We start from the raw sequence: 56,819 nt of genomic DNA, 5'->3' as shown, positions 1-56,819 counted from the left end.
CGGGACGGAGGATCTCGACACGAGCTCAATCGGCGAGGCCGTCACAGAACAGCTGGCCGGCAAGGCCAAGGACCTCATGGGGCAGCAGGAGGAGCCCACAGAACGGCTCAGCGGACCATGATTGAGACGTGCCGAAGCGCACACTCTGTTGACTTGACCATCTAAAGGACCGCAAGGCCCGCGCCGGAGTGCGAGGCGCACGAGCCAGCCGCCACCCGGCCCAGTGGGGAGCGCGGCGGGCTGGCTCCGGCCCCCAGGCCATGCCCCAAGCGGGCGACAGCCGCGGATCCGCGCGTTCCATCCCTGGCACGTCCGCGTCGACGGGTACAACGGGTACACGCCGCCTCGGCTCCTCCCTCGCCTGGTCGCGACGGCATCACCCCGCCTAGCCCAGCAGCCGGTGCTCGTACGCGAACGCGACGAGCTGGAGCCGGGTGCGCAGCCCGAGCTTGGCAATGACCGCCCGCACGTGCGTCTTGACGGTGGCCTCAGAGACGAACAGGCTTTGGGCGATGTCCCCGTTCCCGAGCCCCTTGGCCGCGAGCAGGAACACGTCCCGCTCGCGCGCCGAGAGCGGCTCGAGCGCGGACAGGTCCGGCCCCGCGGGCGCGACCGTCCGGGCGGCGTGCCGGAAGAGCTCGTGCGCCGAGCCCGGCGCGATGACCGAGTAGCCGGCGTGAACGGTGCGGATCGCGGCGAGCAGGAACTCGGGCTCGGCGCTCTTGAGCAGGTAGCCCGCGGCGCCGGCCTGGACGGCGTCGACCACGGCCTGGTCGCGGTTGAAGGTCGTCAGGGCGATGACCTTGGGCCTGTCGGTCCCGGCCGCGTCCGGGGCCGCGGTGATCCGCCGGGTCGCCTCGACGCCGTCGAGCACGGGCATGCGCAGGTCCATGAGCACGACGTCGGGCCTCGCCCCGGCCGCGAGCGCGACCGCCTGCTCGCCGTCGCCCGCCTCCCCCGCGAGCACCATGTCCGGCTGGCTCGCGACGAGCATGCGGATCCCGGCGCGGAACAGCGGCTGGTCGTCCACGAGCGCGACGGCGATCCGCCCGCCGGCCGCCGCGGGGTCAGTCACGCGCGCCCTCCCCGGCCGCCTCGAGTGCCGGCAGCGCCGCCCCCTCGCCGCGGGGAAGGACGGACGACGGCGCGGCCCCCTCGGCGTCGCACGCCGCCGCTGCGCCGTCCCCTGTGACGTCGCCCGCGATCTCCCCGGCCCGCGAGCCGTACGGGATGAAGGCCGTGACCCGGAAGTCCTCGCCGTCCGGCCCGGCGGTGAGCCAGCCGCCAGCCAGGTGCGCACGCTCGCGCATCCCGGGGATGCCGCGCCCGAGACGGGGTGCCCGCCCCGGCGAGCCCTCGCCGTCGTGCGCGGAGCCGGCCGGGAGCGCCGAGGCGACGTGCAGCGTGAGGCCAGGGCCGGACCAGTCGAGGTGCACGCGCACGGCGGTGCCGCGCCCGCCGTGCCGGAGCGCGTTGGTGAGGCACTCCTGGACGATGCGGAAGACGGCGAGCTGCTGGCCCGCGCTGAGCTCCACGGGCGTTCCGGTCTCGCTGGGCTCGACCCGCAGGCTCCCGCGCATCTGCCCGAGCAGCGGGGCGACGTCGCCGAGCCCGGGCTGCGGCGGCACGGGGCCCTCGTCGCGCACGCCCTCGATGACGCGCTGGGCGTCCACGAGCGCGCGGCGGGCGGACCCGGAGATGGTCTCGAGCGCGTCGAGGACGGGCTGCGGCTGGCCCGCGCCGAGGTACCGCGCGCCGTCGGCCTGGGCGGCGATGACGGCGAGCGAGTGCGCGAGGACGTCGTGCAGGTCCCGCCCGATGCGGGTGCGCTCCTGCTCGACGACGAGGTCCACCTCGGCGGCCCGCAGGCTTGCCTCGGCCTGGTCGCGCTGGCGCCGGAACAGCCAGCCCTGGCGCTCATAGGCGCGGAACAGGAGGCCGACGGCGGCGCAGCCGATCGCGCTCATGAGGAGGACGCTCGCGAGAGTGGGGCCGTGGAGGACCAGGTTCGGCCGGTCACCGAGGGGGTGGAGGTGGAACCACCCGACGCCAGCGCCGTAGCGCCACGAGAGCATGAGGAACGCCATGACGGCGGCGAAGGCTGCGTTCGCGCCCGCCGCGACGAAGGCCGTGCGCCGCGGCGCGGTCCAGAGGACGAAGGCGAGCGCGATGAAGGAGCCGACGTAGATGGCCCAATGGGTCGAGTAGGGGGCGGGCACGAGCCCAAGGAGCTGGGCGGCGAGCAGCGCCGCGGTGACCCCCAGGGACGCGTAGGGCTGCCAGGCGGAGAGGGCGATCGCGAGCGTCATCGCGGTGAGCATCTCCTTGCCCTCCCACGCCCCGAACGAGCCTCCCATGCGACCGGCCTCGGCCACGCACCACAGGGCGAAGAACACGACGGCCGCCGCTGGGGCGCCCCATCCCCGAAGGATCTTCAGCATCAGTTCCATGCCGGCCACGCTATCCGGGCCAGACACGCCCGGAGCCCTGGAAACCGCCCGGCGGGCAAGAGTTCCACCCGGAGGCCAGCAGACTCATCCCGAAGGCTGATCCCCCGCAGCAGGCGCGAGCGGCGCCTTCCCCTCAGGAGACGCCGAACCGCTGCGTTCCGAGCACGGCCAGCAGCCGCAGCTTCTCGTCCGCGTCGCTCCTGGGCTCGGCCGTGAGCACGAGGAGCGCCTGCGATGTGTCTTCCGTGAACAGCACTTGGCAGTCGAGCTCGAAAGGCCCGAGTTCGGGATGGATGATCACCTTGTGGTCCGCGAAGCGCTGGGCCACCTCGTGCCGGTCCCACAGCTCCCTGAACTCTCCGCTGTGCTTGGAGAGCTCCTCCACGAGTTCGCCGGCATGCGAGCGGGCCCCCATCGATCCGTAGGCCGCGCGCAGGCCGGCGACGAGCGATCGGCTGTGCCTCGGCCAGTCGTGCTCCGGGTAGTGACCCCGTTCGGTCTCCGGGTGGACGAACCACCGGTAGCTCTCGTAGCGTTCCCACCCGCTCGCATCGGAGCGGTCCCCGAGGAGCGCGGCCGCGAGCGGATTCTGCAGGATGGTCTGGCCGAGGTTCGACACGACGAGAGCCGGAGTGTCGGCGAGCCTGTCGAACACCCGCTGCAAGGCGGGCGCCACATGCTCCGATGCGCTGACCCGGTCGGGGACGGAGTGCCCCGCCGTCCGATAGAGGTAGTCCCGCTCGTCCGCGGTGAGGCGCAGCGCCCTGCTCAGCGACGCGAGCATCTGCGTGCTCGGCTGCGGCCCACGCTGCTGTTCGAGGCGGGTGTAGTAGTCCGCCGACATCATCGCGAGCTGCGCGACCTCCTCACGCCGCAGCCCCGCGGCCCTGCGCCGGGGGCCCGTGGGCAGCCCAACGTCGCTTGGCCGGAGGGCCTCTCGCCGTCGGCGAAGGAACTCGGAAAGGGCTTGGCGGTCCACGTCGTCATCCTTCCACGCGCCTGACAGCACAACCAGAGACTCCCGATCCCCCGACAAACGGTCTCTGGATGCCGCTGGGTGCGAGGCCAAAACTCGAAGCATGCGAATCAGCGGAAACACCATCTTCATTCCCGGGGCGACGAGCGGCATCGGCCTCGCGCTCGCCCAGCGCCTGCACGACGCCGGCAACAGGGTCATCGTCGGCGGGCGGCGGGCCGAGCTGCTCGACGAGATCGCGGAGCGCCACCCCGGCATCGACTCCGTCCAGATCGACACGGCCGACCCGGCGAGCATCGCCTCCGCCGCGGGGCACGTCGTCGCCCGCCATCCCGACCTCAACGTCCTGGTGACTATGGCAGGCATCATGCGCGTCGAGGACTGGACGCACCCCAGGGGCTTCCTCGGGACGGCCGAGGAGGTCGTCACGACGAACCTCCTCGGGCCCATCCGGCTCATCGGCGCCTTCATCGAGCACCTCCGGGCCCGGCCCGAGGCCACGATCATGACGGTCTCCTCCGGCCTCGCGTTCGCGCCCCTGCGGGCAACGCCCACCTACAATGCGACCAAGGCCGCCGTCCACATGCTCAGCGAGTCCCTCCGGCTCCAGCTCGCGGGCAGCACCGTCGGCGTGATCGAACTCCAGCCCCCGGCGGTGCGCACGGGCCTGCTCCCCGGCCAGGAGGACAGCTCCTTCGCGATGCCCCTGGACGAGTTCGTCGACGAGGTCATGACGATCCTCGAGGGCCAGCCGGACGCCACAGAGATCCAGGTCGAGAACGTGAAGTTCCTGCGCTACGGCGAAGCGCGCGGCGACTACGACCACGTCGTGGCGACGCTCAATCGGCTCGACCCCCACGCGCGGGCATGAGCGCACCGATCATCGCTTCCAGGACCGAGGCCTGCGGATCCGGGAGGATGTGACCCCGCAACGCAGGGACGTGACCCCGCAACGTTGAGAGGTGACCCCGCAACGGGGGGAGGGGCGGCGGGCGGGGCTAGGCGCTGGCGCGGATGCGACCCAGGGCGGCTTCGCGCCGTCGTGCGACGACGAGCTCGTCGACGACGACGGCGGCCGCCGGCCCGAGCGCGACGACGACGAGGCACCAGACGACCGGCAGGCCCACCGCCGCGAGCACCACGGCGGTCCCGACGATCGCGAGCTTGCCGAGCGTGAGCAGCACGTGCAGCGTGTCGAGGCCCATGAGGTACGAGTACAGCCCGAAGATGCCGAGGACGAACACCGCGACCGGGACCGCGACGCAGGCGACGACGGCGACGGCCGGCAGATGGGCGGCGTGCTCGACGTAGTACGCCGCGACGTGCAGCCCGGCCCCCGTTCCGGCGATCGCGGCGAACACGACGATGTGCCCGTACCCCCACACCCACGACTTGTGCCGCTGGTAGTGCAGCGCCTCCCCCGACGGGAAGATGAAGTACAGCCACCACATCCCGAACGTGAGCCCCGCGCCCGCGAACCCCATGAGGCCGGCCTCGAAGCTCCAGCCCTGGTGCTCGACGACGGCGGCGAGCGCCGCGACCGTGCCCAGGAGCCCCTCGCCGAGGGCGATGATGGCGAAGAGCCCATACCGCTCCGCCACGTGGTGCGCGTGCCACGGGGTCTTGCCGTACCGCTCGGCGAGCCAGGGCGCGGCGAGCTCGAGCAGGATGAGCACGCCGGTCATGGCGAAGGCGGGCCCCACCGGCTGGTCGATGAAGATCATGGTGACCCAGCCGACCTGCACGAGGCTCACGAAGCCGGCGTAGGCGAGCGCGGTCCGCCGGTGTGCGGGGTCCTGGGCGGCGGCGCGCAGCCACTGCCCCACGAGGGCGACGCGCATGACGACGTACCCGAGCACGAGCACGGTGTTGTCGAGGTGGGCGCCCTCGTCGACCGAGGCGAACGTCGCCGGGATGCCGAGGGCGAAGATGAGGACGCCGATCATCTGCACCATGGTCATGACGCGGAACACCCAGTCGTCGGTGTCGTAGGCCGAGGCGAACCACGTGAAGTTCACCCACGCCCAGCAGACGCCGAACATGACGAACGCGAACGCGGCCAGCGAGGACGCGACGTGCCCCTCGGCCATGAGGTGGGCGACCTCGTTGCCCGCGACGCCGAAGGAGACGACGAACGCGAGGTCGAAGAAGAGCTCGAGGGGGCTCGCGGTGCGGTTCTCCTCGTGCGGGTCGCGCCCGCCCATGCGCGCCACGCGGTGGTCTTGGGACTGGGTCATGCGGGCAGAGTAGCGCGCGTCGGCCGGTCGAAAAAGCGCGGTCGCCTCAGGCGGCGGCCTTCGCCTCCGCGAGAACACGACGGGCCTCCGAGCCGCGCGCCCGTGCACGCCCCCGCACCCGCACGGCGGCCGTGGCGGTCAGTGCCACGAGCGGCAGGGCCGCGGCGATGAGCCATGCGGCGGTGAGCCCGAGATCGCGCGCCACCGCGCCGGTCAGGGCGGAGAGGAGGAGGGCCGCAACGCCTCCGGCCGTGGGCACCGCGGCGAGCCGCGTCGAGCGCCAGCGGGCACTTCCGCCGGACGCCGCCAGCGACAGCGCGGCCACGCTGCCGAGCATGGTGGACGACGCGAGGAGCACGGTCGCGGGAACGACGGCGGCCGCGAGCGCCGCGTCCGGGATGACGGCCATCCCGAGGGCTGCGGCCAGGCAGCCCGCCATGCCGAGCACGAGCCCAGCCACGACGGCGCGCCGGCGGCCCACCCGTTCGGCAACGCGGGAGAGCGGCCACTGAAGGGCGAGCGTGCTCAGGGACCAGACGACGACCACGAGGCCCATGAGCCCTGCATCCGCCCCACGCTCAGCGAGGCCCAGGGGGATGAGGGAGAACAGCTGTGAGTACAGCGCCAGGAAGACGGAGCCTGCCAGCACGATGGGCACGAGAGGCGTGGGCCGCTCGGACGTCGTGGGCTCCGGCCGCGCGTCCGCGCCCTCGGCGTCCCGTCCGCGGCGCTCCCGGACCGGAGACGACGGAAGGAGGAACAGGGCGCCGATCCCGACCGCGAGGAAGACGCCGGCGGCGACGAGCGCGACAACGCCAGCATTGCCGGGCATATGCGGCGCGGCCAGGCAGGCGGCCGTCACCGCCCCCGCCTCCCCCGCCATCGCGAGCGCGGCGAACGGGGCGGGCCCGCGGCGGCCGGAATCCCGGCGCCAGTGCGCGTCCGCGGCGCCGACGAGGCCCTCGAGCGCCGGGGAGAAGAGGGCGGCGGCCATGCCGACGACGATCACGCCGGCCACGAAGACTGCCGGGTGGGCCGCCAGGGCGATGGCTGCGAGGCCGGCGGCACGCAGGAGGCAGCCCAGCGCCACCATGAGGCGGGCCCCCATGCGGTCGGCGAGCACGCCGCCGACCAGGAACAGGCCCTGCTGCGCCGCCACCCGCGCCCCGATGAGGAGCCCGACGGCAGAGGCGTCGAAGGCGTACCGATCCTGGGCGATGGCGGCGAGGAAGGGCACGACGCTCGAGAAGCCGACCATGAAGAGGGCCTGCATGACGAGGAGCGGGCGCAGGGACGGCTGGCCGGCCCGCAGAGCTTTGTTCACAGTCGACAATCATACTCTATTGAGAACGATGATCAACAAAAGTAATCCACGCCAAAGGACTGCACGCCGTGGACGTCAGGCCTGCGAGACCTCCGCCTGGGTCAGCTTCGGCAGCAAGAACAGGCTCGCGGCGGCGGCAAAGCACAGCGCCGCCGCAGACATCCACGCCCCCAGATAGGTTCCCGACATCTCGCGGCCCCACCCGGCGAGGAACGCCCCTACCCCGGCACCGACCATGTGCGAGGCGAACACCCAGCCGAACACGACCGCCGAGCGCTCGAGCCCGAAGTGCTCGCGGCACAGCGCGACGGTCGGCGGCACGGTCGCGACCCAGTCGAGCCCGTAGAACACGATGAAGATCCACAGCGGCGGCTGGACCTCGGGCCCGAGCAGCGCGTTGACGGTCAGGAGCGAGGCCCCGCGCAGCCCGTAGTACGCCACGAGCAGGATCCACGGCCGCACGCGGTCGGTGAGCCAGCCGGACGCTATAGTGCCGAGCACGTCGAAGACGCCGATGAGCGCGAGCAGCCCGGACGCGGTCGTGGGCGGCATCCCGTGATCGTGCGCGGCGGGGATGAAGTGGGTCTGCATGAGCCCGTTCGTGCTCCACCCGCAGACCCAGAACGTGAACACGAGGATCCAGAACGCCCGCGAGCGCATCGCCTCGCGCAGCACCGCGATCGCCTCGGCCGCGGCGTTCCGGCGCACGACGGCGCGTGCCCCACCCCCGCGGGGGGAGACCGCGCCGTCGTCCGTGGTGCCCTCCACGGCGGGGTCCGCGCCGTACGGCGCGAGCCCGGCCTCGGCGGGGCTGTTCGCGAACGGCCACGCGAGCAGCGGCACGATTGCGAGCGCGAAGACGGACACGAGCAGCGCCGCCGTCCGCCACCCCTCGTGCCCGGCGATGTGCACGACGGCGGGCAGGAAGATGAGCTGCCCGCACGCGTTCGCGGCGGAGAAGAAGCCCATGACGAGGCCGCGGCGCCGCACGAACCACCGGTTCGCAACGATGGCCCCGAAGACGAGCGCCATCATCCCGGTGCCGACCCCGATGAGCACGCCCCACAGGAGCCACAGGTGCCAGGCCTCGGTCATGAGAGTCGTGAGGCCGCTGCCGAGGGCGACCATGAGCAGCGCCGAGGCGACGACGGTGCGCACCCGGAAGCGCTCCATGAGCACCGCCGCGAACGGCGCGACGAGCCCGTAGACCACGAGGTTCGCCGTCACGGCGGCGGAGGTCTCGCCGCGGCTCCAGCCGAACTCGGACTCGAGCGGCTCGAAGAGCGCGCCCGTCGTCGAGCGGAATGCCGCGGCGGCGACGAGGGCGAGCAGGGTCACCCCTGCGACGAGCCACGCCCGGTGCACGCGGGGACGGGTGCGCGGGGCGCGCTCGGTCTGGGTCAGGGGCACCTGCATGGCAAGGACAAGCTCTCTGTCGGGAACGGTATTCCCACGCTAGCCAGCGCCGGGGCGGGGCCCCATGGCCACTTGCGAGGCGGTGGCCCCGAGGCTACTCGGCCCCCTGGCCCGGATCCCCCGCCTCGCCAGCCTCGAGCACGCGCTTGAGCGTCTCGAGGTCGGACTGGATCGTGGCGGCGTCGGCCTCGAAGGCGGCGTCGTCCACGCCCTCGGCGCGGCGGAGGTGGAAGACGGCGAGGCTGTGCGGGCCGTCGTGCAGGATGCGGAACTGGTTCAGGACGTCCGTGCCGTCCGGCAGGGTGACCTCATGGTCGAGGATGCCGGCGGCGGTGTCGCCGACGAAGCGGACGTGGACGGTGCCCATCGGCGACTCGGCGACCCAGCGGCCGCCCTCCTCGCGGATGCCGGCGGCGAGGCCCGAGGCCCAGCGCGGGAGGTTGGCCGGGTTGCCCGCGAACGAGGCGACGGCACGCGGCGACAGGGCGATGGGGACGCTCAGGTGGCGGAACTCGGACACCCGCCCAGCCTACGCCCCGTCAATCGTGCGCCGGGAGTCAAGGCCCCGGCACGCTGGGTCAAGCCCCGCCCCGCCCCGCGCCCGGACACTGGAGCGACGACGGAACTCGATGTGGAGGACACCATGGAAACGCTGGAGACCAGCCTGCTCGACGCGATCGCCCCGGCCGAGGGCGCCCCGGGACGCGAGATCCTGGACCCCGCCACCGGCGAGGTCGTCGGCCTCGCCCCGGAGCACACGCTCGAGGACCTCGAGGCCGCGGTCGCCGCGGCCGCCGCAGCGCAGCCGGCCTGGGCGGCCGCCGGGCACGAGGCCCGCTCCGCCGCGCTGCTCGCGGCGGCCGACGCCGTCGAGGCCCGCGCCGAGGAGCTCGCCCGGCTGCTCTCCCGCGAGCAGGGCAAGCCGCTCAACGGCCCCAACGCCCGCTTCGAGGTCGGCGCATGCGCGGCCTGGCTCCGCGCCGCCGCGACCACACCGCTCGAGCCCGAGACCGTCGTGGACGACGGCGAGACCCGCGCCGTCCTGCACTACCGGCCCATCGGCGTCGTCGGCGCGATCGGGCCCTGGAACTGGCCCATGATGATCACCGTCTGGCAGATCGCCCCCGCCCTGCGCATGGGCAACACCGCCGTGGTCAAGCCCTCCAAGAACACCCCGCTCTCGGTGCTGGCCCTGATCGAGGTCATCAACTCGGCCCTGCCCGAGGACGTCCTGCTCGCCGTCTCCGGCGACCGCACCATCGGCGCGCGCCTCGCCGAGCACCCCGCCATCGGCAAGGTCATGTTCACCGGCTCGACCGAGGCGGGCAAGGCGATCATCCGCTCCAGCGCGGACACCATCAAGCGGCTGACCCTCGAGCTCGGCGGCAACGACGCGGGCATCGTCCTGCCCGACGCCGATCCGAAGGCCATCGCCGAGGGCATCTTCTGGGGCGCCTTCATCAACACCGGCCAGACCTGCGCCGCCCTCAAGCGCCTCTACGTCCACGAGGACATCTACGAGGACGTCTGCTCCGCCCTGACCGAGGTCGCGCGGGCGATGCCGATGGGCGTGGGCCTCGACGAGGCCAACGTCCTCGGCCCGCTGCAGAACCGCTCGCAGTACGAGATCGTCGCGAACCTCGTGCAGGCGGCGAAGGACTCCGGCGCGCGCATCCTCACCGGCGGCAACCCCGACGAGTCCCAGCCGGGCTACTTCTACCCCGCGACCCTCGTCGCCGACATCGACAACGACAACCCGCTCGTCGCCGAGGAGCAGTTCGGCCCCGCCCTGCCGATCGTGAAGTACCGCGACATCGACGACGCGATCGCCAAGGCCAACGCCCTCGAGGTCGGCCTCGGCGCCTCCGTCTGGTCCGGCAGCGTCGAGACCGCCCGCGCAGTCGCCGCACTCCTCCAGGCCGGCACGGTCTGGATCAACCGCCACGGCGTCGTCGACCCCCGCGTCCCGTTCGGCGGCCACAAGCAGTCCGGGTACGGCCTCGAGTTCGGCGTCGAGGGCCTCAAGCACGTCGCCGTCCCGCAGGTCATCAACGGCTGACCAGGTCATCAAGCGCTAGCGCGCCACTCCCCCTCTCGGGGGGTGGCGACGCATGACGGCGGCGGGCCGGGGAGCGCTTCCCGGCCCGCCGCCGTCGTGCGTGACACCTGTCCACAGGCCGGAAGGGACGCCGGGCGCACGCCCCTCGACAGCTAAACTTGACGGGGCATACGTGACGGGAGCAGGCAGGGAAGGCGGAGAGTGGCCGAGAGCGAGAACGACCACCATTCGTCCCTGCTCGGGGGGCGGTACCGGCTGCTCGACGTGGTCGGGCGAGGCGCCATGGCCACGGTGCACCGGGCCCACGACGAGGTCCTGGGCCGGGACGTGGCCGTCAAGACCTTCCGCGCGCACGCCCCCGACCCGAAGCACGAGCTGCGCCGGCGCGGCGAGATGGAGGTGCTCGCGCGCCTCACGCACCCGAGCCTCGTCCAGCTGTACGACGCCGGCACCGACGCGCTCGAGGACGGCACCCTGCGCGTCTCCTACCTCGTCATGGAGTTCGTCGAGGGCCAGGACCTGCGCCGGGTCCTCGCCGACGGCCCGCTCGCGGACGACGACGCGCGGCGGCTCGCGCTCGACCTCGCCGAGGCGCTCGCGTACGTGCACGCCCAGGGCGTGGTGCACCGGGACATCAAGCCCGCGAACATCCTCGTGCCGCAGGCCCCCGGCGCCGCCCCCGGCGCCCGGCTCGCCCCGGCGCGCCGGCGCGCGAAGCTCACCGACTTCGGGATCGCGCGGCTCATGGACGCGGGCCGGCTGACCATCACGAACACGACGATCGGGACGGCGAACTACCTGAGCCCCGAGCAGGCCCGCGGCGAGGCCGTAGGCCCGGCGTCGGACGTGTACTCGCTCGGGCTCGTGCTGCTCGAGTGCCTCACGGGCACCATGGAGTTCTCCGGCAGCGCGGTGGAGGCCGCCGTCGCCCGGCTCATGCGGGACCCGCGGATGCCCGCGGGGCTGGGCGAGCCCTGGTCGCGGCTGCTCCCGGCGATGACCGCCCGCGAGCCCGGCGACCGGCCGAGCGCCGCGCTCGTCGCGGCCGTGCTGCGCGGCGACGTCGAGCTGCCCGCCCCGGCGGCGGACCTGGGGGCCGGCGCGGCGACCGAGGTCATGACGCCCGCGGCCGGTACGAGCGTCCTGCCCGCGCGGCCCGGACGGCCGCCGCTCGTGGGTGCCGGTGCCGCGGCCGGCGCGGCCTCGGAACCCGCGGGCACCCAGATGCTCCGAGCCGCCGGAAGCCCATCGCCGTCGGCCGGCGCCCATGCGCCCCGCCCGGGCAGGGGCAGGAGACGGCCGTTCGCGTGGGCGACCGCGGCGGTCCTCGTCGTGGCGGCGCTGCTCGTCGCGGTGCCGCTCGCCCTGCAGGCCGGGCTCTCGAACACGGGCGCCGCGCCGTCGTCGCCCGCCGCGGAGCGGCCGTCGGCCCCCGCGACCCTCGCCCCGGCCCCCGCGCCGAGCCCGAGCGCGCCGGCCCCGAGCCCGAGGCCGGGCGGGGACGGCTCCAAGGGCAAGGACCGCGAGGCCGAGAAGAAGGGCAAGGACGGCTGATAGAAGCGGGGGACTCCGCTCAGCCCTCCCGGCCCGGGATGGGCGCGCCGCTCGGGAGCCCCGCGGCCACGTAGCCCTCGTACACCTGCTGCCAGTCGGGCGCGCCGGCGTCGGCGGGCCCGGCGTGCGGCCCCTCCGGGCGGCCGAGCTTCCTGGCCAGCGCGGCGAGGCACACGTGCCAGCCCGCCGCGTTCCGGGCTGCCGTCCTCGTGTCGCCGAGCCAGTTCCGCAGCGTGAGCTCGGCCTCGGCGTCGGAGCCCTCGACGAGGAACTCCAGGAGGTCCCCGCCCCACTCGAACGCCCAGCGGCGCGGCGGCTCCCAGTCCACGATCCGCTCGGTTTCTGCCTCGGCGCCGCGCGCCCGGTTCGGGTCACCGCTCAAGGTGACCCGGCCGGCGTCGTGCTCGAACCGCACGCTCGAGGGGAACCACCCGGCGAGCCCCTCCGCGGTGCTCACGGCAGCCCACGCCTCGGGGGCGGGCACGGGGTAGGAGCGGATGAACGTCACCGCCCCGCGCCCCTCGACCTCGGCGTACTGGCCGTCGAGCTCGTCGATCTCGGCCACGCGGCTCAGCCCCTGAGGAACCCGAGCAGCGCGTCGTTGACCTCGTCGGCGTGCGTCGCGCAGATGTTGTGCGGGCCGCCCTGGACCGTGACGAGCTTCGTGCCCTCCACGAGCTGCGGGATCCGGGGGGCGGAGGCGGCGAACGGCACGATGCGGTCCTCCTCGCCGTGGATCACGAGCAGGGGGACGTCGAGCTTGGCGAAGTCGGCGCGGAAGTCGGTGCCCCAGAGGTCGACGACGGCGAGCGTCGCGAGCGCCGATGCGCGGAACGCCTTGACCTTGTGCCCGAGCACGGCGCCCTCGCTCACCCGGTTGCCGAGGAGCTGGTCCGTGTTGAGGAAGTTCGCGAAGAAGTCCTCGAAGAAGCCGTAGCGGTCGGCGCGGATCGCGTCCTTGATCCCCTCGAAGACGTCCGTCGGGACGCCCTCGGGGTTGTCGTCGGCCTGCCGGAGGTACGGAGTGACGGAGCCGATGAGCACGGCCTTCGAGACGCGCTCGGAGCCGTGCCGGGACAGGTAGCGGACCACCTCGCCGCCGCCCATCGAGAAGCCGACGAGGACGGCGTCGCGCAGGTCAAGGTGGTCCACGAGCTTGGCGAGGTCGTCGGAGAGCGTGTCGTAGTCGAAGCCCTGGCTCGGGTGGTCCGAGCGGCCGAAGCCGCGGCGGTCGTACGTCACGACGCGGTAGCCGGCGTCAAGGAGCGCGAGGTGCTGGGAGTCCCACGCCTGACCGTCGAGCGGGAAGCCGTGGATGAGGACCACGGGCTGGCCGCTTCCGTGGTCCTCGAAGTAGAGCTGGATGTCCGTGCCGTTCTCCTGCCCGACGGTGACCTTGCCCATGCGTGCCCCTTCCGCTCCGTGCGGGGCCCGGCCGGCCCCCTTGGCATGCTACTCACGCACGACGGCGGCGGGTCAAGGAGCGTGCAGGGCGCGCCGGCCGCTCGGCGTCGGGGCCGCTGGAACGCGCCTAGCCCGCCGTCTCGACCGGCAGGTGCGCCGCGAGCCCATGCTGCGACCAGCCGCCGACGAAGAGCCGGCCGCGGCCCAGGCCCAGGTGCTCGAGGACCAGGAGGTTGTGGCAGGCCGTGACGCCCGAGCCGCAGTAGGAGACCACGTCCCGCGCCGAGGCGACGCCCGCGCGGAGGAAGTTCTCGCGCAGCCGCTCCGGCGGGGCCAGCGTCCCATCGGGCTCCAGGTTCTCCCGGCAGGGGACGCTCACGGCCCCTGGGATGTGCCCCGGGCGCGGGTCGATGGGATCCTGCCGGCCCTCGTATCTGTCCCGGTTCCGCGCGTCGACCACGACGGCCCCCGGGGACAGGGTCGCGTCGAGGTCGGCCAGCAGGGCCGAGGGCCAGGGCCTGGGCGTGAAGGTGCGGGCCCGGGTCGGGACGCTCCCCGTCTCGAGTGCGCCCCGGTGCGCGCGCAGCCCGCCGTCGAGAAGCGCGGCCGGATGCCCCAGGCTCCTGAGCATCCACACCAGACGGGCCGCGATGACCCCGCCGGCGTCGTCGTACGCGACCACGGCGTCGCCGTCGCCGATCCCGGCCTCCCCCATGCCGCGGGCGAAGACCTCGGGCTCCGGCAGCGGGTTCCGGCCGCCCTCAGGGGACGCTGGGCCGGACAGCCACCGGTCCAGGTCGATGAACACGGCCCCGGGGAGGTGCCCGGACTCGAAGGCCTCGCGGCCCGAGGACCCGTCCAGGTACCACCGTGCGTCGGCGAGCACGACGCGGCCCGCCTGCTCCTCGAGCCACTGCACGTCTACGAAGGGGGGTATCGAGTGGGGCGTCTCCATGGCACGAGCCAACCAGAGTCTCTCATGTTGAGACAGTTTGTCTCGGTATCCGGACTTTCTCACTCAGTGCCTGTAGGCGGTCCGCACGAGGAGGTCGAAGGCCCGGTCCGGGAGGATCTTGCGCAGCGCCATGAGCTGGGGCGCGCCGGCGCCGACGGCGTAGCGCGCCCGGGGGTGCCGGGACCGCACCGCGCGGACGATCGCCCGGGCGACGACGCCGGGCTCGGCGGCGCGGCCGGGGACGTAGGTCCCGGCCATGACCGCCGCGACCCGCTTGGCGGACTCGGCGTAGGCGGTCCCCTGAGTGCTCTCGAGCGCGGTGTCGACCGCCGTCGCGCTCCACTCGCTCAGGATCGGGCCCGGCTCGACGATCACGACCCTGATCCCGAAGGGCCGCAGCTCGATCCGGAGGGAGTCGGAGAGGCCTTCGACCGCGAACTTGCTCGCGTGGTACCAGGAGCCGAGCGGCTCGTAGAACTTCCCGCCGATCGAGGAGACGTTGACGATTGTGCCCGAGCGCCGCTCCCGCATCCCGGGCAGGACGAGCTGGGTCAGGCGCGCGAGGCCGAAGAGGTTGACCTCCATGAGCCGCCGCGCCTCCTCGAGCGGCACGTCCTCGAGCGGGCCGTAGGAGCCGTAGCCGGCGTTGTTGACCAGGACGTCGACCCGACCCGTGTCGCCGAGGATGCGCTCGACGCCGGCGGTGAGTGAGGAGTCGTCGGTGAGGTCGAGCGCGAGGGGGCGCACGCCGTCGTCCGCGAGCGGCTCGAGGCGGTCCAGCCGCCGCGCGGCGCCGTAGACCGTGTAGCCCGCGCGGGCGAGGGCCCTGGCCGTCTCGGCGCCGATCCCGCTCGAGGCGCCGGTCACGAGGGCAACGGGCAGCATGTCCATGGACCCACGCTACCCGCGCGGGCCTCGCCTAGTCTGGAGCGCATGAGACACCGCCTCGCCGCCTCGTCCCGCTCCCAGGTCCCGCCGTTCGCGGTCATGGACATCCTCGCGCGGGTCGATGCGCTGCGGGCCGCGGGCAGGGACGTCGTGAGCCTGTGCGCGGGCGAGCCCTCCGCGGGCGCGCCCGACGCCGTGTCCGCGCGGGCGGCCGAGGTCCACGGCTCGGGGCGGGCCCTGACCTACACGCCCGCGCTCGGCATGGCCTCGCTGCGCGCGGCGATCGCCGGCCACTACCGGCGCTGGTACGGGCTCGACGTCGACCCGGCCCAGGTCGCCGTCACGACCGGCTCCTCCGGGGCGTTCGTCCTCGCCTTCCTGGCCGCCTTCGAGGCCGGGGACCGCGTCGCGCTCGCCCGCCCTGGCTACCCCGCCTACCGGAACATCCTCGCTGCGCTCGGCTGCGAGGTCGTCGACGTCGACTGCGGGCCCGAGACCCGGTACCAGCCCACGCCCGTCCTGCTCGACGCCGCAGCGTCCGCGCACGGGCCGCTCGCCGGCGTCGTCCTCGCCTCCCCCGCCAACCCGACGGGGACGATGGTGAGCCGCCCCGAGCTCACCGCGCTCGTGGACTGGTGCGCGGCGAACGGCGCGCGGCTCGTGAGCGACGAGATCTACCACGGCATCACCTACCCCGACCCGGCCGCCGGCGAGCAGAGCCCGCGCGGCGTGTGCGCGTGGGAGCTCGATCCGGAGGCCATCGTGGTCTCGAGCTTCTCGAAGTACTGGGGCATGACTGGCTGGCGGCTCGGCTGGATGCTCCTGCCGGAGGAGCTCGTCGGCGCGGTCGACGCCCTGGCCGGCAACGTGGCCCTGTGCCCGCCCACGCCCTCGCAGCACGCGGCCGTCGAGGCCTTCTCCCCCGCCGCGTACGAGCAGGCCGACGGCTGGGTGGCCGGCTACGCCCGGACCCGCCGGACGCTCCTCGACGGGCTCGGCGCGCTCGGCTGGGGCCCGGCCGCCCCGGCCGACGGCGCGTTCTACCTCTACGCAGAGCTCGGCGATCGGCTCGCTCGTTTCGGGGACTCGCGCGAGTACTGCCGCGCGCTGCTCGAGGCGGAGGGCGTAGCCCTCGTGCCGGGCACGGATTTCGACGCCGTCCACGGCGGCCGCGCGGTCCGGCTCAGCTTCGCCGCGGGGCACGACGCCGTCGAGGCGGCGATGGAGCGGATCCTGCGGTTCCAGGCGGGTTAGGAGCCGACCGTGGGCGTGGCCCTCACGGCGTTGACTGCCCTGTCGGCGACGATCTGGGCCTCCGTTCCGGAGTCAAGGATCGTGTTCCGGGCTGATTCGGACTCAACCAAGACGGCCGTCACGGCGAGGCCGTCTGAAGCCTCGGTCGTCAACAGAGCGTCCACCTGAGCCGAGAAGCACGAGTCACTGGACGTGGCGTGCACGTCCATCGCCACCACGTGGTTGCTGGAGACGAAGTTTCCCATCCCCGCCGTCAGCCGGATGATGACCGGCGTCGCCCCGCTCGGCCGGATGCTCTGCGAGTCGATGACGTGGGAGAAGTGGTTGCCGACGACGGAGTTGTTGCTGCCGCTGACCCGGAGGAGTCCGTGGAGGTCGTCCACTCCGTTGTCGATTCCAACGAAGGGGGTCCAGGGCTCATGGTCGCGGAGGAAGTGGTTCGTGGCCACGAGGTTTTCCGAACTGTCCCCGGCGAGAATGAGCATTCCGGGATAGAACGAGTGCAGGCGGTTGTTGGTGACGCTTGAACGCCTGACGCCCTCGAAATGGACGCTGCTCGCACCACGGGGGAAGACGTTGTTCGCCGTGATCAGGAGCCCGCCATGGTTCTCCGCGTAGATCGAGTGGCCTTTGAAGCCTGCCCCGACCAGGTTGTCGGTGATCTTTGACGCCTGTCCCCACCCGCGCAACTCGATGCAGCTTCCGCATTCGGCGATGAAGTTGTCGTGAATGGACAGCGCGTCGGCGTTGTAGATGGTGAGGGCATGCTCAAGGTAGACGAATCCCATGCCGCTGATGCGGAACGAGTCATTGGCGCTCGCCACATAGATGCCGGTCTTGCCGTTGACGTAGGTGTTCTCGGGATGCATTCCCGAGCCATCCGCATCGAAGTGCAGCCCGTCGATGCAGAAATTGGAGAACTCCACCGAGCTGATCCGCGGGCTCCCGCTTCGCTCAATGTAGAAGGCGGCTCCCTTGGATTCATCCCCGTCTCCGCCGAAGGGAATGTCGACGATAATGCGGCTGCCCCCTGGCCACAGCTCATGCAGGTCGGGCCATTCCTCTTCGGGGACGTTGAACCGGATGCTCGACGAGGTAAAGCCGTGTCCCGAGCCCTGGATCTTGAGGAAGCTGACGTCGATCAGCACCTGCGTCCGCAGGTGGTAGTCCCCGGGCGGAAGGTAGATCACCGCGCCGGGCTTCCCTCCGTCGTTCGCATCGGTGTCCGTCTGCCGGTCCTTGATGTCGGCGATGATGCTGTTGATGACTTCGCCGACGTCCTCAGCTGGATTGCCGACGGGCCACGTCGTGACGTCGTAGTAGTTGTTGCTTGACATGGGTTCTTCCCCTTCGTGGCGGAGTTCAGCCGAGCGGGTAGGCCGTGCCCGCGGCATCGCGGGACGAGAGCGTGGCGCCGCCCTCCCTGGGGGCCGGGAACGCCAGGGCGCCGAAGGAGCCGATGATCTCGACGATGGGACCGTCGACGACGACTCTCACCGCGCCGCTGCACGGCACCGACCATTGCCCCATGTCGGCGGTCGCCGTCAGGGTGCCCCCCTCGGGCCCTCCGGTTCGCTCGAGCCGGAACACGTTCCGGATCCCCTCGTCGAGGGAGAGGCTTCCCCCCTGCTGCCATTCGACATCGAAGGCACCGCCCACCGGCATCCCGCGCTCCCGGAGCTCGGCGAGCGAGCGGCCCAAGCCCCGGCGCCCCTCCAGGCCCAGCGGGAGCCGGACCTCGAGCCGGTCCCCGACGAGCGCGAGCCTGTGCGGGAGGCTGTGCGCTCCGGCCCAGCCTGCCTCCGGATCGGAGACTTGGCGGAGCCAGTAGACCATCCCCGGAGTGCCCTCCTTGTCGCGGTAGACCGCCCCCGCGTAGTAGGAGGGGCCGTAGGTGAGCCGCCGCCAGGGCGTCTCGGCGACGAAGCGCCCCTCGACGATGTCGCCGAGGGCGTAGGCCTCGTAGTGCGGGCGCACCGGCTCCCAGACGGAGACGAGCAGCGCCCACTTCTCACCGACGCGGACAACCTGGGGGCACTCCCACACGGAGCCGGTCCACACGCCTTCGGTCTCGCTCGAGTGGCGCGAGGCGAACACGCCGTCGTAGCGCCACGCGGAGAGGTTGTCGGAGGTCCAGGTGTAGGCGAGCGCGGTCCCGTCGGGGCGGCCGGAGCCGATGACCATGCGCCAGCAGGTGCCGTCGTGGAAGACCAGGGGGTCCCGGAACGCCACCGACTCCTCGCCGTCGGGGAGCTCGGCGACGACGGGGCCCTTCACCCAGCCCGCCCACGTGGTGTCGCTGCCCGGGGCCGGCCACGCGATGCGGGCCCTGCCGATCTCGAAGGCGTCGTCGTCGACGGAGGTGTAGAACAGGGTGGCTGCGCCGTCGGGTCCGGTGGCGATGCTGCCGGACCAGCAGCCGCCGTCGCCCTCTCCGGGTTCGAGGGCAACGGGCCCGGTCGTCCACGTCAGGAGGTCGTCGGAGGTGGCGTGGCCCCACCGGCACTGCGGAGCCCAGCCGGAGGCTCCCGGGACGTGCTGGTAGAAGAGGTGGTAAGTGCCGCCGTGGAACGTCAGCCCCAGGGGATCGTTGATCCAGCCCGAGGGCGAGGTGAAGTGGAGGGCAGGGCGCGAGAGCTGGTGTCCCGTCCCGCTGCTGGGGTCCAGGGCGACGGGGCTTTCGTCAATCGCGGAATGCTGTGGCATGTCGTCTCTTCCGTGGAGGGGGTGTCGGGGGCTTCTCAGCCCTGACGGGGAGGGGCGACTGAGTCGCGGGGCACGAGCGGGCACGGCAGCAGGAGGGGCTCGAAGGGTCCGGCGGGCCGGTCGCTTCCCTCGGAGAGCATCTCTGCGGCGGTCTCGAGCGCCCAGGCCCCCATCTCGTAGTGAGGCAGGGCGACGGTGGTCAGGGCGGGGAAGAGGTTCGCGGCGATGATCTCCTGGTTGTCGAAGCCGACGATCGAGAGGTCCTCGGGGATGCTCAGGCCGAGCTCGCGGGCTGCCCGGTAGGCGCCCATGGCCATCCGGTCGTTGTAGCAGAACAGCGCTGTCGGCTGGGAGCGGGCGAGGATCTCCTTGGCGAGCTCGTAGCCCTCCGCGGGTTCCGAGACCGCTTCCCCCACGAGCTTCTCCTCGTACGGGATGCCGTGTTCGGCCAGGACCTGCCGGTAGCCGGCCAGGCGGCCGTGGGTCGCGGGGACGTCGTCGCTGTTGTTCAGGAAGGCGATGCGGCGGTGGCCTGCCTCGGCCAGGTGCCGGACCGCGGCGACGGCCCCGCCGACCTCGTCGGGAATGACGGAGGGGAGTGTGCCCGTGCCGTCGGTCGCGTCGATGAGGACGGCGGGCAGCCCGGAGAGGTTCGCCGGGAGGGAGATCTTCCGGTGGTACATCGTGGCGTACAGGATGGCGTCGACCTGCCGGTCGATGAGCGCCTGCACGTCGGCCCGGTGGGCTTCGGCGTTGTTCCCGCGCTCTGCGCTGACGATCACGAGGGTCAGGCCGTGGGCGCGGGCCGCCTCCTGGGCGCCGAGGATGATCCGGCCCGCATGGGGCGTGGTGGCGATCTCCTCGCTGAGCAGGCCGACGAGCCCGGACCTGCGGGTCCGCAGGGCCTGGGCCACGCGGTTCGGGCCGTAGCCCAGGCGCTGCGCCGCCTCCCGCACGCGGTTCTTGGTCTCTTCCGCGACGCGGGTATGCGGCGTCTCGTTCAGCACGTGCGAGACGGTCGTGACGGAGACGCCCGCCAGCTTCGCCACGTCCCGGATGCCCACGGTCTTCACGGTGTTCCTTTCTGTTCCTGTCGATGGCTGTCGCACGGGAGCCTCAGCCCTTGACCGCGCCGAGCGTCATGCCCGCGACGATCCTGCGCTGCAGGAACAGGGTGAGCAGGACGACGGGGATCGAGTAGACGGCGGCGAGCGCCGTCATGGGGCCCCAGTCCAGCCCGAACTGGGTCTGGAAGTTGGCGATGACCACGGGGGTGGTCTGGGAGCGCACCGCGGTGAGCAGGAGCGCGAAGAGGAACTCGTTCCACGAAGCGAGGAACGCGAAGATCGCGGTGACGGAGACCCCGCCCGAGACGACCGGGATGACGACCTTCCACAGCGCCCCGAGCCGGCTGCAGCCGTCCACGAGGGCGGCCTCCTCGAGGTCCCGCGGCACGGCGTCGAGGAAGCTGCACATGAGCCAGATCGACAGGGGCAGCGAGACAGTCGTGTGGGCGATCGCGAGCCCGATCGGGGTGTCCGCGAGGCCCACCGAGCCGAGCATCGAGGCGAGCGGGAGGCCGACGGCGACCGGCGGCACCATGCGCGTGACGAGGGAGGCGAGCACGAACACCGAGCCCGCCGGCGTCTTGAACCGCGTGACCGCGTAGGCGGCCGGGACGGCGAGCACGAGGGAGAGGAGCGTGCTCACGACGGCGGTCTGCAGGCTGTTCACGAACGAGGCCAGCACGCCGGGCCGGCCCAGGGCGCCCGCGTAGTTCTCGAGCGTCCACGTCGTGGGCAGGAGGGTGGGCGGGACGGCGATCGTCTCGCTCGGGGTCTTGAACGAGGTCAGGATGAGGTAGAGGAACGGGAAGCCGTAGAGGACGAGCGCCGCGGCGAGGGCGGTCCACAGGATGGCCCGGGTGCCGCGGCGGCGGGCCTCCAGCCCGCCCGCCTCGGCGGTGCGGCTGGCCCTGCGGACGACGCCGGCCGCGGCCTTGCGCGTCTGGCCCGCCTCGGTGCGGCGCAGGCTGGGGGCGAGGGTCATCAGGTGTCCTTTCCGGGCCGCCAGATCGTGGCGAGGGCGACGACGGCGACGGCGAGCATGGCGATCAGGTAGACGGTGCCCATGGCGCTCGCGAGGCCCGGGTCGCCGAAGCGGACCATGGTGCGGTAGACGAGGAGGCTCATGGTCTCCGAGGCCGACTGCGGGCCGCCGTTGGTCTGGATGAGGATCGTGTCGAACGCCCTCGCGGCGTCGATCCCGCGGACCACGAGGGCCACCGCGATGACCGGGCGCAGGAGCGGCAGGATGATGCGGAAGAGCAGCGCGGCGGGCCGCGCGCCGTCGAGCCTCGCGGCCTCGAGCAGCTCGGCGGGGACGTTCTGGAGGCCGGCGAAGAGCACGAGGCACATGAACGACGTCGTGAGCCACACGTCCGGGATGGCGACTGAGTAGAGCACGATCCCGGGGTCGGAGAGCCACCCGATCTGGTTGGGGTCCGAGAGGATCCCGGCCTGGGCCAGGAGCGCCCCGAGGAGGCCGAAGTTGTCGATCATGAGGAACTTCCACAGCAGGCCGGCCACGATCGGGGCGATCATGAGCGGGTACAGGAAGACCGTGCGGAACACCTGCGCCCGGTTCCCGAGGGCGGCGAAGACGAGGGCCATGGCCAGGCCGAGCGCGAACTCCGCGGTGACGACCACGAGGGTGTAGACAAGGGTCCGCCAACTGGCGCCCGTGAACGCCTCGGAGGCGAAGGCCGCGGCGTAGTTGGCCAGGCCCACGAACTCCCGCGGCCCGCCGGCCACGGGGGAGATGCTGAAGAAGCTGTCGTAGACGAGCCGCACGAGCGGGTAGGCGACGAAGAGGGCGAGGAAGGCCGCGGCGGGTGCCATGAGGAGCAGCGCGAAGCGGCGGTCGGTGAGGCGCATGGGTGGTCCTTCGCTGGGGACCGGCGCCGGTGCGGGGGATCGACCCCCGCACCGGCCCCGGGGCTAGGGGTTGACGATGCCTTCGACCTTGGCCTTGGCCTCGGCGAGGAGCGTCGCGGAGTCTCCGCCGGCCACGGCCTTCTGGAGCATCGGGACGAGGACGGTGTCCACGATCTGCTGCCACTTGTCGGTCGCAGGGCGTGTGGCGGTGGCGCGGGCGCTGAGCGTCTCGACGAGCGGGCCGAAGCTCTCGTAGCCGGCCTGGTCCTGGAACTTCTCGTAGGCCGAGACGCGGGCGGCCAGGCCCAGCTTGGAGCCGATCGCGAGGTCGTTGTGGTCGAAGGCGCACTTGACGAAGGCCTTGGCGTTCTCGGCGTTCTTCGTGGCCTTGGGCACCGAGAGGTACCAGGGGCCGGGGATGCCCGCGACGCCGGCCTCGCCGCCGATCATGGGGGCGACGCCGACCTTGCCGGCCACGGGCGAGTCTGCCGGGATCTGCCGGTAGGCGTGGGCCCAGAAGCGGGTCATGGCCGTCTTGCCCTGGTAGAAGAGGTTCTGCGCGGCGGCCCAGTCGACCTGCGCGGCGCCCGACGGCGCGGACTTCGCCAGGCTCACGTAGAAGTCGAGGGCCTTGCGGTGGGCCTCGTTGTCGATGATGACCTTCCCGTCCTTGTCGAGGACGACGCCGGGCGAGCCCGCCTGGAGCACGTGGGCGAGCCACTCGGTCTCGACGCCGCCCTTGACGTCCGTGCCGAACATACCGTCCTTCGTGAAGAACTCCGCGGCGTCCTGGTACTGCTTCCACGTAGTCGGCGCGGCGAGGTCGTAGCCGTAGCGGTCCTTGAAGGCGGCCTTGTTGGCCGGGTCCTCGAAGAGGTCCTTGCGGTAGAAGAGCACCTCCGCGTTGGTCCACACGGGCATGCCGACGAAGTGCCCGTCCGGCTTCGCCTCTGCCACGAGCGCCGGGAAGATGTCCTTCTTCGCCTCGTCGGTGAACAGGTCGTCGATCGGCTGGACGGCGTCCTTGACGTTCGGCAGCCAGACGGAGTCCACGGCGGCGACGTCGAAGGAGACCTGGCCCGAGGAGAACTCGCTCGTGAGGCGGTTGAAGAGACCCTCGTACGGCAGCTCGACGAACGTGGTCTTGATGCCCGTGTCCTTCTCGCACTGCTCGGCGATCGGGGTGAGCTCGGCGTGGCCGCCGGCCTCGACGAGGACTGTGACGGACTTGCTGTTCGGATCAGAGGTGGGGCCGCCCACACCGCACGAGGTGAGGGCGATGGCGGTGACGGCGGCACCGGCCAGCAGGGTGCGCTTCAGGGCGCGGTGTGAGGACAGCACTGTCTGCTCCATTCGGAAGGGGTAGCGGGTGCGAGATGCGGGGGTTGGGGGGTGGAAGTCGCTGCCAGCCGGCTGCGGGGCCTCGATCCCGATTCGGCCGGGTGACAAATCGTTCTGCTAAAACGACTTGGCACGAAGGTAGGGCCTGCCGCGGCATGCGGTCAAGAGGTCGGGTGAAAAATCATTTTGGCAGGCGGAAATCCGGGGGACGGCAGGAGCAGAATTCACCCTCTTCTGACCCTTGCAGACACCCGCTGCATGGCCCTATCGTGCTGACCACTGGGCCCTGAAGAATCGTTTTGGCACCGTTTGGCTCCAGCCACGTGCTCAGCTGTCCCAGCCCATCCCCTGCTCAAAGAGGAGTGAGTCCATGCTGCGTCTCGACCCCTACCGACCGACCTCCACGCCGTCGTCCCTCGGCGTCCCGCCCGGGCACTCCCGCCGCACCGCGCTCCGGCTCGGTGGCGCCGCAGCCCTCGCCGCGGTGGCCACTCTGGGTAGAGGCCGCCTCGCCCATGCCGCACCGCCCGCCCTCGTGCTACAGCCGCCCTCCCCGCCCGGCCCCCGGCCGGATGGCTACGCCCGCATCGTCGGCATGCTCTGAGGCGGCAATCCATGGCAACCGTCTATGACGTGACGACCTGGACCGTTCCCGGCAACCCGGGACTGACCGCCGCCTACGATATCGGCGCGGTGATCAACAGCATCATCGCGGACGTCAAGGGCCAGCAGACCAGCCAGGCCTCGAAGCCGGGCGCGGTCATCTACATCCCGCCCGGGGACTACTCGCTCAAGACCCGCGTCACCGTGGACGTCAGCTACCTGACCATCCGCGGCTCGGGCCACGGCTTCACATCGTCGAGCATCCGCTACAACGCTGGGAACACCTCCTCGTGGCACGAGGTCAACCCGGGCGGGAGCCGCATCCGGGTCGAGAACACGGACGGCCACGCGGAGGCATTCCGCGTCGCCCGCGGCGGCGACCCGCGGCTGAGCTCGGTCACGTTCGAGAACTTCTGCCTCGACGGCGTCTCCTTCGTCCCGCATCAGAACTCGTACCTCAACGGCAAGACCGGCATCCTCGTGGACACGGCCAACGACGCACTGCGCATCGAGGGCATGGGCATGGTGTACCTCGAGCACGGACTCGTGGTGCGCGACGCCGACGCCCTGCGGGTCAGCGGGAACTTCCTCGCCGAGTGCGGCAGCTGCATCGAGCTCGTCGGCTCGGGCCAGGCCTCCGCCGTCACGGACAACCACCTCGGGGCCGGCTATGTGGGCTTCAGCCTCTTCGCCGAGGGGCACGCGGGCCTGCTCGTCGCGGCCAACAACGTCTTCCCGCGCGGCAAGAGCCTCGTCCAGCTCAAGAACTGCTCGCGCTCCACAGTCACGGCGAACCGGCTGCACGGTTTCTACCCGGGCCTGATCGTGTTCGAGGGCGCGTGCGACGAGAACCTCGTCCAGGGCAACCACCTCGTGCGCCAGCCCGAGCCCTGGGGACCCATGCAGCCGTACGGCAACGGGCGCGACGACCTCTTCGGACTCGTGCACGTGCGCGGCAGCGGCAACACGATCACGGGCAACCACCTCAGCTACGACGTCCCCTCCGCGCAGGTGGCCCCGTCCGGGGCGACGCCCACCATGGTGCTCGTCGCCTCCGGCAGCGGGAACTTCATCGCCACCAACCACACGCGGGCGTCTGTCCCGGTCAAGACGGTGGTGCTGGACGCTTCGACGTCCGGCTCGATCGTCCTGGACTCGGGCACCGGAGACCAGTTCGTGCACCACGGCGCCGCGCACTCCTTCCGCGCGACGCCGTAGCCCCCTCCTCCCGGAGGTTCACCCGAGGGGCGCGAACTCCTCCGTGTCGACGTCGGCCTGGGCCGCAGGGGCGTACCGCGGGCCGGAGACGGTGCCCTCGTTGACGAGCTCGTCGACCCGGGCGAACACGTCCTCAGGCAGCTCGAGCGAACCGGCCGCAAGGTCCTCGTCGAGGTGCGCTGCGCTGCGCGTGCCCGGCAGGGCGATGACGTGATCGCCGCGGGAGAGGACCCAGGCGATCGCAAGCTGCGCTGGGGAGCACCCGGCGTCGGCCGCGAGGGCGCCGAACCGGTCGAGGAGGGCGAGGTTCTCGGGCCAGTGGTCGGCGTCGAAGCGGGGCAGGGAGCGGCGCAGGTCCCAGTCGGGCAGCGTGCCCGGGTCGCGGAGCACGCCGCCGAATGCGCCGCGGCCCACGGGGCTGAAGGCGACGAACGCGATACCGAGCTCGCGGCAGGCCTCGAGCGTGCCGAGCTCGGGGTTGCGGGTCCAGGGGGAGTACTCGCTCTGCAGCGCCGCGACGGGGTGCTCGGCGTGGGCGCGGCGCAGCGTCTCGGCGCTGATCTCGGAGAGGCCGACGGCGCCGATCTTGCCCTCGCGCTCGAGCTCGCCGAGCGCGCCGACGCTCTCCTCGATCGGGACGGTCCTGTCCCAGCGGTGCAGGTAGTAGAGGTCGATCCGCTCGGTGCGGAGGCGCTCGAGCGAGGCGTCGACATGGGCGCGGATCGCCTCGGGCCGGCCGTCGATGACGCGCTTGCCGTCGCGGGAATACATCCCGCCCTTCGAGGCGAGGAAGAACTCGCCGCGGCGGGACGAGAGGGTCTCGCCGAGGAGCGTCTCATTGGCCGTCGCGCCGTAGATCGTGGCGGTGTCGAAGTGGGTCACGCCGGCGTCGAGGGCGTGGAGGAGGAGCTTGGCGGCGTCCTCGCGGGAGGGGAGCGGTCCGTACGCCTGGTTGAGGTTCATCCAGCCGAAGCCCACGGGCCCGACGTGCCTACCGGCGATGCTGCGGGAGTTCTCGGTCATTCCTCGATCCTTGCATGGAGGTGACGCTGTGCTGTCATGGGGCGTCTCCGTGGCCGCGCAGCCTCTCCATGTCCCGGCGGTCCTTCTTCGTGGGCCGTCCGGTGCCCCGGTCGCGCTGGGGCAGGCCGAGGAACGGCGCCGGCGGGCGCTCCGGCGTGTGGTCGGTGTAGCACCGCGACGCCGCCTCGGCGCCGACGCGCTTGACGATGAGCACGTGTACCTCGAGGATCCGCTCGAAGCCGCTCTGGCGGAGGCGGATCGTGTCCCCCGGGACGACCGTCTGGGAGGCCTTGACCGGGTTGCCGTTGAGCCTCACATGCCCCGCGCGGCATGCGGCGGTCGCGGCCGAGCGGGTCTTGAAGGCCCGCACGGCCCAGAGCCAGGAGTCGATCCGGACGGCTGATGCGGTCGTCGAGGCGGGTGCGTGGGAAGCGGCCATGGTGCCCAGCATCCTACCGGCGTATCGTCAGGGGATGGGGGGTGACCCCATGAGGGATGGCCAAAGGAGTTCAGCATGCCCGACAAGCAGCCCCATCAACCCGAGCAGCACAAGAAGCCGTCGAAGACGATCAAGGAGCAGCGCGCCGCCAAGAAGGCCAAGAAGGCAGGAGCCTTCGACACCGATCCTGTCGCGCACCTGCGCAAGCCGCGCTCGAGCAAGTAGCCACAGGACACCAGCACTGCCACGCCAGACACACGACGGCGGCCGCGAGAGCGACCGCCGTCTTTCTTGTCTGCGCCTGGTTTCCCTCGGGGGCATATGCCCACGAGGGGATTCTTCCTATCGGCCGGTCTGCAGGCCCGCCCGCGCCATGGCGTCCGCGTAGGCGCGGCCCATGTCGATGAGCCACTCCGTCTGGCGCTCCTTCGAGCCGGCGAACGCCCGGCCGTGGAGGGCGCGTGCCTTGTAGACCTTGAGGCCGCGGCGCCAGATGAGCGGGTTGTCCGTCTTGAGCAGCATCTGCGCGAGGCGGTTCGCCTCGGTGCCGTGGGCGACGATGGCCGAGGCGCGCGGGACGAGCTTGAGGAACGCGAGGAGCGGCTTGAGGCCCGCGTTGACCTGCTCGGGGGTCAGCTTCCCGTTGGCCTCGCCCGGGGTGTACCAGGGGTGCACGTTCCACGGCATGATCCACTCGGGACGCAGGCCGAGCTGGTACTGCAGGCCCAGCAGACGCGTCGAGGCTGCGTCGTCGCCGGCCCACACGTAGCCCCGCGGGTTGGCCTCGCCCGTGTTGGAGAAGAGGCTCACGATCCGGCACTCGTCCACGGAGTGCATCGGGTCCACGTAGGGGACCTCGAAGCCGGGGCGCAGCTTGCGCAGGAACTCGACGTGCTGGTTCACGGGGGCGATGTTCGGGGCAAAGTTGGGATCCGCCGAAATGGGGGCCTCCGCCACCGAGATGGGGGCCTCCGCCACCGAAATGTCGGCCTGTGCCTCCGAAGTGGGGGCCTGTGCCTCCGAAGTGGGGGCCTCGTCCCCCGAGATGGGGTCCTCCACAGCCGAGATGGGGGCCTCCACGGCAGAAACGGGGGCCTCCACCACGGCTGGGACGGCCTGTGCCGAGGCCGCCGGAACAGCGGACAGCACAAGCTCCAGCTCCGCGGCCGCCCGGAGGGCCGCCTGCTCGGCGGCCGAGGACGCGGCGAGCGCCTTCTGTGCGGCCTGCTCTGCAGCCGACGCCTCGGCGGCAGCAGCCTTGGCCGCGGCGGCCTTGGCCACGGCGGCGGTGACAGCGGCCTTCGCGGCGGCGGCGGCGGCGTCGGCCGCGCTCCTGGCTCGCTCCGCGGCGGCGCGGGCCTCGACGACAAGCGTGTCGGCCACCGGGGCGCCGGGCGCGGATCCCGTGGACGGCGCAGGGTCCTCGACGGCCGGAGCCGCGACGGCGGGCGAGGGCTCGGCGGAGGAGGCCTCGGCAGCCGGAGCCGCCGCAGCGACGGGAGCCGCCTGCACAGAAACGGTCCCCCCGACGGACACGGGAGCCGGCGCCTCGGCCTCCTCCCGCGCGGCCAGGCCCGCGCGCCGCTCGGCCACGGTCGTCACGATCACTTCGGAGGCCGCCCCGGCGCGGCTCGTGGACTTCTTCGCGGGGGCCTTGGCCGGAGCGGCGGCCTTGGACGTGGCCGCTGTCTTCGCCATCGTGGCCTTGGCAGTGCCCCGCTTGGGCTCCGGCTTGGGCCGCACCGGCTCATCGAGGTCGTCGTCGTCCTCATCGTCGAAGAGGTTGTCGAAGAGGTCGTCGAAGTCGTCGTCCTCGTCGTCGTCGACCTGCGGGCTGTAGCCGAACCCCTCCTCGTACTTGGCGTCGAGTTCGGAGCGGTAGTCGAAGTCGTCGTAGTAGTCGGGCTCGGCCAGGGCGGTCATGAGGGCGGGGGTCTCCTCGTCTCGGGCGGGCGCGGGCCGGCTGCGGGCGCGAGAAGTCGCGTCCGATCCGGACTGGTCTGGGGGTGGCTCGGCCCTCGGGGGCTGAGCTGTACGAGTCTAGCAACTCGCGGTTGCCGCCCATTCCCCCAATGTTCACCCAAGCCAAGCCTCCCCGCGCCCTCGCGCGCGTTCCCGCCCGCGGACTTGGTCGCCGTCACATGAGCCGACGGCGTGTCGCGCGCCTCCGGGCGTGTCGCCGGGGCGCCCGCACCCCGCGCAGCGAGGGGGCACAGCACCGGCATGAGGAGCCCCCGCCCCTCGCCGCGGGGCCCACCCGGGCCTACGATCGCACCATGAGCGCCGTGAGCATCACCGGTCTCGTCAAAACCTTCGGTCGCGTCCGGGCCCTCGACGGCCTCGACCTCGAAGTGCGCGAGGGCGAGGTGCTCGGCCTGCTCGGCCCGAACGGCGCGGGGAAGTCCACGACGCTGCGCATCCTCCTCGGCCTCCTGCGCGCGGACTCGGGCCGAGTCGAGTTGCTGGGCGGGGACCCGTGGCGCGACGTCGTCGCCCTCCACCGGCGCGTGGCGTACGTCCCCGGCGACGTGAGCCTGTGGCCCCAGCTCACGGGCGGGCAGGCGATCGACCTCATGGGCCGGCTCCGCGGCGGCCTCGACGAGGCCCGCCGGGCCGAGCTCATCGACACCTTCGAACTCGACCCCTCCAAGCGCGGCCGCACCTACTCGAAGGGCAACCGGCAGAAGGTCGCGATCGTCGCCGCGCTGTCCTCCCGCGCCGAGCTGCTCATCCTCGACGAGCCCACCGCTGGCCTCGACCCCCTCATGGAGGCCCTGTTCCGCGAGGAGATCCGCCGCGAGAAGGCCGCGGGCCGCAGCGTGCTGCTCTCTAGCCACATCCTCGCCGAGGTCGAGGCCCTCGCGGACCGGATCAGCATCATCCGCCAGGGCAAGGTCGTCGAGACGGGCACGCTCGAGCAGATGCGCAGCCACGCCCGCACGAGCGTCGCCGCGACCCTGCGCGGCGGCACCGACCGGCTCACCTCGGTGCCCGGCGTCCACGACCTCAGCATCGAGGACCACCGCGTCCGCTTCACCGTGGACGCCGAGAGCCTAGGCACCGCCATGAACACCCTCGTCGCGCACGGCGTCACTGCGCTGACGGTGACCCCGCCGAGCCTCGAGGACCTCTTCCTCCAGCACTACGGCGAGCGGATCCCGCCGTCGCCCGAGATGGCGGAGCGCGACGCCGGCGAGCCCGCGCGGGCGGCGACGGGCGACGCCGGCCGGCAGCCCCGCCGTCGTCCGCGCCACCGCGGCACTGCCCCCGAGGAGGAACTGCCCCAGGACGGGGGCAAGCCGTGAGCCAGCTCGCCGGCACCGGCCGCCTCACCCGCTTCGCCCTGCGCCTGGACGTGTGGAAGCTCCTGCCGTGGGTCGTGATCATCTCGGCATTCCCGCTCGCGTCCTTCTCGGCCTACGACTCGCTCTTCCCGACGCCGCGGGACGCGCTGGTCCTCGAGGTGAGCATGCAGACCAACCCGGCGTTCACCCTCCTGTTCGGCCACGCGACGAACCTCGACACGGCGGCCGGCTTCACGACGTGGCGCATCCAGGTCTTCGGCATGTTCTTCACCGCCCTCATGGCCGTCTTCACCGTCACCCGCCACGCACGCGCCTCCGAGGACTCGGGCCAGGCCGAGCTCGTCGACTCCGGCGCGGTGGGCCAGCACGCGCGCCTGGCCTCGGGCGTCCTGCTCGCGTGGGCGGCCTCGGCGGCGGTCGCCGCGCTCCTCGCCGGGACGCTCACCGCCGCGGGCGCCGCTGGAGAGGATGCCCTGGCCCTGGGCGGGTTGCTGGGCGGGATGGGCATCGCATTCGCGGGGATCGCGGCAGTCACGGCCCAGATCGGCTCGTATGCCCGCACGGCGAACTCGCTCGCCGCCGCCGTCCTCGTGGCGAGCTACGTGCTGCGCGGGCTCGGGGACACGCTCGAGGACGCCGACTGGCTCCTGTGGACCAACCCGATGGGCTGGGCGGAGCTCATCCGCCCCGTCTCGGAGAACAACCCGGGCCCGTTCGCCCTGCTCGTCGCCTTCGGGATCGCGGCGGCCGTCCTCGGCGGGTGGCTCGCGGGCAGGCGGGACTTCGGCGCCGGGCTGATCCAGCAGGGCACCGGCCCGGAGCGGAGCACGGCGGGCATCTCGCGGCATACGGTGCGGCTCAGCCGCGGCCCCATCGCATCATGGCTGCTGACGTCCGCGCTCCTGGGGCTCGTCTACGGCCTCGTCGCGGGCACGATGTCCGGCTTCTTCTCCGAGAACCCCTTCGTCCAGCAGATCCTCGCCGCCCGGGCAGCGACCGAGGAGGACCTCGTGTTCGCCTTCGTCAAGATGCTCACGTTCATCATGGCGATCGTCGCGGCCGTCTTCGGAGTCCAGCTGGCCCTGCGCTTCGCCGCCGAGGAGGACGAGGGCCGGGCCGAGTGGGTCCTCTCGGCGTCCCTGGCCCGCACGCGGTACCTCGGCCCGACGGCTGCCGTCGCCCTCGGCGCCCCGACCGTCGCCGTCGCAATGAGCGGCGCCGTCCTGGGCACGACGGCGGTCGCGACCGGGACCCGGACCGAGGCGTGGCTCGTGTTCCTCCAGACCCTCGCCCACGCGCCGGCCGTGTGGCTCGCCGCGGCCCTCGCGCTCGCGCTCGTCGGCGCCGCGCCCGCGCTGCGCTGGATCGCGTGGCTCGCGCTCGTGTACTGGATCGTCCTGACGCTCTTCGGGCCGGTGCTCAAGGCGCCGGAGTGGCTCATGGACACGAGCCCGTTCCACGTGGTTCCCCGGATCACGGCGGACGACGCCGACTGGGCGCCCGTCGCCGTCGTCCTCGCGATCGCTGGGGTGCTGGTCGCTGCCGCGTTCGCGGCGTACCGGAGGAGGGACCTGCGGACAGCATGAGTCCGCAGGAGGCGCCGGGCTGTGCCCGCGCTGCCGAGGAAAGTGAGAGACTGATGTCTCCGGTCCCGGCGGGAATCATCCCGGGATCCGGGCGGTTTGCACCCACAAGACGTTGCCTCCCCGAAACTCTTTCACCCAGGAGCTCCCTTGCCCTCCGCATCCCAAGAATCGCCCGCGGGCGCCGGCCACCCCGGCTCCGCGGCAGAGAAGCATCCGATCAGCCGCGAGAACCGCCTGGTCGTCACGGTGCTCGTCATCGCGGCGTTCGTCGTGATCCTCAACGAGACGATCATGAACGTGGCCCTGCCGCGGCTCATGGCCGAGCTCGCCGTCGACGCGACCACGGTCCAGTGGCTCGCCACGGCCTTCATGCTCACGATGTCCGTGGTCATCCCGACCACCGGCTTCCTCCTCCAGCGCCTCTCGACCCGCGCCGTCTACCTCCTGGCCATGGGCCTGTTCAGCGCCGGCACGCTGCTCGCGGCCCTCGCGCCGGGCTTCGGCGTCCTGCTGCTCGCGCGCATCGTCCAGGCCTCGGGGACGGCGATCATGATGCCCCTGCTCATGACGAGCGTCCTGCACCTCATCCCGGTCGCGCGCCGCGGCCAGGTCATGGGCACCGTGAGCATCGTGATCTCGGTGGCGCCCGCCATCGGCCCGACCCTATCCGGGATCATCCTGCAGTTCCTCTCGTGGCGGTTCATGTTCCTGACGGTCCTGCCCATCGCCCTCGCCGCGCTCCTGTACGGCGCGACGAAGCTGCGCGGCGCCCCCGAGGGCGAGCGGCCGCGCCTCGACGCGCTCTCCGTCGTCCTCACCGTGCCGGCGTTCGGCGGCGTCGTCTACGGGCTCAGCCAGCTCGGCGGCGAGTCCACGGGCGGCCTCGGCCCGGCCATCCCGCTCGCCGTGGGCGGCGTGGCCCTGGCCGCGTTCGTCCTGCGCCAGCTCGCGCTGCAGCGCTCGGGCTCGCCGCTGCTGGACCTGCGGGCCTTCACCTACCCGATGTACACGATCGCGACGGCGCTGCTCATGGTCGGCATGATGGCGCTGTTCGGCGTCGTGATCCTCCTGCCCATCTACCTCCAGCAGCTGCGCGGCCTCGACACGCTCTCGACCGGGCTCCTGCTCCTGCCGGGCGGACTCGTCATGGGCCTGCTCGCGCCGACGGTGGGCAAGTGGTTCGACCGGGTCGGCCCGCTCCCGCTCACGCTCACGGGGACCTCGCTCATCACGGGGGTGCTCGTCGGACTCAGCTTCCTGCGGTCGGACAGCCCCGTGTGGATCGTCCTGGCCCTGCACATCGCGATGTCCCTGGGCCTCGCGCTGCTGTTCACGCCGACGTTCACGAGCGGCCTCAACCCGCTCCCGCGCCACCTGTACAGCCACGGCTCGGCGATCCTGAGCACCCTCCAGCAGGTCGCCGGCGCGGCGGGCACCGCCCTCCTCGTGGCCGTCATGGCCGCGACGACCCACGCCGCCGCCGTGGAGCTGCCCGCGCAGGACGCCGCGGTGGCCGGCTTCCGGGCCGCGTTCCTCGTGGCCGCGGCCGCCGGAGCCGTCGCGATCGTGCTCGCGGCGTTCCTGCGCAACCGCGTGCCCGAGCACGCCCCGGCCGGGGAGTCCGCGCCGTCGCCCGCCGCCCACTGACGGACTCCGGGCGAACCGAAGGCCCCGCCCGGTCCGCGCAGTCCTCGCGCGGCGCCGGCCGGGGCCTTCGCGCGTCCGGCGCAGTCTAGCCCGCCGAGAACCCGCCGTCGGCCTTGATGAGCTGCCCGTTGATCCACCCGCCCGGCCCGCTCAGGAGGAAGCCGACGACGCCGGCGATGTCCTCCGGCCGGCCGAGCCGCCCCCAGGGCTGGCGGGCCGTGCCCGACGCCCGCACGGCGTCGTCCATCCAGCCCGTGTCGATCGGCCCCGGATTGAGCACGTTCGCCGCGATCCCGAGGTGCCCCAGCTCGCGCGCGGCCGCGAGCACGATCCTGTCGAGCGCGCCCTTGCTCGCCCCGTAGGGCAGGTTGTGCACGGTGTGGTCCGAGGTCAACGCCACGATCCGCCCGAGCCCCGCCCACTCGGGCGGGAACTGCTCGGCGAAGGCCCTCACGAGCAGCCACGAGGCGCGCGCATTGACCGCGAAGTGCCGGTCGAAGGACTCGAGCCCCGTGTCGAGGATCGAGGAGTCGACGGACTCGGCGTGGCTCAGCACGAGGGCCCGCACCGGCCGCTCCGCCCCCGCCTCGGCGAGCAGCCGCGCGGGCACCTCCGGGTCGGCGAGGTCGGCCTCGAGGGGGCGCACCGCGGCCCCGAGGCCCCGCAGCTCCTCGGCGAGCAGCCCGACGTCGTGCGGCCGGACGCCCCACGGCATGCGCTCGTCGTAGGGGGACCAGTACGCGAGGGCGAGGTCCCAGCCGTCTCGGGCGAGACCGCGCGCGATCCCCGCCCCGATCCCCGCGAGGCGCCCGACGCCGGTCACGAGCGCGAGCGGTCGGCCCGCCGCTGCGTCGGCAGGGCCCGTCACGGGCGGCGCTCGTAGACGACGGTGGTGCGGAGGGCTCGGAAGCCGACCCGCTCGTACAGCCCGACGGCGCCCGTGGGGCTCTCCGAGTCGACCCCGAGGTCCGCGAGCTGGTAGCCGGCCTCCCGCGCGGCGACAAGGACGTCGGCGAGGAGTCGGCTCGCGAGCCCGCGCCCGCGCGCCCTGCGCCGGGTCCCGACGAGCGCGACGTAGAGCTCCCCAGGGACGAACTCGTTGCACAGCACGTAGGCGTCCACGGCCTCGTCCGGGCCCAGCGAAGGGTCGGGGCTGAGCGCGACCCGGCTGAGCGCGGGCCGGAAGCTGCGCGCCGCGAGCTGGTCGGCCCACCGCGCGGCGTCGCGCTCGACGGCGCCCCAGTGGTCCGAGAACGCCTCGTTGTGCGCCCGGCGCGTACCCTCGGCGTGCTCGGGCCCGAGCGGGAGGACGACGGCGTGGTCCCCGGCGCCGCTCTCGGCCGGCGCGGGAGCCGCCAGGCCGTGTGACGGGGGCGCCCAGCCCGCGAGCTGTATGCGCATGTCCTGGAAGTATCGGGCCGGCCCGTAGCCGCGGGCGGCAGCCAGCCGCACGGTCGAGGAGTCCGGCTTGCCGCACCAGACGGAGTACACGAGGGGCAGGCTCGGGTAGCGGTCCGCGGCCAGCTCGGCCGCGCGGGGCTCGATCCAGTCCATGACGGCGCGGCCGAGGCCGGCGCCGCGCCATTCGGGGTGCACGCCGCCGGAGAGCGAGGCCTTGGCCATCCGGTCCGCGAGCCCCTCCGAGACGCGCAGCTGCCCGTAGGCGACCATGGTGTCCCCGTCCCAGGCCGCGAGCGTGTCAAGGGCGGGGTCCACCCCGGGCTCGGCGAGCTCCTCGACGAGGTCCTCGGGCTCGTAGAACTCGTCCGTGTCGTCGACGCGGGCCAGGAGGTTGCTCAGCTCGGCCCACGCGGGCGCGTGGGCAGGCTCGATCGGCTTCCAGACAACGCTCATGGCGCTCCTCGCAGGGGCGAGCTCCGGGCGGAAACCCGGGCGGCAGACGGGTGCTCCCACGCTAGCACCGGCGCCGCCGGGGAGGCAGCCGAGCGGGTCCACAGCGTGTGAACTTCTGGCGACAAGTTATCCACAGGCTGGGGAGAAAACCGTGGATACCCGCCGGTCACCGCGAACAACAGGCCTGTAAGTTATCCACGCGGTGGACAAGCCTGTGGAAATCAGGGCCCCTGTGACAGTGCGGCGGAATGTCAGAGCTCGAAGCCCTCCACGACGAGGTCCTGGTAGTCCGGGTGGCGCTTGAGGAACCCGCGGACGTAGGGGCAGTAGGGCCGCACGCGCTGGCCCTTCGAGCGCACGTCGTCGAGGGCGTACTCCACGAGCCGGCTCGCGAGCCCGAGGCCCGAGAACTCCTCGCCCACCTCCGTGTGGTCGAAGGCGATCACCGCGCCCTCGTCCTTGAGCCGGTACTGGGTGAAGCCCGCGGTCACGTCGCCCACGCGGACCTCGTAGCGGTGGCGCTGCGGGGTGTGGACGATCGAGACGACGCCCTGCTCTGCTGCGTCCGTCGGTGCCTGGCTGGCCATGGTGTCCTTCCTGTCGGATTCTGCGGTCGTGCCCCGGCCGTCGCGCGCCCCGCCGCGCGGGCGCAGCCGGACGTTCGGCAGGGCGGGGGCGGGCAGGGCAGCCTCGCCCCCGGTGAGGTCGACGACGGGACCGAACGGCTCGCCGTCGTGCGTCGCCGCCCCGCCCGGCTCAGCCGCGTGCGGCTCCGCGCCGATCTGCGCCTGCCACTGCGAGCGGAAGGCGACGACCTCCTCGTGCGAGCGGCCGACAAAGTTCCACCACATCGTGATCTCCTCGCCGAACGGCGGCCCGCCGAGGATCATGACGCGGATCCTTCGGCCGCCGGGGTTCGCGAGCCGCACCCGCGCGCGGCCGGGCGCCGCGTAGGCGAGGTGGGCCTCGGCGACGGGCGCGCGGTCGAGCTCCGCGGCGCCGCCGTCGGGCAGGAAGGCGTGCTCGAACTCTGTCGCGAGGTCGAGGTCGACGGCGGCGCCCGGCCCGAGCGAGAGCTCCGCCCCGAGCAGGGCCGAATAGGTCCGGACGGGGGAGGCCGAGCCCTGCAGGGCGCCGAGGAAGACGCGCAGCTGGGCGGGCGCGGTTGTTCGCGCGGCGCTGCCGTCGCCGCCGTCGCCACGGCTGCCGCTGACGTCCTCGAGCACGACGGCAGGCGGCACGTAGCGCTCGAACCCCGGCTTCGCGCCGCGGAACGGCCCCGGGAGCGCCGTCCACAGCTGCACCCCGTGGAGGACGGTCGTGGCCGGTGTCGAGTACTCGGAGTGGTTGATGCCGCGGCCGGCGGTCATGAAGTTGAGCTCGCCGGGCCGCACGAGCGCGTGGTGCCCCGCGCTGTCGCGGTGCTCGACCTCGCCCGAGAAGAGCCAGCTGATGGTCTGCAGCCCGGTGTGCGGATGCGGGGGGACCTTCATGCCGCCGGTCGCGGAGACGTCGTCGGGCCCGTAGTGGTCCGCGAAGCACCACGCCCCCACGAGTGAGCGCTGCTTCGAGGGGAGCGTGCGGCGCACGGGCATCGCCCGCGGGCCGCCGAGGGGGACGTCCCGCGGCTCGATGATCTCGAGGGCCTGCTGGGGGCCAGCTGCCTCGGCGCCGCAGAGGGTCTCGGCGGGGTCAAGCTCCAGGTTGCTCATGGGTGGACACCTCCTGTGCCGAGCCTACTCCCGCCCTCCGACAGCCCACACCGCCGTCCACTTTCCAACAGGCGTTACCCCCAGAGTTATCCACAGGTGGGGACAAGTTCGGCGGTGCTCCACGGGGTGCGGCACCAAGTCGGGGGCTAGAGGGTGAACAGCCCCTGAACTACACGCCTGTAAGTTACGCACACTGTGGACAGGGCCTGTGGAAAAGATCCCTTGACTCCACAGGGCCGCCCTCCTACTGTGGAGATATTCAACATGTCTGTTGATAAAGCTGTGAGTTGAGAATGCCTCTGGAGGCGGGGGAGGGGACGTGGCCGCGAGAGCATCCGCGCCGGCGCGGGAGGCCGAGGACCGACTGAATCGGGCCTTCTCTGCCCTCTCCGACCCCCTGCGCCGGCAGCTGCTGGCCCGCCTCGCCCAGGGGGGCGCGACCGTGAACGAGCTCGCGGAGCCGTTCCCGGTCACCCTGCAGGCGGTGTCGCGGCACCTCAAGGTGCTCGAGGACGCCGGCCTCATCACGCGCAGCCGCGACGGACAGCGCCGCCCCTGCCATCTCGTCCCCGAAGCCTTCGGCCCCCTGGCCGTATGGATCGACGCCTACCGGGAGCGCACCGAGGAGAAGTACCGGCGCCTCGACGCGCTCCTGGCCTCAGACACAGGAGAGCAGCCATGACCACCCACACCAGCAAGACCGGCACGGAGAGCACGACCAGCAGGACCGTCGAGATCGTCGCCGAGCCCGGCATGCCGTACATCGACATGGCCCGCGAGTTCGACGCGCCCCGCGAGCGGGTGTTCCGTGCGCACTGCGACCCGGAGATCTTCGCCAAGTGGATCGGACCCGAGCGGCTCGAGACCAGGATCGACCACATGGAGGCCCGGACGGGCGGTTCCTACCGGTTCGTCCAGCGCGAGGGCGGGAACGAGTACGCTTTCCGCGGGTCCTTCCACGAGGTGGTCGAGCCGAGCCGCGTCGTCATGACGTTCGAGTTCGAGGGCGCCCCCGGGCAGGTGGAGCTCGACACGAGCACGTTCATCGCCCTCCCCGACGGGCGGTGCCGCCTCGAGATCCACTCGACCTACGAGTCGGTGGCCGCCCGCGACGCCATGCTGCAGTCCGGCATGGAGACCGGCGTCGACGAGGGCTACCGGCAGCTCGACGCGCTCCTGGCCTCCGGCGAGGCGTAGCCCGTCCTGGCGGCCACGCCTGTCCACAGCCGTCCACAGGCGGCGGGGAGAGGTTATCCACAGGCGGGGGGCCGAGCCGCGGGTACGGTCACACGCTGGAGGGTGGGGGGCCGGCGTCGCCCGCGTCAGCGCTGGGGATACGCCTTGGTAACTACAGCCCTGTAAGTTGTACACACTGTGGACAATCCCTGTGGAGAACGACAGCCACGAGGTGGAGAACCGCAGGGGCGGCGTGGACAACTCGGGGGACAACGCCGAGATGGGGGTGTAGCACGCCGAGATGGGGGAGTGGGTACCCCGAGATCGGGGGTCAGGGAACTCGCGACAGCAAGACGTGACCCTGCAATGCAGGGACGTGACCCCGCAACGTTGAGACGTGACCCCGCAACGCAGGAAGGTGACCCCGGAAGGTAGGGGCGGGCTAGAGGCCCAGGCCGCCCGGGCCGATGCCCAGCGCGGAGACGCGCAGCAGGGTCGCGACGGCCAGGAGGACGGCGACGGCGGCCATCCCCCCGTACTGGACGAGCGAGCGGTACCGCCCCCGCGGAGCGTAGGCGATGGCGGCGGTGGCAAGGGCGCCCGTGACGAGCCCGCCGAGGTGGGCCTGCCACGCGATCTGGGGGACGACGAAGCCCAGCACCGCGTTGATCGCGATGAGGACCAGGAGCTGCCGCGAGTCGCCGCCGCGCTGGCGCATGACGACGAACATCGCGCCGAAGAGGCCGAAGACGGCCCCCGAGGCGCCGACGACGCCGCCGAGGTTGGGCGGCGTGAGGAGGAAGTAGCCGACGGAGCCGCCGACGGCCGAGAGCAGGTACACGGCGAGGAAGCGGGCGCGCCCGAGCAGCGGCTCGAGCGCCTGCCCGAAGATCCACAGCGTGTACATGTTCACAAGGATGTGGAGGATGAACGACTGCGCGTGCAGGAACGCGGCCGTGAGCATCCGGTAGGGCTCGATGCCGGTCAGGAGGGTCGCATACGCGTACTCCTGGTAGACGAACGAGTTCGGCACGGCCCACTGCAGCACGTACACGATGGCGCACGCGGCGATGAGCAGGAACGTCATCAGCGGCCGCCTGCCCGGCCGCGCGACGGCGCCGTACGCCGTCTTCGGGGCCGGGCCGGCGAGCTCGCGGACGCAGTCCACGCACTGGAAGCCGACGGGGGCCGGCCGCTGGCACTCGGGGCACGCCGGCCTGCCGCACCGCTGGCACCTCACATAGGAGACGCGGTCCGGGTGGCGCGGGCAGACCGGTACCGCCTCGGGGCCGGCCGCCGGGCTTCCAAAGCTCACGTGCTGAATGTCCCTGCCGTCTGTGGGGAGTGTGGGATGAGGGTCAGAGCTGCTCGACGTCGATCGAGGAGATGACGACATCCTCGACGGGACGGTCCTGCATGCCGGTGCGGACGCCCTCGATCTCGTCGACGACCTTCTTCGACGCGTCATCGGCGACCTCGCCGAAGATGGTGTGCTTGCCGAACAGCCAGCTCGTGTCGACCGTGGTGATGAAGAACTGCGAGCCGTTGGTGCCCTTGCCGCCCTGGATGCCGGCGTTGGCCATGGCGAGCTTGTAGGGCTCCTTGAACGTCAGCTCGGGGTGGATCTCGTCGTCGAAGCGGTAGCCGGGGCCTCCGATGCCCTTGCCGAGCGGGTCGCCGCCCTGGATCATGAAGTCCTTGATGATGCGGTGGAAGATCGTGCCGTTGTAGAGCGGGGTGCCGGTCTTGTCCTCGCCGCTCTCCGGGTGCGTCCACGCCTGCTCGCCGGTCGCGAGGCCCACGAAGTTCTTGACCGTCTTCGGGGCGTGGTTGCCGAAGAGGTTGACCACGATGTCGCCGTGGTTGGTGTGGATGGTTGCCTTGGCAGTTGCGATTGCGCTCATGGGCGCCATTCTTCCACGGCCGTCTGAGCCCTTCCCGGGGAGGCCCGCGGTTCCGCGCTGGGTGAAATCGGGTAAGAGGTGCGTGTCGGAGCTCCTTTTGCCGTAGCCCCGGCGGCGCCCCACACGTAGGCTGGCGTTGGTTCAGGGAGAATCCGGAGGTAGCCGTGAAGAAACCACTCGAGAAGAGCTTGAACACGACCGAGTCCGTCGCGCGTGAAGTCGCCAGGGAGATCGAGCACGGCGTCGCCGTCGGCGTCGAGAATGCGAGGGAATGGGCGCAACCCCGGGTCGATGCCGCGGTCGGCTGGGCGGTGCCGCGCCTGCAGCACAGCCTCGACACGGCCTCGCCGAAGATCCAGGAGGGGCTCAAGAGCGCCGCGCACAACCTCGCCGAGGGAGTCGCGACCGTGACGCCGAAGATCCAGGACGGGCTCGCCCATCTGGCGCCGCGCATCACGGACGCCGTGGACAGCACCACGCCGCGCCTGCACCACGCCGTCGATGTGGCGGCGCCGGCCATCAAGGACGCGGCGGACCAGTACATCCCGCGCATCTCGGAGGGCATCGCGCACGCGGCCGAGTCCGTCAACCGCGGCCTCGCGCACGCGCCTGCCCGGATCGACGACGTCGCGCAGCGGCTCGCCGATTCGGGTCTCGTCCACCGGGCCGACGCCGCGGCGAAGGACGCCGTCGTGGCCGCCCAGCAGGCGGTGCGATCGGCGGCGGACGAGCTCGCGCGCCCCAAGCGGAAGCGGGGCCGCGGACTCCTCATCTTCGGCGTGATCGCCGCCGCCGTCGCCGCGGGCGTCGCGGCATGGAGGGCGGCCAAGCCGGTTGAGGACCCGTGGAAGGTCCCGTCCCCGGTCACGCCGACTGATGCGCCCACCGGTGCGGCCCCCGCCTCCGGTGCCGCCACGCCGTCGTCCGTCCCCGCCTCGAGCGCCGCCGGTGCCGCGGGCGCCGCCAGCGCCGCGGCCGCGACGGGCACTGGTGCCCTCGACAGGGAGGTCGCCGCCGAGGAGGCGTCGACCGAGTCGACCGCCGCCGCCCAGGCCGAGGCAGAGGCGGCGTTCGACGCCGGCCAGGCGGCCGTGCTCGAGGACGCCCCCGCGCGCGCCGCCGAGGGCGAGGGCGAGGACTCGGCGCTCGTCGACGAGTCCGCCGCGGCCGCGGGCGCGAACCTCGAGGCCGAGCCGCAGGCCGCCGACGCCGTCCTGCCCGATGTCTCCGAGTCCACGCCCGCCGAGGAAGGCACGGACGCGGAGGGCAAGCACGTGGCCACGGACCCGTCCGAGGCCATGCGCAACATCGCCTCCGCCACCCGCCGCGAGAACGGCGAGGAGACGCCCGGCGCCTGACGCCGGCCGAGATGGAGCAGGCTGAGGCCCCGCCCGAGGGCGGGGCCTCAGCCGTGTCCGCTCCCGCCGGCGGACCCGCTGCCGCGGTCGGACGCCTTTGCTAGATTTGTCGTGATGCCTGACGACCCCGCCTCCGAGCCCACGACGAGCGCGCCCCTGCCGAGCGTCTCGATCGTCATTCCGGCGTACAACGAGGAGAGCGTCATCCGCCAGTGCGTCACGGCGGCCATCTACCAGTCCGTCCCCGCGCACGAGATCATCGTCGTCGACAACCTGTCCAAGGACTCGACCGCGCAGATCGTGCGCCAGCTCGCGCAGGAGTACCCGGAGTCACCGATCAAGCTCCTGTCCCAGGACCGCGAGCAGGGCCTCATCCCGACCCGCAACTTCGGGCTCGACTCGGCCACGGGGGACGTGATCGGCCGCATCGACGCGGACTCGCTCCTCGAGCCCGACTGGGTCGAGGAGGTCCAGCGCGCGTTCACGGACCCGACCGTCCAGGCCACCACGGGTCCGGTCGTGTACTACGACATGCCCATGCGCCGCTTCGGGCTCAAGGCGGACGACAAGGTCCGCCAGCTCCTGCTCAAGCTCTCCCGGCACCAGTACCACTTCCTCTTCGGCTCGAACATGGCGATCCGCCGCACGGCGTGGGAGACGATCCGCGACTCGACGTGCCGGGACGAGAAGGACGAGATGCACGAGGACATCGACCTGTCCCTGCACCTGGCCGAGCACGAGCTGCGCATCCAGTACTGCCCGGAGATGGTCTCGGGGATGTCCGCGCGCCGGCTCGAGGACTCGCCCAAGGACTACCGCTATTACGTCCAGCGCTTCGACCGGACGTACAAGGCGCACAACATCCGCAAGATCGCGCTCAAGGCCCCCATGGCCGTGGTCTTCTCGGTGTACTATCCGGCCAAGCTCCTGCGCGCGATCCACTCGGCGAACCAGCCGCCGGTCAAGCGCGGCGGAGTGTAGCCGGGCGCGAACTTAGGAGGCCGACCATGGCGAGCGGGCAGCAGAGCGAGGCCGAGCACCACGCGCTCGCGCTGTGGGCGGCCGAGTGCGCGGAACGGGTCCTGCCGCTGTTCGAGCGGGAGAGGCACGACGACGTCCGGCCCCGCCGCGCGATCGAGGCAGCCCGCGCGTGGATCCGCGGCGAGATCGAGGTGCCGCTCGCGCGCGCCGCGTCACTCGCGGCGCACGACGCCTCGAAGGAGGCGGTCTCGCCCGCCGCCCGGGCGGCGGCGCGGGCCGCCGAGCATGCCGCCGCGACGGCGCACGTCGCGGAGCACGCCCGCCGCGCGGCGTCCTATGCGGACCGCGCCGAGCGGGAGGCGGGCGACGCCGGGCCCGCCGCAGGCTCCGCCACCGGCTGAGCGGCGCGTGCCTGGCCTCACGCGCCCACGCTCATCGCGGCCCGATGGGCAGAATCCCCCAGCTGTGGTTGGCTGATGCTGTGGAGTCCCCGCGACCCTTCCCCGTCGACGCGGGTCCGGCCCTGCACCCCGCGCCGCAGCGCATCAGCCGGGAGGGCCGTGCTGTGGACCTGTCTGGCTGCGTGGTGCTGGTCGAAGGCGCGGATGCCGATCCGGTGGCGCAGGCGGCCCTCGAGGCACTGCTGGGCGAGGTCGCCCGCGAGGTCGTCCCGTCGTCGTCTGTGCCCGCGAGCGGCGGCGGCCCCGGAGCGGTGGTCTGCCTGGGCCCGCACCCGGGCGCGGGCGGCGCACTCGAATCGGCCCTCACCGGTCTTCGCCCGGCGGCCGACGGCGGCTTCCGGGCCGAGGCGCTCGGCCGCCCGGAGGGCTACGTCATCGCCACGGGGACGCTCTCGGGATGGCCGACGGCGGTCCTCGCCGGGGCCGACGCGCGCGGCCAGTTCTTCGCGGTCCAGTCGCTGCGCCGCCTCCTCGACGGGGCGCGGCTCGGGCCGGTGAGCGTCGCGGACTGGCCCCTCATGGGCACGCGCGGCGTCGTCGAGGGCTTCTACGGCCTCCCGTGGCCGCCCGAGGCACGGGCTGCGGTCCTCGACGCCATGGGCCGGGCCAAGATGAACTCCTACATCTACTCGCCGAAGGACGAACCCTACGCCCGGGGCCGCTGGCGCGAGCCCTACCCCGAGGACGGCCTCGCGGAGCTCCGCGGACTGCTCGCCGCGGCCGGGCGGAACCACATCGACCTCTGCTACGCGCTCTCGCCGGGCCTGGACATCTGCTACTCCGCCGGCGCCGACCTCGACGCCGCGCTGCGGAAGCTCCGCCCCCTCTACGAACTCGGGATCCGCTCGTTCGTGGTCCCCTTCGACGACATCAGCGGCAGACTCTCCTGCCTCCAGGACCGCGCCAGGTTCAGGTACCGGGGCCGGGCATCCCTCGGGAAGGCCCAGGCCTGGTACCTCAACCGGCTCCGGGACAGGCTCGAGGCGGAGTTCCCGGGTCTCGAGCCGCTGCAGATGGTGCCCACGCACTACAGCGGCTCAGGGACCGACCGCTACAAGGCCCAGCTCGGGAAATACCTCCATCCGGGGGTCCTGGTCCTGTGGACGGGGGAGGAGGTCATCTCGCACAGGATCACAGCCGGCCAGGCCGAGCGGGCGCGGGCCGCCTACGGGAGCGCTGGGCGGCCGCGCACCCTCGTGGTGTGGGACAACTTCCCGGTCAATGACTGGTCCCCCGACCACCTCTTCCTCGCCCCCGCCGATGGGCGCGCGCCGGACCTCCACGAGCACCTGGCCGGCATGCTCTCGAACCCCATGACCCAGCCCTACGCGTCGCTGCCGGGCCTTGCGACCTACGCGGACATGCTCTGGAACGGGCCCGCGTACCGGCCCAGCGAGTCGCTCTGGGCGGCCCTCAGGGATCTCGCTGGCGGGGACATGGAGGCCCTCGCGGCCCTCGCCGCCTTCACGGACCTCAACCAGAACTGGCAGCCGGATGAGCGTTCGCACCCGGCCCCCGAGCTCTCCCGCGACGTCGAGGCATTCTGGGCCGCCTACAGGTTGGCGCGGCCCCTCCCCTCTGGACTCCCCGAGCGGGCGGCGCTCCTGCGGCGGCTGCCCGAGCTACTGCCGCGGCTCCTCGAGCCCGGATACGCCACCGACGTCGCGGCCTGGTCCGCGGCAGCCTCCCGCTACGGGGAGGCCCTCGCCGCGGCCATCCGCATGCTCGGGGCGACGCGGGACGGCAACGCGACGCGCGCGCGGGGCGCCCGGGCGGCCCTCCTCGAGGCCCGTCACGCGGCCGAAGCGCGCACTCAGCCGACCTTCAGGCTTGGCACCGTAGTCCCTGTGACGGGCGATGGGGTCGTGCAGGAGTTCCTCGAAGAGGCACTCGGCGAATTCGACCGGTCCGGGATGGCGGCCTGATCCCAGCGGGCCTGATCCCAGCGTCCCACAGGGGCCGGGCCCGGACAGCAGAACACCCCCGGCCGGACGGCCGGGGGTGTTCTCTCGGTGGAGGCAAGGGGACTCGAACCCCTAACCCCCTGCTTGCAAAGCAGGTGCGCTACCAATTGCGCCATGCCCCCGAGGGGCGGGCCCTGCGGTCCCGGCTACTCGACGTTGTCGGTCGAGCCGCTCCAGACCTTCTTCTGGGCCTCGGACTCCTTCGCCTTCCGAAACAGGAAAGCGCCCGCGACAGCAGCGACTGCCAAGGCAATCAGCTTCTTCACGGGCACCTCCGTACGGAAAGCAGGATTCCGTGGGCGTACCAGGACTTGAACCTGGGACCTCTTCGTTATCAGCGAAGCGCTCTAACCGCCTGAGCTATACGCCCCCGTTGGCCTGAGGTACTTGCCCTCGGACCGAGATATGACTGTACAGCACACCCCGGCCCGCGGCCAAATCCGTCCCTCAGTCGTCGGTGAGGGTCACCCCGATGCCGCCCACGAGTGTCGCGGCGATGTTGTAGAGGACCGCCGTGAGCATCGCGAGGGCCGTGAGCAGGACGACGTTCACGACGGCGATGATCGTCGCGAACGAGGCGACCTGGCCGAGCGAGGCGACCTTCTTGAGGTCGAACCCGCCGCCCTCGCTGCCGGCCACCTCGCCGAGGAGGCCGTTGACGCGGTCGAAGATGCCCGTGACGTCGAGGACGGTCCACAGCACGATCGACGCGACGACGGTGACGATGCCGAGCGCGACCGAGAGCAGGAACGCCATCTTCAGGACGCTCCACGGGTCGACCTTGCTCACGAGCAGGCGCGCGCGGCGCTGCTTCGCCTTGGGCGCCGGGCGCACGAGGCCGGCCTGGCCCGGGCGGGGCGGGGCCTGGCCGGGGCGCTGGGGGCCGGCGGCGCGCTGCGCCGCGGCCGCTGCCGGGGTGAGGGGGCGCTCGGCGGGGCGCTGGCCGGGGGAGTAGCCCGGGGCGTTCGACGGCGGGCCGGCCGGCCGCTGCGGGGGGCGCGACGGGGGCGCCGCCTGCGGGTAGCCGCCGCCAGCCGACGGCGAGTTCTCGGGCGTGCTCACTCGTTACCTCCGGGGGTCTGGTCTCGGTCTCCAGCCAACGTTACGGCATCGGGGTCCTGGTCAGGCACCGGCGTTTCACCGTCCGGACGCGCGTCGGCGGCGTCGATCGCCTCGCTGGCACCGCTGTCCTCGGCGTGTCCTTCGCCTGGATCCTCTTCGCCGAGCGTGCGCTCGGTGTTCTTCGCGACGGCGATGATGCGGTCGCCCTTGTCCGGCTTGGCGAAGATGACGCCCATCGTGTCGCGGCCCTTCGCGGGGACCCCGGCCACGGCGGAGCGGACGACCTTGCCGCCCTCCATGACGACGAGGACCTCGTCCTCCTCCTGGACGATGAGCGCGCCGACGAGGTGGCCGCGCTCCTCCTGGTACTTGCCGACCTTGATGCCGAGGCCGCCGCGGCCCTGGATGCGGTACTCCTCGACCGAGGTCCGCTTCGCGAAGCCGCCCTCGGTGACGATGAAGACATAGGAGCCCTCGGTGACGACGTCGGCGGCGAGCAGCTCGTCGTCGTCCCTGAACTTCATGCCGGTCACGCCGGAGGTCGCGCGGCCCATGGGGCGCAGCGCGTCGTCGTCGGCGCGGAAGCGCACCGACTGGCCGTGCCGCGAGACGAGCAGGAGGTCGTCCTCCTCGCTCACGAGCTGGGCCGAGACGAGCTCGTCGCCCTCGCGCAGGTTGATCGCGATGACGCCGGCGGAGCGGTTCGTGTCGTAGTCCTCGAGCCGGGTCTTCTTCACGAGGCCGCCCTTGGTCGCGAGCACGAGATACGGGGCCTGCTCGTAGTCGCGCAGGTCGAGGACCTGGGCGATGCGCTCGTCGGGCTGGAACGCGAGCAGGTTCGCCACGTGCTGGCCCTTCGAGTCGCGCCCGCCCTCGGCGAGCTCGTACGCCTTGGCCCGGTACACGCGGCCCAGGTTCGTGAAGAAGAGGAGCCAGTGGTGCGTCGTCGTGACGAAGAAGTGCTCGACGACGTCGTCCCCGCGCAGCTGCGCGCCACGCACGCCCTTGCCGCCGCGTACCTGCTGGCGGTACTGGTCGGAGCGGGTCCGCTTGACGTAGCCGCCGCGCGTGATGGTGACGACCATCTCCTCCTCGGGGATGAGGTCCTCGACGCTCATGTCCCCGTCGAAGCCGCGCAGGATCTGTGTGCGGCGGTCGTCGCCATGCTTGTCGACGATCCCGGCGAGCTCCTCGGAGATGATCTGCCGCTGGCGCACCGGGTCGGCGAGGATCGCGTTGTACTCCGTGATCATCGCCTCGAGCTCGTCGTTGCGGTCCTGGATCTTCTGCCGCTCGAGGGCAGCGAGGCGGCGCAGCTGCATGTCCAGGATCGCGCGGGCCTGCACCTCGTCGATCTCGAGCAGGGACATGAGCCCGTCGCGGGCCTCGTCCACGGTGGGCGAGCGGCGGATGAGGGCGATGACCTCGTCGAGCATGTCGAGGGCCTTGAGCAGGCCGCGGAGGATGTGGATCTCCTCCTCGGCCTTGCGCAGCCGGAACCGCGTGCGGCGCACGACGACGTCGATCTGGTGCGTGACCCAGTGGCGCACGAACGCATCGAGCGAGAGGGTGCGGGGCACGCCGTCGACGATCGCGAGCATGTTCGCCGCGAAGTTCTCCTGCAGCTGCGTGTGCTTGTACAGGTTGTTGAGCACGACCTTCGCGACGGCGTCGCGCCGGAGCACGATCACGAGGCGCTGGCCCGTGCGGCCCGAGGTCTCGTCGCGCAGGTCCGCGATGCCCGAGATCTTGCCGTCCTTGACGAGCTCGGCGATCTTGACCGCGAGGTTGTCCGGGTTCGCCTGGTAGGGCAGCTCCGTGACGACGAGGCACGTGCGGCCCTGGATCTCCTCGACGTTGACCACGGCGCGCATCGTGATCGAGCCGCGGCCCGTCCGATAGGCCTCCTCGATGCCCTTGTGGCCTAGGATCGTCGCGCCCGTGGGGAAGTCCGGGCCCTTGATGCGGGTCAGGAGCGCCTCGAGGAGCTCCTCGCGGCTCGCCTCGGGGTTCTCGAGGTACCACTGGACGCCGTCGGCCACCTCGCGCAGGTTGTGCGGCGGGATGTTGGTGGCCATGCCGACGGCGATGCCCGAGGAGCCGTTGACGAGCAGGTTCGGGAAGCGGGCCGGCAGGATCGTCGGCTCCTGGTTCTTCCCGTCGTAGTTGTCCTGGAAGTCGACGGTCTCCTCGTCGATGTCCCGGACCATCTCCATGGCCAGCTGGGCCATCTTGGTCTCGGTGTACCGGGGTGCCGCGGCGCCGTCGTTGCCCGGGGAGCCGAAGTTCCCCTGGCCGAGGGCGAGCGGGTACCGCATGACCCAGTCCTGGATGAGGCGCACGAGGGCGTCGTAGATCGCCATGTCGCCGTGCGGGTGGTACGTGCCCATGACGTCGCCGACGACGCGCGCGCACTTGTTGAACGCGCGGTCGGGGCGGTAGCCGCCGTCGTACATCGCGTACAGGACGCGGCGGTGCACGGGCTTGAGGCCGTCGCGCACGTCCGGCAGGGCGCGGCCGACGATGACGGCCATCGCGTAGTCGAGGTACGACCGCTGCATCTCCGTCTGCAGGTCGACCTGCTCGACGCGGTCGATCACGGTGCCTTCGGCGAGGAAGGCAGCGCCCTCGGCGTCCGGGGTCCCGGGGATCTCGGGAGTCTCGTCGCTCACAGATTCTCTCCTTGCTTTGCTCGGGCAGCTTTCGGGCCCGGGCTCAGATGTCCAGGAACCGGACGTCCTTGGCGTTCTGCTGGATGAAGTGGCGGCGGGACTCGACGTCGTCGCCCATCAGGACGGAGAACGTCTGGTCCGCGGCCGCGGCGTCCTCCATCGTCACCTGCAGCAGCGTGCGCCGGTCCGGGTCCATCGTGGTGTCCCACAGCTCGGTGTAGTCCATCTCGCCGAGGCCCTTGTAGCGCTGGATGCCGTTCTCCTTCGGCAGGCGCTGGCCCTTGGCGACGCCGGCCCGGATCGTCTCGTCCCGCTCACGGTCGCTGAACACGTAGTCGTGCGCGTGGTTGGACCACTTGATGCGGTACAGCGGCGGCTGGGCGAGGTACACGTAGCCGTGCTCGATGAGCGGGCGCATGTACCGGAACAGCAGGGTCATGAGGAGGGTCGTGATGTGCTGGCCGTCGACGTCGGCGTCGGCCATGAGCACGATCTTGTGGTACCTCAGCTTGGCGATGTCGAAGTCCTCGCCTATGCCCGTGCCGAACGCGGTGATCATCGACTGGATCTCGGCGTTGCCGAGCGCCTTGTCCAGGCGCGCGCGCTCGACGTTGAGGATCTTGCCGCGCAGCGGCAGGATCGCCTGCGTCTCGGGGTTGCGGCCGCGCTTGGCCGAGCCGCCGGCCGAGTCGCCCTCCACGAGGTAGACCTCGCAGCGCGAGGGGTCCTTGCTCGAGCAGTCGGAGAGCTTCCCGGGCATCCCGAAGGACTCGAGCGGGCTCTTGCGGCGCGCGTTGTCGCGGGCCTTGCGCGCGGCCATGCGGGCCTGCGAGGCCTGGATCGCCTTGCGGATCACGTCCCGCGCCGGGCCGGGGTTGCGCTCGAGCCAGTCGCCGAGCTGGTCGGTGACGACGCGCTGGACGAAGCCCTTGACCTCCGAGTTGCCGAGCTTGGTCTTGGTCTGGCCCTCGAACTGGGGCTCGGCGAGCTTGACGCTGATGACGGCGGTGAGGCCCTCGCGGATGTCGTCGCCCGTGAGGTTGTCCTCCTTGTCCTTGAGGATCGCCTTCTCGCGCGCGTAGCGGTTGATGAGCGTCGTCATCGCGGCGCGGAAGCCCTCCTCGTGGGTCCCGCCCTCGTGCGTGTTGATCGTGTTGGCGTAGGTGTGGACGCTCTCGGAGTACGCCGTGGTCCACTGCAGCGCCATCTCGACCGAGATCTTGCGGTCCGCGTCCTCGCTCTCGAAGGCGATGACGTCCTCGTGGACGACCTCGGTCTTCTTCGAGGAGTTGAGGTGCTTGACGTAGTCGAGCAGGCCGTCGTCGTACTTGTAGTCGACGACGCGGCGGTGCGACGCGGCGTCGTCCGCGGCCTCGGCCGCAGGCTCGTCGCCCGCGAGCTCGGTCTCCTCCTCCTCGCCGCGGCGCTCGTCGGCGAGCGTGATGCGCAGGCCCTTGTTGAGGAAGGCCATCTGCTGGAAGCGCGCGCGCAGGGTCTCGAAGTCGAACTCGATGGTGTCGAAGATCGCCGGGTCCGGGTAGAAGGTCTGGGTCGTGCCGGTCTCCTCGGTGGCCTCCCCTCGCTCGAGCTCGCCCACGGGCTTGCCGCCGTCGCGGAACGACATGCGCCACGCGTACCCCTGGCGGCGGACCTCGGTGTCGACGCGCGTCGAGAGCGCGTTCACCACGGAGATGCCGACGCCGTGCAGGCCGCCCGAGACGGCGTACCCGCCGCCGCCGAACTTGCCGCCGGCGTGCAGGATCGTCATGACGACCTCGACCGTCGGCTTGCCCTCGGTGGGGTGGATGTCGACGGGGATGCCGCGGCCGTTGTCCTCGACGCGCACGCCGCCGTCGTCCTGGAGGGTCACCTGGATGTGGTCGCAGTAGCCGGCGAGGGCCTCGTCGACCGAGTTGTCGACCACCTCGTAGACAAGGTGGTGCAGGCCGCGGGGTCCCGTGGACCCGATGTACATGCCGGGGCGCTTGCGGACGGCTTCGAGGCCCTCGAGCACGGTGATGCTGCTGGCCCCGTATTCCTTCGGTCCCGACGTGCGGGCCCCGTCGTGGTCGGCACCGTGCTCACCGGTCGGGTTCAGTGCACTCTCGTCAGCCACAGGCGGTCTCGACCCCTCTTCAGTTCGGATGGCTTAACGGGTCAATTCTACCGGCTGCCGCGCGCCGGACCGGACAGCGCCGCCCCGCATGCCTCTGGGAGGGGCGGAAACGGCTCGCAGCGACACGAAACGGGCGCCGCCCAAGGGGCAGTGTGCCTGAGGGGTCGCTGAGCGCCCCACGCGCCGTCCTCGCCTCGGCCCCACCGACCCGGGGGTCGCCTCCCCACGATCCGGGGTCACCTCCCAACGATGCGGGGTCACCTCCCAAGGATGCGGGGTCACCCGTAGGTGTCGCGGGGGCCGCGGCCTCGCACGTGCCGGGCGCCCTTGCGCCAGCTCGGGGCCGCGGGGCCGAGCACGTGGAGCGAGGTGACGACGCCGTCGCCCAGCTCGCGCCGGAAGCGGTCGAGGAGCGCCGTGCTCAGGAGCCGCAGCTGCGTGGCCCAGGCGGTCGAATCGCAGCGGACCCGCAGCACAGTGCCCTCGAAGCTCTCCGGTGTGCAGTGAGCGGCGATGTCCTCGCCCACGAGCTCGCGCCAGCGGGACATGACCGAGCCGACCGCCACGGGGGAGGACCAGCCGCGCTCGGCGACCATGCGGCTCACGACGCTCCCGAGCCCGAGCGGGTCCCGCCCGCTGTAGCCCTCGATGGGACGGGCGCGGCGCGGCGGCGCGGGGGCGTTCGGGTCGCGCACGAGGGGCCCGGTCGCACGCACGCGCACCTCGCCGCGGGCCTGGGCCGCGTCCCGGGCGCGGTTGAGGGCCGCGCGGGCGGCGTCGATCTCGTCCTGGGGCCCCGGGACGGAGGGCCCGGGGGCGGAGGATTCAGGCACCGAGTCCGCCGGCGCGTCCCGGCGGGGTGCGTGGGGGTCTGGCTCGCCCGCCATGTCAGGCACTGTCCCCGGGGACGAGGGGGGCGAGCGCGCCGGGGATGACGCGCACGCGCCGGCCCGAGAGCTCGGCGGGGACGTCCTCGTCGACCGCGGCCGTGACGAGCACCTGCTCCGCCTTGGCCACGATGGCGGCCAGCCGGGCCCGCCGCGCGGCGTCGAGCTCGGCGAAGACATCGTCGAGGATGAGGATCGGCTCGTCGCCGGCCACGGCCGAGTCGTCGATCATGACGTAGTACGCGGCCAGGCGCAGGGCGAGGGCGAAGGACCAGGTCTCGCCGTGCGAGGCGAAGCCCTTCGCCGGCGCCTCCCCGAGGGTCAGCTCGAGCTCGTCCCGGTGCGGGCCCACGAGGGTGAGCCCGCGCTCGAGCTCGCGCGGACGGGCCTGGGCCAGGGCGGCGAGGAACCGCTCGGAGATCTCGGCCACTCCGAGCCCGGCCAGCCCGGCCAGCCCGGGGGCAGCGTCGCCGTCGCGCACGACGGCGGGGGAACCGCCGCCGTCGGGGACGTCACCGCCGTCGTCGGCCGCCGGGAAGTCCTCGCCGTCGGACTCCGGGACCGCGCCCTCGACGCTCGAGCGGTACACCGCCCCGGCGACCTTCGAGCCGTCAGTGAGCTGGGCGTATGCGGCGTCGAGGTGCGGGACAAGCCGGTCGACGAGCCCGAGCCGGGCGTGCAGGAGCCGCGCGCCGGCCTGGGCGAGGTGCGCATCCCACACGTCGAGGGTCGTCTCGACGGTGGCCCCGCCCGGATCCGGCGCCGAGGAACGGCGCGAGAACCGTGCCGCGCGGGCGCTCTTGAGCAGCGCGTTGCGCTGCTTGAGCACGCGCTCGTAGTCGGCGCGGGTCCCGGCGTGGTGCGGGAGGAGCACGGTGAGCAGCTCGTCGAGGAAGCGGCGGCGCGCGGACGGGTCGCCCTTGACGAGCGCGAGGTCCTCGGGCGCGAAGAGGACCGTGCGGGCGATGCCGAGGAGGTCGCGCGCCCGGACCGGGTTCCCGCGGTTGATCCGGGCCCGGTTCGCCCGGCCGGGGGTGACCTCGAGCTCGAGCAGGGAGCGCTGCGTGCCGCGCACGAACGACGCCCGGACGAGCGCGCGCTCCGCGCCGAAGCGCACGAGCGGCGCGTCAGAGCTCACGCGGTGCGAGCTCAGGGTCGAGAGCAGCCCGAGCGCCTCGACGAGGTTGGTCTTGCCCACGCCGTTGGGCCCGACGAGCACGGTGGTTCCGGGCGAGAGCGCGAGGTCCAGCTGCTCGTAGCTGCGGAAGTCCGTGAGGGAGAGGCGGTCGACGTACACCGGGCGGAGCTGGGGGGCTACTTGGCCGGCCGCGTCGCGTGGCCGCCGAACTGGTGGCGCAGCGCGGAGACCATCTTCATGGCGGGGGAGGAGTCCTCGCGGGACTCGAAGCGGGCGAAGAGCGCGGCCGTGATCGCGGGGGCGGGGATCGCGTTCGCGATCGCCTCCTCGACGGTCCAGCGGCCCTCGCCCGAGTCCTCGACGTAGTCGTCGATGTTCGCAAGGCCCGGGTCCTCCTCGAGGGCCTTGACCAGGAGGTCCAGGAGCCACGAGCGCACCACGGTGCCCTTCTGCCACGCGCGGAACGTGCCCGGGAGGTCGGTGATGATGTCCTTCGCGGCGAGCAGCTGGTAGCCCTCGGCGTAGGACTGCATGAGCCCGTACTCGATCCCGTTGTGGACCATCTTGGCGTAGTGGCCCGCACCGGTCGCGCCGACATGGACGAAGCTGTCCGCCCGCTCGCCTTCGGGGCGGAGAACGTCGAAGAGCGGCATGGCGCGCTCAACGTCGGCCGCGTCGCCGCCGGCCATGAGCCCGTAGCCGTTCGTCAGGCCCCACACGCCGCCGGAGACGCCGCAGTCGACGAAGCGGATGCCCTTCGCCTCGAGCTGGGCCGCGTGCCGCTGGTCCTCGGTGAAGCGGGAGTTGCCGCCGTCGATCACGAGGTCACCGGCGGAGAGCTTCTCGCCGAGCTCGCCGATGACCCGGTCCGTGATCTCGCCGGCGGGCACCATGACCCACACGGTCCGCGGCGTGGGCAGCGCGGCGATGAGCTCGTCGACCGAGGCCACGTCCGTGACGTCCGGATTGCGGTCGTAGCCGGTGACCTCGATGCCGCCCCGCCGCAGGCGCTCGCGCATGTTGAAGCCCATCTTGCCGAGGCCGATCAGTCCGATGTGCACGTGGAAGGCTCCGTTCTCGGTTCTCAGGACAGCCCCGGGCTGCGTGGCGCGGTGGGATCAGTTGGGGAGGCGCACCGGCATGACGAGGTAGCGGTAGTCGACCTCGTCGTCGCCGTCGAGCTCGCGCTGGGCCGTGATCATGGCCGGCTTGGGCGCGCTCGTGAACGAGAAGCGCACGAAGGGGGTCTCGATCACGCTCAGGCCCTCGATGAGGTAGTGCGGGTTGAACGCGACCGTGATCTCCTCGCCGGTGAGCTTGGCCTCGAGCTCCTCGGACGCCTGGGCGTCCTCGCCCGTGCCGGCGTCGAGGGCCACGAGCCCGTCGGTGAACGCGAGCCTGACCGGGGTGTTGCGCTCAGCCACGAGGGACACGCGGCGCACGGCCTCGACGAGCTCCTGGGTCGCGACGACCGCGTGGATCGGCGTCGACTCGGGGAACAGCGAGCGGATCTTGGGGTAGTCGCCGTCGACGAGGAGCGACGTCGTCGTCCGGCCCCCGCTCTCGAAGCCGATGAGGTGGCTCTCGTCCTCGGCGAGGGCCAGGTTGAGGCTGCCCGCGCCGCCGAGGGTCTTGGCGACCTCGTTGAGCGTCTTGGCCTTGACCAGCGCGGCGGTCGAGGTGCTCGGGTTGGCGGGGGACCAGGGGAGCTCGCGCATCGCGAGGCGATAGCGGTCGGTGGCGAGGAGCGTGATGAGGTCCTTCTCGATCTCCATCCGGACGCCGGTGAGGATCGGGAGCGTGTCGTCCTTGCTCGCGGCGATGATCACCTGGGCGACGGCCTTCGAGAAGGCGTCCCCGGAGACCGCGCCGGTGATCGGCGGCAGCTGGGGGAGGGCCGGGTACTCGCCCTCGGGCATGGTCGCGAGGTGGAACGAGCTGCGGCGGCACGTGAGCGTGACCTTGGTTCCGTCGGTCTCGACGTCGACTGGCGCGGCGGGCAGGCTGCGGCAGATGTCCGCGAGGAGGCGGCCGGAGACGAGGATCGTGCCCTCCTGGATGATCTCCGCCGGAATCTCGAGGCGCGCCGAGGTCTCGTAGTCGAAGCTCGAGAGGCTCACGACGCCGTCGTGCGCCTTGAGCAGGAGGCCCGCGAGGACGGGGACGGGCGGCCGCGGCGAGAGCGAGCGGGCCGCCCAGCTGACGGCCTCGGTGAGGACATCCCGTTCGACTCGGAACTTCACGGAGGTGGTCCGCCTTTCATCGCAGTCTTCTCAGGCGCCGAGGGGCGCGGGTGTAGTCCGCGGTCCGGGGTCACGGGGAATGCCAGGAATTGCAGGAAGGAGTCCCCGGAACGCTGACCACAGCTTAGCCCCATGTGCCGATGCGAGTTCAACGGCTGGCTCTGGGCTGGGGACGGGCCTGAGTCGGCGGACGACGGCGCCTGGCTGGCTCGCGGCGTGGCCCGGAGGGTGACTGTTATCCGGGGATCTTCGGATTCTTGTAGTTCGTGGTGTTAATAACTGTTGTGGAAACTGTGGAAAACGGCGTCATTGCCAGCGCTGGCGCGGCGGCCGGGTGTTCACGCCGTGTTGATCGGCTGCGGACGAGCAGGGGCCACGCTGTGGAGGGCCGGATTCCTGTCATTCGAGGTCTCCACAGCGGCGGAGGGGGTTTTAAGCCCATGGAAGGCCGATGTGCACTTAACCGTCCACAGGGTTGTCCACAGCTGCCTGTTAATAAGGTGCGCGTGCGGGGGATTCCTGTCATCCGTCCCCTGCATCGACAGGCCTGTTGAGGCTCAGGCGCCCCGCTGGGCCTGCTTGATCTTGTTGGTCAGCTCCGTGACCTGGTTGTAGATCGCGCGGCGCTCGGCCATGAGCTCGCGGATCTTGCGGTCCGCGTGGATCACGGTCGTGTGGTCCCGCCCGCCCAGGACCTGGCCGATCTTCGGCAGGGACATGTCGGTCAGCTCCCGGCAGAGGTACATGGCGATCTGGCGCGCCGTCACGAGCGTGCGAGTGCGGGACTTGCTGTTGAGCTCCTCGACGGTGAGCTTGAAGTAGGCCGCGGTCTCCGCGAGGATCTGCTCCGCCGTGATCTCGAGCGCGGAGTCGTCCATGATGAGGTCCTTGAGGACCATCTCGGCGAGGGCCACGTCGACCGGCTGCTTGTTGAGGCTCGCGAAGGCGGTGACGCGGATGAGCGCGCCCTCGAGCTCGCGGATGTTGGCCGAGATGCGCGAGGCGATGTACTCGAGCGCGTCGTCCGGCGCGGAGAGCCCGTCGCTGTTGGCCTTCTTGCGCAGGATCGCGATGCGGGTCTCGAGCTCCGGCGGCTGGATGTCCGTCAGGAGGCCCCACTCGAAGCGGGACTTCATGCGGTCCTCGAAGCCGTGGAGCATCTTGGGCGGCTGGTCCGAGGTGATGACGACCTGCTTGTTGCTGTTGTGCAGGGCGTTGAACGTGTGGAAGAACTCCTCCTGGGTCGCGTTGCGGCCCGCGAGGAACTGGATGTCGTCGATGAGGAGCAGGTCCACGTTGCGGTACGTGGTCTTGAAGCTCGTGCCCTCGTCGTCGCGGATGGAGTTGATGAAGTCGTTCGTGAACTCCTCCGAGTTCACGTAGCGGACACGGATGCCGTTGTAGAGCCGGCGGGCGTAGTGGCCGATCGCGTGCAGCAGGTGGGTCTTGCCGAGACCCGAGTCGCCGTAGATGAACAGCGGGTTGTACGCCTTGGCCGGGGCCTCGGCCACCGCGACGGCGGCCGCGTGGGCGAACCGGTTGGAGGCACCGATCACGAACGTGTCGAATACGTACTTGGGGTTCAGCCGGCTGACCTCCTGCGAGGTGCTCGGCGGCGTCGGCGCCGGGCGCAGCTCGTCGCGGATCTCCGGCCGCTTGACGGGCTCGAAGGTCTCCTCCCGCACGGGCACGAGGTCGGTGTCGACGTCGATCGCGCAGCGGATGTCCTCCGAGAAGACCGAGCGCAGCGCGTCGTCGAGCGCGGGCTTGATCTGGCCCTGGAGCACCTCGCGGGTCAGCTCGTTGGGGACGGCGACGAGCAGGGTCGAGCCGATGAGGCCCTGGGCCTGGGCGAGCGAGACGAAGCCGCGCTGGCGGGGCGAGACGCGCTCGTCTTCCTCGAGGAGTCGGACGACACGGCGCCACGAACTGCCAAGCGTGTTGGCCTCGTTGGCTTCCTCAGTGCCCAT

General features: G+C 72.0%; 51 protein-coding genes and 2 tRNA genes (1 of these 53 running past the window's edge). 17 read left to right on the top strand and 36 right to left on the bottom strand.

Annotated elements, in window-relative coordinates; genetic code table 11:
- Positions 1–121, top strand: the 3' end of a protein-coding gene (locus ACUYMY_RS00265; RefSeq protein ID WP_481701642.1) for a hypothetical protein. The gene continues 623 nt to the left of window position 1, outside the view; only the last 121 of its 744 coding nucleotides appear in the window; its start codon lies off the left edge, out of view; the stop codon is at positions 119–121.
- Positions 122–385: 264 nt separating this feature from the next.
- On the opposite strand, the gene ACUYMY_RS00260 is transcribed toward ACUYMY_RS00265, so the two are convergent.
- The 3 genes from ACUYMY_RS00260 to ACUYMY_RS00250 all read right to left on the bottom strand — a co-directional run bounded on the left by ACUYMY_RS00260 (position 386) and on the right by ACUYMY_RS00250 (position 3,429).
- The gene (locus ACUYMY_RS00260) at positions 386–1,075 is read right to left on the bottom strand and encodes a response regulator (protein ID WP_481701641.1); all 690 of its coding nucleotides are present in this window, start codon (positions 1,073–1,075) and stop codon (positions 386–388) included.
- The gene (locus tag ACUYMY_RS00255) at positions 1,068–2,450 is read right to left on the bottom strand and encodes a sensor histidine kinase (protein ID WP_481701640.1); all 1,383 of its coding nucleotides are present in this window, start codon (positions 2,448–2,450) and stop codon (positions 1,068–1,070) included. The genes ACUYMY_RS00260 and ACUYMY_RS00255 overlap by 8 nt, the downstream gene beginning before the upstream one ends.
- Before the next feature lie 133 nt (positions 2,451–2,583).
- Entirely contained in the window at positions 2,584–3,429 is an 846-nt protein-coding gene (locus ACUYMY_RS00250) for a helix-turn-helix transcriptional regulator (protein WP_481701639.1), read from the bottom strand.
- A gap of 100 nt (positions 3,430–3,529) precedes the next feature.
- Between ACUYMY_RS00250 and ACUYMY_RS00245 the strand changes: the two genes are divergently transcribed.
- Positions 3,530–4,297, top strand: a complete 768-nt coding sequence (locus ACUYMY_RS00245; protein ID WP_481701638.1) for an SDR family oxidoreductase — start codon at positions 3,530–3,532, stop codon at positions 4,295–4,297.
- A 127-nt stretch (positions 4,298–4,424) separates the two neighbouring features.
- On the opposite strand, the gene ACUYMY_RS00240 is transcribed toward ACUYMY_RS00245, so the two are convergent.
- The 4 genes from ACUYMY_RS00240 to ACUYMY_RS00225 form a co-directional block, all read right to left on the bottom strand.
- The gene (locus tag ACUYMY_RS00240) at positions 4,425–5,663 is read right to left on the bottom strand and encodes a low temperature requirement protein A (protein WP_481701637.1); all 1,239 of its coding nucleotides are present in this window, start codon (positions 5,661–5,663) and stop codon (positions 4,425–4,427) included.
- A gap of 46 nt (positions 5,664–5,709) precedes the next feature.
- Positions 5,710–6,987 carry an MFS transporter gene (locus tag ACUYMY_RS00235; RefSeq protein WP_481701636.1) on the bottom strand — a complete coding sequence of 426 codons (1,278 nt, stop codon included), beginning with the start codon at positions 6,985–6,987 and terminating at the stop codon, positions 5,710–5,712.
- A 75-nt stretch (positions 6,988–7,062) separates the two neighbouring features.
- Positions 7,063–8,403 carry an MFS transporter gene (locus tag ACUYMY_RS00230; RefSeq protein WP_481701635.1) on the bottom strand — a complete coding sequence of 447 codons (1,341 nt, stop codon included), beginning with the start codon at positions 8,401–8,403 and terminating at the stop codon, positions 7,063–7,065.
- A gap of 94 nt (positions 8,404–8,497) precedes the next feature.
- Positions 8,498–8,923: an SRPBCC family protein gene (locus ACUYMY_RS00225; RefSeq protein ID WP_481701634.1), complete on the bottom strand. Its 426-nt coding sequence runs from the start codon at positions 8,921–8,923 to the stop codon at positions 8,498–8,500.
- Positions 8,924–9,046: 123 nt separating this feature from the next.
- On the opposite strand from ACUYMY_RS00225, the gene ACUYMY_RS00220 reads away from it, so the two are divergent.
- Positions 9,047–10,462: an aldehyde dehydrogenase family protein gene (locus ACUYMY_RS00220; protein WP_481701633.1), complete on the top strand. Its 1,416-nt coding sequence runs from the start codon at positions 9,047–9,049 to the stop codon at positions 10,460–10,462.
- Between the two features lie 201 nt (positions 10,463–10,663).
- On the top strand, positions 10,664–12,016 hold the full coding sequence (locus tag ACUYMY_RS00215; protein ID WP_481701632.1) for a serine/threonine-protein kinase: 1,353 nt from the start codon (positions 10,664–10,666) through the stop codon (positions 12,014–12,016).
- A gap of 19 nt (positions 12,017–12,035) precedes the next feature.
- Here ACUYMY_RS00215 and ACUYMY_RS00210 read toward each other — a convergent pair whose 3' ends face one another.
- The 4 genes from ACUYMY_RS00210 to ACUYMY_RS00195 all read right to left on the bottom strand — a co-directional run bounded on the left by ACUYMY_RS00210 (position 12,036) and on the right by ACUYMY_RS00195 (position 15,260).
- Complete coding sequence (locus tag ACUYMY_RS00210) at positions 12,036–12,581, bottom strand: SRPBCC family protein (RefSeq protein WP_481701631.1); 546 nt, start codon at positions 12,579–12,581, stop codon at positions 12,036–12,038.
- A gap of 5 nt (positions 12,582–12,586) precedes the next feature.
- The gene (locus ACUYMY_RS00205; RefSeq protein ID WP_481701630.1) at positions 12,587–13,420 is read right to left on the bottom strand and encodes an alpha/beta fold hydrolase; all 834 of its coding nucleotides are present in this window, start codon (positions 13,418–13,420) and stop codon (positions 12,587–12,589) included.
- A gap of 127 nt (positions 13,421–13,547) precedes the next feature.
- On the bottom strand, positions 13,548–14,375 hold the full coding sequence (locus ACUYMY_RS00200; RefSeq protein WP_481701629.1) for a sulfurtransferase: 828 nt from the start codon (positions 14,373–14,375) through the stop codon (positions 13,548–13,550).
- Between the two features lie 63 nt (positions 14,376–14,438).
- Positions 14,439–15,260 (bottom strand): oxidoreductase, encoded by an 822-nt coding sequence (locus tag ACUYMY_RS00195; protein ID WP_481704918.1) that lies wholly within the window; start codon positions 15,258–15,260, stop codon positions 14,439–14,441.
- Positions 15,261–15,308: 48 nt separating this feature from the next.
- Between ACUYMY_RS00195 and ACUYMY_RS00190 the strand changes: the two genes are divergently transcribed.
- Positions 15,309–16,517 carry an aminotransferase class I/II-fold pyridoxal phosphate-dependent enzyme gene (locus tag ACUYMY_RS00190; protein ID WP_481701628.1) on the top strand — a complete coding sequence of 403 codons (1,209 nt, stop codon included), beginning with the start codon at positions 15,309–15,311 and terminating at the stop codon, positions 16,515–16,517.
- On the opposite strand, the gene ACUYMY_RS00185 is transcribed toward ACUYMY_RS00190, so the two are convergent.
- From ACUYMY_RS00185 to ACUYMY_RS00160, 6 genes are all read right to left on the bottom strand, one after another.
- Complete coding sequence (locus tag ACUYMY_RS00185) at positions 16,514–17,854, bottom strand: NosD domain-containing protein (protein WP_481701627.1); 1,341 nt, start codon at positions 17,852–17,854, stop codon at positions 16,514–16,516. The two genes, ACUYMY_RS00190 and ACUYMY_RS00185, sit on opposite strands and share 4 nt — an antisense overlap.
- A gap of 25 nt (positions 17,855–17,879) precedes the next feature.
- On the bottom strand, positions 17,880–19,223 hold the full coding sequence (locus ACUYMY_RS00180) for a glycoside hydrolase family 32 protein (protein ID WP_481701626.1): 1,344 nt from the start codon (positions 19,221–19,223) through the stop codon (positions 17,880–17,882).
- A gap of 35 nt (positions 19,224–19,258) precedes the next feature.
- On the bottom strand, positions 19,259–20,296 hold the full coding sequence (locus ACUYMY_RS00175) for a LacI family DNA-binding transcriptional regulator (RefSeq protein WP_481701625.1): 1,038 nt from the start codon (positions 20,294–20,296) through the stop codon (positions 19,259–19,261).
- Between the two features lie 43 nt (positions 20,297–20,339).
- Positions 20,340–21,272, bottom strand: a complete 933-nt coding sequence (locus tag ACUYMY_RS00170) for a carbohydrate ABC transporter permease (RefSeq protein WP_481701624.1) — start codon at positions 21,270–21,272, stop codon at positions 20,340–20,342.
- Positions 21,272–22,159 (bottom strand): carbohydrate ABC transporter permease, encoded by an 888-nt coding sequence (locus ACUYMY_RS00165; RefSeq protein ID WP_481701623.1) that lies wholly within the window; start codon positions 22,157–22,159, stop codon positions 21,272–21,274. Before ACUYMY_RS00165 ends, ACUYMY_RS00170 begins: the two co-directional genes overlap by 1 nt.
- 63 nt (positions 22,160–22,222) lie before the next feature.
- Positions 22,223–23,512, bottom strand: coding sequence for an ABC transporter substrate-binding protein (locus tag ACUYMY_RS00160; protein WP_481701622.1), 1,290 nt, complete (start codon positions 23,510–23,512; stop codon positions 22,223–22,225).
- Between the two features lie 358 nt (positions 23,513–23,870).
- Here ACUYMY_RS00160 and ACUYMY_RS00155 point away from each other — a divergent pair, with 358 nt between their 5' ends.
- Together ACUYMY_RS00155 and ACUYMY_RS00150 are read left to right on the top strand one after the other, a co-directional pair.
- A complete protein-coding gene (locus tag ACUYMY_RS00155) occupies positions 23,871–24,104 on the top strand; it encodes a hypothetical protein (RefSeq protein ID WP_481701621.1) in 234 nt (77 codons plus the stop codon).
- Between the two features lie 11 nt (positions 24,105–24,115).
- A complete protein-coding gene (locus tag ACUYMY_RS00150; RefSeq protein ID WP_481701620.1) occupies positions 24,116–25,321 on the top strand; it encodes a NosD domain-containing protein in 1,206 nt (401 codons plus the stop codon).
- A gap of 18 nt (positions 25,322–25,339) precedes the next feature.
- On the opposite strand, the gene ACUYMY_RS00145 is transcribed toward ACUYMY_RS00150, so the two are convergent.
- Both ACUYMY_RS00145 and ACUYMY_RS00140 read right to left on the bottom strand, forming a co-directional pair.
- Positions 25,340–26,344, bottom strand: coding sequence for an aldo/keto reductase (locus ACUYMY_RS00145; RefSeq protein WP_481701619.1), 1,005 nt, complete (start codon positions 26,342–26,344; stop codon positions 25,340–25,342).
- Positions 26,345–26,378: 34 nt separating this feature from the next.
- The gene (locus ACUYMY_RS00140) at positions 26,379–26,783 is read right to left on the bottom strand and encodes an RNA-binding S4 domain-containing protein (protein ID WP_481701618.1); all 405 of its coding nucleotides are present in this window, start codon (positions 26,781–26,783) and stop codon (positions 26,379–26,381) included.
- Between the two features lie 75 nt (positions 26,784–26,858).
- Here ACUYMY_RS00140 and ACUYMY_RS00135 point away from each other — a divergent pair, with 75 nt between their 5' ends.
- Positions 26,859–27,008 (top strand): hypothetical protein, encoded by a 150-nt coding sequence (locus tag ACUYMY_RS00135; protein ID WP_481701617.1) that lies wholly within the window; start codon positions 26,859–26,861, stop codon positions 27,006–27,008.
- A 117-nt stretch (positions 27,009–27,125) separates the two neighbouring features.
- Here ACUYMY_RS00135 and ACUYMY_RS00130 read toward each other — a convergent pair whose 3' ends face one another.
- The gene (locus ACUYMY_RS00130; RefSeq protein ID WP_481704917.1) at positions 27,126–27,620 is read right to left on the bottom strand and encodes a uracil-DNA glycosylase family protein; all 495 of its coding nucleotides are present in this window, start codon (positions 27,618–27,620) and stop codon (positions 27,126–27,128) included.
- 1,439 nt (positions 27,621–29,059) lie between these two features.
- On the opposite strand from ACUYMY_RS00130, the gene ACUYMY_RS00125 reads away from it, so the two are divergent.
- From ACUYMY_RS00125 to ACUYMY_RS00115, 3 genes are all read left to right on the top strand, one after another.
- Positions 29,060–30,088, top strand: a complete 1,029-nt coding sequence (locus tag ACUYMY_RS00125; protein ID WP_481701616.1) for an ABC transporter ATP-binding protein — start codon at positions 29,060–29,062, stop codon at positions 30,086–30,088.
- Positions 30,085–31,674, top strand: coding sequence for an ABC transporter permease (locus tag ACUYMY_RS00120; RefSeq protein ID WP_481701615.1), 1,590 nt, complete (start codon positions 30,085–30,087; stop codon positions 31,672–31,674). The genes ACUYMY_RS00125 and ACUYMY_RS00120 overlap by 4 nt, the downstream gene beginning before the upstream one ends.
- Positions 31,675–31,821: 147 nt before the next feature.
- Positions 31,822–33,321 (top strand): DHA2 family efflux MFS transporter permease subunit, encoded by a 1,500-nt coding sequence (locus tag ACUYMY_RS00115; protein ID WP_481701614.1) that lies wholly within the window; start codon positions 31,822–31,824, stop codon positions 33,319–33,321.
- An 85-nt stretch (positions 33,322–33,406) separates the two neighbouring features.
- Here the strand turns inward: ACUYMY_RS00115 and ACUYMY_RS00110 are convergent, their stop codons facing one another.
- From ACUYMY_RS00110 to ACUYMY_RS00100, 3 genes are all read right to left on the bottom strand, one after another.
- Positions 33,407–34,189: an SDR family oxidoreductase gene (locus tag ACUYMY_RS00110; protein WP_481701613.1), complete on the bottom strand. Its 783-nt coding sequence runs from the start codon at positions 34,187–34,189 to the stop codon at positions 33,407–33,409.
- Positions 34,186–35,175, bottom strand: a complete 990-nt coding sequence (locus tag ACUYMY_RS00105; RefSeq protein ID WP_481701612.1) for a GNAT family N-acetyltransferase — start codon at positions 35,173–35,175, stop codon at positions 34,186–34,188. Before ACUYMY_RS00105 ends, ACUYMY_RS00110 begins: the two co-directional genes overlap by 4 nt.
- A gap of 251 nt (positions 35,176–35,426) precedes the next feature.
- On the bottom strand, positions 35,427–36,887 hold the full coding sequence (locus tag ACUYMY_RS00100) for a pirin family protein (RefSeq protein ID WP_481701611.1): 1,461 nt from the start codon (positions 36,885–36,887) through the stop codon (positions 35,427–35,429).
- Positions 36,888–37,206: 319 nt separating this feature from the next.
- Between ACUYMY_RS00100 and ACUYMY_RS00095 the strand changes: the two genes are divergently transcribed.
- Both ACUYMY_RS00095 and ACUYMY_RS00090 read left to right on the top strand, forming a co-directional pair.
- A complete protein-coding gene (locus ACUYMY_RS00095) occupies positions 37,207–37,569 on the top strand; it encodes an ArsR/SmtB family transcription factor (RefSeq protein WP_481701610.1) in 363 nt (120 codons plus the stop codon).
- A complete protein-coding gene (locus ACUYMY_RS00090) occupies positions 37,566–38,084 on the top strand; it encodes an SRPBCC family protein (RefSeq protein WP_481701609.1) in 519 nt (172 codons plus the stop codon). Before ACUYMY_RS00095 ends, ACUYMY_RS00090 begins: the two co-directional genes overlap by 4 nt.
- A 421-nt stretch (positions 38,085–38,505) precedes the next feature.
- On the opposite strand, the gene ACUYMY_RS00085 is transcribed toward ACUYMY_RS00090, so the two are convergent.
- Together ACUYMY_RS00085 and ACUYMY_RS00080 are read right to left on the bottom strand one after the other, a co-directional pair.
- Positions 38,506–39,378 (bottom strand): rhomboid family intramembrane serine protease, encoded by an 873-nt coding sequence (locus ACUYMY_RS00085; RefSeq protein ID WP_481701608.1) that lies wholly within the window; start codon positions 39,376–39,378, stop codon positions 38,506–38,508.
- 43 nt (positions 39,379–39,421) lie between these two features.
- A complete protein-coding gene (locus ACUYMY_RS00080; RefSeq protein ID WP_481701607.1) occupies positions 39,422–39,967 on the bottom strand; it encodes a peptidylprolyl isomerase in 546 nt (181 codons plus the stop codon).
- A 164-nt stretch (positions 39,968–40,131) separates the two neighbouring features.
- Here ACUYMY_RS00080 and ACUYMY_RS00075 point away from each other — a divergent pair, with 164 nt between their 5' ends.
- The 4 genes from ACUYMY_RS00075 to ACUYMY_RS00060 all read left to right on the top strand — a co-directional run bounded on the left by ACUYMY_RS00075 (position 40,132) and on the right by ACUYMY_RS00060 (position 44,692).
- On the top strand, positions 40,132–41,325 hold the full coding sequence (locus ACUYMY_RS00075) for a hypothetical protein (RefSeq protein WP_481701606.1): 1,194 nt from the start codon (positions 40,132–40,134) through the stop codon (positions 41,323–41,325).
- A 114-nt stretch (positions 41,326–41,439) separates the two neighbouring features.
- On the top strand, positions 41,440–42,306 hold the full coding sequence (locus ACUYMY_RS00070) for a glycosyltransferase family 2 protein (RefSeq protein WP_481701605.1): 867 nt from the start codon (positions 41,440–41,442) through the stop codon (positions 42,304–42,306).
- A gap of 26 nt (positions 42,307–42,332) precedes the next feature.
- Positions 42,333–42,707 (top strand): putative immunity protein, encoded by a 375-nt coding sequence (locus ACUYMY_RS00065; RefSeq protein ID WP_481701604.1) that lies wholly within the window; start codon positions 42,333–42,335, stop codon positions 42,705–42,707.
- An 80-nt stretch (positions 42,708–42,787) separates the two neighbouring features.
- A complete protein-coding gene (locus ACUYMY_RS00060; RefSeq protein ID WP_481701603.1) occupies positions 42,788–44,692 on the top strand; it encodes a glycoside hydrolase family 84 protein in 1,905 nt (634 codons plus the stop codon).
- Between the two features lie 88 nt (positions 44,693–44,780).
- On the opposite strand, the gene ACUYMY_RS00055 is transcribed toward ACUYMY_RS00060, so the two are convergent.
- The 11 genes from ACUYMY_RS00055 to dnaA form a co-directional block, all read right to left on the bottom strand.
- A tRNA-Ala gene (locus tag ACUYMY_RS00055) sits at positions 44,781–44,853 on the bottom strand.
- Between the two features lie 24 nt (positions 44,854–44,877).
- Positions 44,878–44,997 (bottom strand): DLW-39 family protein, encoded by a 120-nt coding sequence (locus ACUYMY_RS00050; RefSeq protein ID WP_481701602.1) that lies wholly within the window; start codon positions 44,995–44,997, stop codon positions 44,878–44,880.
- 30 nt (positions 44,998–45,027) lie between these two features.
- Positions 45,028–45,101: transfer RNA gene (locus tag ACUYMY_RS00045), tRNA-Ile, on the bottom strand.
- Positions 45,102–45,178: 77 nt separating this feature from the next.
- Positions 45,179–45,793, bottom strand: a complete 615-nt coding sequence (locus ACUYMY_RS00040; protein ID WP_481701601.1) for a DUF3566 domain-containing protein — start codon at positions 45,791–45,793, stop codon at positions 45,179–45,181.
- On the bottom strand, positions 45,790–48,465 hold the full coding sequence (gene gyrA / locus ACUYMY_RS00035) for a DNA gyrase subunit A (RefSeq protein ID WP_481701600.1): 2,676 nt from the start codon (positions 48,463–48,465) through the stop codon (positions 45,790–45,792). The genes ACUYMY_RS00040 and gyrA overlap by 4 nt, the downstream gene beginning before the upstream one ends.
- Before the next feature lie 43 nt (positions 48,466–48,508).
- Positions 48,509–50,563 (bottom strand): DNA topoisomerase (ATP-hydrolyzing) subunit B, encoded by a 2,055-nt coding sequence (gyrB, locus tag ACUYMY_RS00030; RefSeq protein ID WP_481704916.1) that lies wholly within the window; start codon positions 50,561–50,563, stop codon positions 48,509–48,511.
- A gap of 296 nt (positions 50,564–50,859) precedes the next feature.
- On the bottom strand, positions 50,860–51,468 hold the full coding sequence (locus tag ACUYMY_RS00025; RefSeq protein ID WP_481701599.1) for a DciA family protein: 609 nt from the start codon (positions 51,466–51,468) through the stop codon (positions 50,860–50,862).
- A gap of 1 nt (position 51,469) precedes the next feature.
- A complete protein-coding gene (gene recF, locus ACUYMY_RS00020) occupies positions 51,470–52,765 on the bottom strand; it encodes a DNA replication/repair protein RecF (protein WP_481701598.1) in 1,296 nt (431 codons plus the stop codon).
- 17 nt (positions 52,766–52,782) lie between these two features.
- Positions 52,783–53,667: a phosphogluconate dehydrogenase (NAD(+)-dependent, decarboxylating) gene (gnd, locus tag ACUYMY_RS00015; RefSeq protein ID WP_481701597.1), complete on the bottom strand. Its 885-nt coding sequence runs from the start codon at positions 53,665–53,667 to the stop codon at positions 52,783–52,785.
- 57 nt (positions 53,668–53,724) lie between these two features.
- Complete coding sequence (gene dnaN / locus ACUYMY_RS00010) at positions 53,725–54,849, bottom strand: DNA polymerase III subunit beta (protein ID WP_481701596.1); 1,125 nt, start codon at positions 54,847–54,849, stop codon at positions 53,725–53,727.
- Between the two features lie 557 nt (positions 54,850–55,406).
- The coding region (gene dnaA / locus ACUYMY_RS00005; RefSeq protein ID WP_481701595.1) for a chromosomal replication initiator protein DnaA at positions 55,407–56,819 on the bottom strand (1,413 nt) is incomplete at its 5' end.

This window comes from Sinomonas sp. T428B (assembly GCF_056780155.1).
This window is presented reverse-complemented; position numbering and strand designations above follow the sequence as displayed.

Coding starts and splice junctions, on each gene's coding strand:
- ACUYMY_RS00255 (WP_481701640.1), bottom strand. CDS start 2,450: ATGGAACTGATGCTGAAGATCCTTCGGGGATGGGGCGCCCCAGCGGCG.
- ACUYMY_RS00245 (WP_481701638.1), top strand. CDS start 3,530: ATGCGAATCAGCGGAAACACCATCTTCATTCCCGGGGCGACGAGCGGC.
- ACUYMY_RS00240 (WP_481701637.1), bottom strand. CDS start 5,663: ATGACCCAGTCCCAAGACCACCGCGTGGCGCGCATGGGCGGGCGCGAC.
- ACUYMY_RS00230 (WP_481701635.1), bottom strand. CDS start 8,403: ATGCAGGTGCCCCTGACCCAGACCGAGCGCGCCCCGCGCACCCGTCCC.
- ACUYMY_RS00220 (WP_481701633.1), top strand. CDS start 9,047: ATGGAAACGCTGGAGACCAGCCTGCTCGACGCGATCGCCCCGGCCGAG.
- ACUYMY_RS00205 (WP_481701630.1), bottom strand. CDS start 13,420: ATGGGCAAGGTCACCGTCGGGCAGGAGAACGGCACGGACATCCAGCTC.
- ACUYMY_RS00200 (WP_481701629.1), bottom strand. CDS start 14,375: ATGGAGACGCCCCACTCGATACCCCCCTTCGTAGACGTGCAGTGGCTC.
- ACUYMY_RS00195 (WP_481704918.1), bottom strand. CDS start 15,260: ATGCTGCCCGTTGCCCTCGTGACCGGCGCCTCGAGCGGGATCGGCGCC.
- ACUYMY_RS00190 (WP_481701628.1), top strand. CDS start 15,309: ATGAGACACCGCCTCGCCGCCTCGTCCCGCTCCCAGGTCCCGCCGTTC.
- ACUYMY_RS00185 (WP_481701627.1), bottom strand. CDS start 17,854: ATGTCAAGCAACAACTACTACGACGTCACGACGTGGCCCGTCGGCAAT.
- ACUYMY_RS00180 (WP_481701626.1), bottom strand. CDS start 19,223: ATGCCACAGCATTCCGCGATTGACGAAAGCCCCGTCGCCCTGGACCCC.
- ACUYMY_RS00170 (WP_481701624.1), bottom strand. CDS start 21,272: ATGACCCTCGCCCCCAGCCTGCGCCGCACCGAGGCGGGCCAGACGCGC.
- ACUYMY_RS00165 (WP_481701623.1), bottom strand. CDS start 22,159: ATGCGCCTCACCGACCGCCGCTTCGCGCTGCTCCTCATGGCACCCGCC.
- ACUYMY_RS00160 (WP_481701622.1), bottom strand. CDS start 23,512: ATGGAGCAGACAGTGCTGTCCTCACACCGCGCCCTGAAGCGCACCCTG.
- ACUYMY_RS00155 (WP_481701621.1), top strand. CDS start 23,871: ATGCTGCGTCTCGACCCCTACCGACCGACCTCCACGCCGTCGTCCCTC.
- ACUYMY_RS00150 (WP_481701620.1), top strand. CDS start 24,116: ATGGCAACCGTCTATGACGTGACGACCTGGACCGTTCCCGGCAACCCG.
- ACUYMY_RS00145 (WP_481701619.1), bottom strand. CDS start 26,344: ATGACCGAGAACTCCCGCAGCATCGCCGGTAGGCACGTCGGGCCCGTG.
- ACUYMY_RS00140 (WP_481701618.1), bottom strand. CDS start 26,783: ATGGCCGCTTCCCACGCACCCGCCTCGACGACCGCATCAGCCGTCCGG.
- ACUYMY_RS00135 (WP_481701617.1), top strand. CDS start 26,859: ATGCCCGACAAGCAGCCCCATCAACCCGAGCAGCACAAGAAGCCGTCG.
- ACUYMY_RS00130 (WP_481704917.1), bottom strand. CDS start 27,620: ATGCACTCCGTGGACGAGTGCCGGATCGTGAGCCTCTTCTCCAACACG.
- ACUYMY_RS00125 (WP_481701616.1), top strand. CDS start 29,060: ATGAGCGCCGTGAGCATCACCGGTCTCGTCAAAACCTTCGGTCGCGTC.
- ACUYMY_RS00105 (WP_481701612.1), bottom strand. CDS start 35,175: ATGAGCGTTGTCTGGAAGCCGATCGAGCCTGCCCACGCGCCCGCGTGG.
- ACUYMY_RS00100 (WP_481701611.1), bottom strand. CDS start 36,887: ATGAGCAACCTGGAGCTTGACCCCGCCGAGACCCTCTGCGGCGCCGAG.
- ACUYMY_RS00090 (WP_481701609.1), top strand. CDS start 37,566: ATGACCACCCACACCAGCAAGACCGGCACGGAGAGCACGACCAGCAGG.
- ACUYMY_RS00080 (WP_481701607.1), bottom strand. CDS start 39,967: ATGAGCGCAATCGCAACTGCCAAGGCAACCATCCACACCAACCACGGC.
- ACUYMY_RS00070 (WP_481701605.1), top strand. CDS start 41,440: ATGCCTGACGACCCCGCCTCCGAGCCCACGACGAGCGCGCCCCTGCCG.
- ACUYMY_RS00065 (WP_481701604.1), top strand. CDS start 42,333: ATGGCGAGCGGGCAGCAGAGCGAGGCCGAGCACCACGCGCTCGCGCTG.
- ACUYMY_RS00025 (WP_481701599.1), bottom strand. CDS start 51,468: ATGGCGGGCGAGCCAGACCCCCACGCACCCCGCCGGGACGCGCCGGCG.